Origin of the sequence: Agrobacterium genomosp. 2 str. CFBP 5494 (genome assembly GCF_900013495.1) — a bacterium.
Lineage (GTDB): Bacteria > Pseudomonadota > Alphaproteobacteria > Rhizobiales > Rhizobiaceae > Agrobacterium > Agrobacterium pusense.
This window is the reverse complement of record NZ_LT009718.1, coordinates 1,145,286-1,202,956: the sequence shown is the minus strand read 5'-3', so window position 1 is coordinate 1,202,956 and position 57,671 is coordinate 1,145,286. Positions and strand designations below refer to the sequence as shown.

The window sequence follows — 57,671 nt, the reverse complement described above, 5'->3', positions numbered from 1 at the left end:
GGCGGATGCGGCGCTGATGCGCAACAATGTCGGCGACGCCGCCCGCCTCATCGGCCTCTCGCGCGCCACCATGAGCAATATCCGCCAGAACGTGACGATTGCGCTCGGCCTGAAGGCGGTGTTCCTGGTCACAACAGTTACCGGCCTTTCAGGCCTGTGGCTCGCAGTCTTTGCCGATACGGGCGCCACGGTTCTGGTGACCGCCAATGCCATGCGGCTGCTTGGATATTTCAACCGCAACAAGGGCTGACATTCCATTTGCGTGCAAGACGGCCGGGTCTCGTCCATCGAGGCCCGACCGTCTCATTTACGGCATATTGACAAACTAATTGCGTCCAATAAATACCGCGTACCGCCGTTTCCACGTGCGTGACAATCGATTCCACGCGCAGGAGCGCTGAACTTGGCAAAGCATGGCTATAACCGCATCGCGTACCGCGCGATCAAGATCGGTGGGAACATCGCCAAGGTCATTTTTTCCATCGATTTGTTCATCCGGCCCGGCAGGAGAAAGACGCTCCCGCAGTATCAGCCTGCCAGACGCAGCCCGAAATCGGAAAAAGCCATCCCTCGCATTATCTGGCAGACGAATTACTCCAATCGGGTCACGACGCCGATCTATGCGAATTTCCTGTTCAACCGCTGGCTGACGCCGGAATTCGAATATCGTTACCATGATGACGAGGCGTGCCAGGCCTATATCGACCGGCATTTTCCCGGACGTTACGCCGACGCCTTCCGTCGCCTGCAGGTGGGCGCCGCCAAGGCGGATTTCTGGCGTATTCTGGTGCTGCTGCAGGAAGGCGGCATCTATCTCGATATCGATTCCAATTTTGCGGCCCGCCCCGAAGATGTGATCGACCCGCAGGAAGAGGCCGTTTTCATCGCCATGAAAAGCGGCGAGATCACGAATTACTTCATGGCCTCCAGGCCCGGCCACCCGGCGCTCAGGCTGATGGCCGACCGTATTTCCCGGAATATCGAAGACGGAACGCTCGCCAGCGTCTATGACATGACCGGCCCGACGGTGGTGCATGCCGTCGTCAAGGAACTGGGGCTTCCGGTCCGCAACTACCGCGAAATGTGCACGCAGGGTCAGTTCACCAACAAGCGCGCCCAATATGCCGACAAAAAAGACGGCGCATGGTGGGCGGAGCAAGCCAAGACGTCCATCGTCAAGAACTAGGGCATCTCCGGTAAACGTGCGAAGCGGTCTGGCCGGACGTGCTCCTCAACCCCAGACGTTCCTAGACAGCGGCACAGTTCGCATTTCAGACGAAGGCGTTGAAAAGCCGGATGCTTTCCTCCACCGCATGCGGCACCACGCCGTTATGGGTGCCGGGCAACAGCTTCTTGTCGACCCTGAAACCCGAGGTCAGGGCGCGGTCCACAAAAAGCTGGTGATCGGCGTCGAAAGGTCGTTCCTCCGTGCCGCGCAACAGCAGTGCCGGACATTTGAGGCTGGGGCCGAAACAGACGGAGGAGCGCATGATGAATTCGCGTTCGTCGGTTTCGTCGAAACAGATCTCCTCGCTATAGCGGTTGAAATAGCGCCATGAATTGACGCCAGCGGATATGGGGGCCGCAGCACGGAATTTACGGCTCATGGCTGCCAGAAGCGTCAGCGTGCCGCCGTTGGAATGGCCGGCGATGAAGAAGCGAGCTCTGTCAATGCCGGGAAGATTTTCAAGATAGGTGGCCGCCGCCAGCGCATCCGAGGTTTCGTCGTAGAAGCCTGAATAATTGCCGTTCTGGCCGTTTTCGCCACGAAAGGACGGTAGCAGCACAACGAAGCCCGCTTCCCAATATGGCTTCATCAGCGCCCAATGGCCATCCCCGGTGGCGTTGCCGCCATGCAGGAAGAGGACGGCCGGTTTCAGTGTTTTTGACGGCTGGTAGTGGGAGAGCCAGGCGACAAGTTCAATCGAGCCATCCGGCCCGCCACGATAGGTGACACGCTCCGCCCCGGGCGGTGTGCCAAGCGCCGAGGATTTCTCCGGCGCCGCCATCTTGCGCAGCAGGTGGGTGTGGAAACGTCGGCGAGCCTCCGCATAATCCTGCCGTTCCAGCGGCAAGACTTCAGGTGTCGGAATGCCCGCTTTCACGGCGGGCGGCAGGATAACCGCTGCTGACAGCCCCATTGCGCCAGCGAGCAATCCGCGCCGCGTCATGCCCGGCGAGATCGTGCCGCTCTCTTCCTGTCCGAAGGGTGAGGAAAGAAAGCGTTTGTCTGCCATATGGTCACCTGACGAGGATGGTTGCATTAGCAGTTCAGCACTGCGGCGGGAGGCTGTCCAATCACGGATTCGCGAATGACAACAATGTATTCGCAGCCATCATGGCAATTTCTGGACGTCGCCTCGCCCCGACTGTGACGCCCAGGGAAATAAACAGGCGATCGTGCCACCCTAGCCTTCCGCACCGTCGATCATCGCCACCAGTGTTGAAAGCCTGTCGGCTTCGGCCGGCAACTTGTCGGCGCGCAGCCGGGCAATGCGGGGGAACCGCATGGCGACTCCGGATTTATGGCGGGTAGAGCGGTTGATGCCTTCGAAGGCAACTTCAAGCACGAAACCGAAATCCGGCGTGGCGCGCACCGCCCGCACCGGGCCGAAACGCTCGACGGTATTGTCGCGCACGAACTTGTCCAGCACCTCCAGTTCCGCATCGGTGAAACCGAAATAAGCCTTTCCGACAGGCACGAGCTGTTCGCCGTCCTCCCCCTCCGCCCAGACACCGAAGGTGAAATCGGAGTAATAGCTCGATCTTTTGCCGTGGCCACGCTGGGCATACATCATGACGGCGTCAATATTGTAAGGATCGCGTTTCCACTTGAACCAGGGGCCTTTGGCGCGCCCGGCCTGATAGGTGCTGTCGCGGCGCTTGATCATGACGCCCTCGATGACCGGATCGGGCGGTGCGGCGCGTAGCGTATCGAGCTCCTGCCAGCTGGAAAAGCCGATCAGCGGCGAGAGGTCGAAGCGGTCATGCGGTGCATGTTCGATAATGTCAGACAGCCGGCCGCGACGCTGCAGATAGGTCTGCGCGCGGATATCGCTCTCGCCGTCGAACAGCAGGTCATAGGCGCGGATGAAGGCGGGATAGTCGTCCAGCATCTTCGCCGTCACCGTCTTGCGGTTCAGTCGCTGCTGCAGGTCGGAAAAGGTTCGGGTGAGATTGTTGGACCGTGCCGTGCCGCCAATCAGCAGCTCACCATCCATCACACCTTCGAAATCGATCGCGTCAAGAACGTCAGGGAAGGCGCCTGAAATATCGTCGCCTGAACGGGAGTAGAGTTTCCGTGTCCCACCGGCGCGGGACAGTTGCACGCGAATACCGTCCCATTTCCATTCCGCCGCGTAGTCGGCGGGGTCCAGCCCATCGAGGTCGCCATCCGCCACCGGCGTCGCCAGCATCACCGAATGGAAGATGGCGGGCGTTGCCAGCACCGGGCGGTCCGCCTTACCCTCGAGCCACGCGAAAAGCGGCGTATAGGGCGGCGCCAGTCCGTGCCAAAGGGTTTCGATCTCGATGATGTCTTTCCCCGCAAAATCCGCCAGCGCCTGACGCGCCAGCCGGGCCGAAACGCCGATGCGCAGGCTGCCGGTGGCAAGTTTGAGGAAAGCGAAACGAGAGGACGTATCGAGCCGATCCAAGAGATCACGCACCGCACCGCGCACCTCGGTACGGCCAAGCGAATTCATCAGTGTCACCACTTCACCAAGACGCGGATCCTGTGCCTCTGAATCGTCAGCACCGCCGATATTGCCCCAGACCAGCGAAATGGTTTCGGCGAGATCGCCCACATAATCATAGGAATAGCGGAACAACACCTCGTCCATGCGTTCCAGCACCAGCTCGCGCAGCAGGGCCGGTTTGACGCTCTTGAGGTCCAGCGTGCCGGCAATGGCCGCCAGCCCGTAACCCCGGTCGGGATCGGGCGTATCGCGGAAATAATCGGTCAGCAGCTTCAGCTTGCCATTGCGCGACGGGGTGAGAACCAGGCGGTCAAGAAGAGTGGCGAAGGCTTTCATCTCAATCCCCCTCGTCCTCGTAACCAACGAGATGCAGTGGCTTGGCGGCGATGCCCTGCAATTCGCACCAGCGCACCAGCGCCTCCTCCCGGCCATGCGTGACCCAGACGGCCTGCGGGGAAATTTCCTTGATCGTCTCCAGCAGTTCCGGCCAGTCGCAATGGTCCGAGATCACCAGCGGCAATTCCACACCGCCCTGCTTTGCCCTCTGCCGCACCATCATCCAGCCGGACGCGAAGGCAATCAGTGGTTCGTTGAAGCGGCGCGCCCAGCGCTCCTGAAACGCCGAGGGCGGTCCGACGACAATCGCGCCCTTGAAGGCGGAAGGATCGCTTTTTTCCAGTGTTGCGGGCCTGAGATCCCCGAGATCGATACCCTGCGAGACGTAATAATCGCAGAGCCGCGCCAGCGCACCGTGGATATAGATCGGCTCGGCATAACCATTATCGCGCAGGAGCCTGATGACGCGCTGCGCCTTGCCCAGCGAATAGGCGCCGACAAGGTGCGTCCGCTCGGGAAACTGTTTGATGGAGGTGAGCAGCTTGGCCGTTTCCACACGCGGCAGCGGATGGTGAAATACTGGCAGGCCGAAGGTGGCTTCGGTGATGAAGACATCGCAGGGCACCGTCTCGAAGGGGGCGCAGGTGGGGTCGATGCCACGCTTGTAGTCGCCGGATGCGACGATGCGCATACCGTTCATTCCCACGGAAATCTGCGCCGAACCCAGAACATGGCCTGCCGGATGGAAACCGACGGTGACGCCGTTTACCTCCACCCTCTCGCCGAATGCGACCGCCTGCTCGCTGCCGCAGAAATCCTCACCATAACGGATGCGCATGATATCCAGCGTCTGGCGCGTGGCCAGCACAGCGCCATGGCCAGCGCGGGCGTGATCGGAATGACCATGGGTGATGAGCGCCCGCGCCACGGGCCGCACGGGATCGATATAAAAATCACCCGTCGGGCAATAAAGGCCCTTGGGCGTTGAATTCAAAAGCTGTTCCGGCTTCATGTTCATTGAGATAGGGCCGCCCGCGCGAATCTAAAGTGCTGCGAGCATAACGCGGAACGCGCGTTAAATTTCCAATGGGCGCGTTTTTGTTTTGCGGTCGCCTCCCTGTCATTTCGGCTTTGAGCCGGGACTGTATCGAGTTGTCGCCGCGGTTTGCACACAACATCAGCGCAAGACCGACTTAGAGGACAATCATGAGATTCGAGTTTGCAGAAACGTATCCGATCGGATACATTCTATGACGAACGATTTCGAGAAATCGGCAGAGTTCGACGAATGGCTGAAGGCTTTGAAAGATCGCACCGGAAAGGCGCGAATTCTTCATCGCCTTACCGCGGCCGAGCACGGGAATTTCGGCGATTGCGAGCCGGTCGGTGGGGGTGTTTCAGAAATGCGCATCCACTGTGGTCCGGGTTATCGGGTCTATTTCACACGCATTGGCAAGAGGGTGTATTTCCTTCTGGTCGGCGGAGACAAATCCTCGCAGAAGCGGGACATAAAGCGGGCAGTCGAGATGGCGCAAACAATAGGAAGGAATGACCGTGACGCAGTTTAGCAAATTCGATGTGTCGGACTACCTGGATAGCGATGAAGCCATGCTCGAATACCTGGCAGTGGCGATGGAAGACGAGAACCCCGACGTCTTCATCGCCGCCCTTGGCGCGGTCGCCAGAGCTCGCGGAATGTCGCATGTCGCGGATGCCGCAGGTCTCGGCCGGGAAAGTCTCTATAAGGCACTTAAGCCCGGTTCGAAGCTCCGCTACGAGACCGTGCAGAAAGTCCTGCATTCGCTAGGCTTCCGACTGGCCGTCGAAAAGTCATCGAACGCCGCGTAAGGCGGCGTTCACACACCGACCTTCGCGCCCTACTCCCCCGCCACTTCCGCCGGCTTCGCCTCAACCGCCGCCGGCAGTCGCACCGGTTTCAGCATCAGCGCCGCGGCAAGGCCGATGGCGGCGGTTGCGGCGGCCGCGAAGAAGAGCGGCGTGAACGCATCCGAGTAGAGCGAGGCGACGGCGGCCTGGGAGGCTGCGGGCAGTTCCGAGAGGATTTTTGGCGTCAATTCCTCGATTTTGCCGACACCGGGAATATCCACCGCCACACCCTTGAGGCTTGTGGATACGATGGCGCCATAGACCGAGATGGCGATGGCAGCACCACCCATGCGGGTCAGCGTTACCGCGCCGCTCGCCGCACCGATATCAGCCTTGGGTGCTGAATTCTGCACGCCGATGATCGGAGCCTGCTGGCCGAGGCCGACTGCGAAACCCTGCGCCAGCATCAGCACCGCGATCAGCCAAAGCGGCGTTCCCGCATGCATCTGCGTGAAGAGCAGCATGGCGATGACGTTGATTGTCAGGCCCGCAACCGAGAAGGGCTTGTAGACGCCGGTAATCGAAATCAGCCGTCCGGCCGAAAGCGAACCCATGACGATGCCGCCGGTGACCGCAATGAAGAACAGGCCGGCATGGGAGGGGGAAAGGCCGGTGGTCGTCTGCAGGAACAGGGCATAATAATTGACCATGCCGATGCCGATGCCGCCGCTGGTCAGCGAAACGATCATCAAAAGCGGAAAGGTGCTGTCTTTGAAGAGACGCAGCGGCACCACCGGTTCCGGCGCGCGGCGCTCCACCTGCACCCAGAGGAAAGCGGCGATGACGGCGAAGGCGATGATGCCGAGGCTGGGGGCTGCGATGAGCGAGCCGAACAATTCGCTGCTGTCCGCCCAGAAGACCACGCTGGCAATGGTGGCCGCCAAGAGGACCGCACCGAGATAATCGATCTTCGGCTGGCGCGCCGGGCGTCGGTAAGGCAGCATCAGCGCCAGACCGGCAATAACGATGATGCCGAGCGGCAGATTGATCAGGAAAATCGACCGCCAGCCAAAGAGATCACTCATCGTGCCGCCGAGGATCGGGCCGACACTGCCCGATGCCATGATGGTGAGGCTGGAATAGCTCTGGTAACGGGCGCGTTCACGCGGTTCGAACAGATCCGCATTGACGGAAAAGATCGATACCATGATGCCGCCGCCGCCAAGGCCCTGCAACACGCGGGCAGCAATCAGACTATCCATCGACCATGCCAGCCCGCAGGCGAGCGAACCAAGCGTGAAGATGACGACCGCCGCGATCATCACATATTTCCGGCCGAACAGATCGCCGAGCTTGCCATAGACAGGCATGACTGCGCTGGTCGCCAGCAGATAGGCAGAGCCGATCCAGCCGAAACGCTCCAGCGCGCCGAATTCACCGACGATGGTGGGCAGTGCCGTCGATACGATCTGGTTATCGAGGGTCGCCATGAACATGGCCAGCATCAGAAACAGAAAGACGATGAGCCTGCGGCGATGATCCGACACAAGCGGCGCCACGGGGGCGGTGGACATATCCATGAAAAATCTCGTTGGCTTCAGGCAGATTTGCTGTGACAATTTGTGTGCTATCAGCATATATATGTCAATGGCAAGTTTTTGACATCTGTGCTATTGCCGCTAAACGTGATCGGAAAACAGCATCGAAAGGGACGATGAAGCGTGGCGACTGAGGAAAACTGGAACGAGGATCTGCCCGAGGACATCAAGCGGATCGGCAATACGATGACGCGCATGCGCATCATGATCGGCCGCCGCATCATCGGCCGCATGGCGCTTGCCAGGCTCGCTCCAGGTCTCGAACTTTCCCATATCGACGTGCTCGACATTCTGCGCCGGGCGGAGGGCGATGTGACCGTGGGCGCGATTGCCGAGGGTATGCGCATCGATCCCTCACGCGGCAGCCGTGTGGTGGCGGATATGGTGGGACGCGGCCTGCTGAAACGCGGCGTTTCCCAGGAAGACGGCCGCCGCAGCATCGTAGAGATCACCCCGCTCGGCACCAGTCTCTTGCAGGAAATGCGTCGGACCAAGATGAGCGTCATCGAGGACGTGATGGATGGATGGCCCGCGGAGGATGTGGAGACATTCGCACGCCTGTTCGAGCGGTTCATCGACCGTTTCGAATGCCGGCTCTCGCCCGATACAGACCTCCTCCCGGATCAGAAAAAATCATAGTTGGCGCTGCGATCCACAGCTTCACTTTAGGAGGGCTAGACCGTAACTTGCCGCCATCTGACAGGTTGAAGGGGTAATTTCGATGTTGACGATTTACGGTGTCTACCGTTCCCGCGCCACACGCACATTATGGCTGGCGGGCGAACTCGGCATAGAATTCAAGCATGTGCCTGTGATACAGGCCCGCCGTCTTGCCGATCCGCTGGCTGCGGATGCGCCGCTCAACACGCTGTCTCCGGACTTCCTGGCCGTCAACCCGATGGGCACCATTCCCTGCATCGAGGATGACGGCATGGTGCTTTACGAATCCATGGCCATCAATCTCTACCTCGCCCGCAAATATGGCGGACCGCTTGCGCCGATCGATCTGAAGGAAGATGCGGCGATGCTGCAATGGTCCTTCTTTGCCGCGACCGAAGTGGAGACGAATTCGCTGAAGATTTCCTCCGCCATCGCCGAAGGCCTGTCGGAAAGTGATAGCGGCAAGGCCGTGATCGATGTTGCCAGCCGCCTGCTGAAGCGCCCCTTCCGGGTGCTGGAGCAGCATCTGTCCAGTCATGATTATCTGGTGGGCGACCGCTTTACCGTCGCCGATCTCAACGCGGCGGAAATCGTTCGTTACGCACAGGGCCACAAGCCGCTGTTCGACGCCCATCCAGCTCTGAAGGCCTGGCTGGATCGTTGCCAGGCCCGCACGGCGTTCAAGACGATGTGGGATACGCGCGCGGCCGAGGCGGCTTGAGCGATTAAGCCCCTTACCCCTCCGTGATGCCGGACCTGATCCGGCATCCAGCCAGCCCAAGTCCTTGGGCTGAAAGAACCCTTCTCGCCGCGCAGACGCGCGTCGGCTGGATGCCGGCTCAGGGCCGGAATGACGGAAATACTGAGCCTTTCAGCCCCTCTCCCCCGCGAGCGCCCGCTGCACCGCCGGCCGGTCGTTCATGCGGCGGAAGTGGTCGTGCACCTTGGGGAAACGGGCAATATCCACGCCGTCGCTTTCCAGCCATCCGGACATGACGAAAAGATAGGGATCGGCCACGGAATAGGCAGTGCCGAGAACCCATGGGCCACGCAGCATGCCGTGCTCGATCAGTTCGAAGCATTCACCCATGGTCTGCGGCACTTTCGCCTTCATATCCTCAAGCGAGCTCTCCTTGCTCGCCCAGCGACTGCCGCGCCGGCCGTGGGCATGGGCGACATGCACCGTCGAAGAAATGAAGGCGTTGAAGGACTGCATCAACGCGAATTCGAAGGGATCGTCGAGCGGCGCGAGTTTCTTCTCGGGCGCCATCTGGGCGATGAAGGCGAGGATGGCCGGCGTCTCCGTCAGCACGCCGCTTTCCGTCGCCAGTGCCGGCACGCGGCCCTTGGGATTGATCTTTAAAAATGCCTCGGAGCGTTGCTCGCCTTCCGCGAAATTGACGCGGTGGGCCTTGTAAGGCAGGCCGGATTCCTCAAGCACGATATGGCTGGCGCGGGAGCAGGAACCGGGGGAGAAAAACAATGTGAACATGGATATGCGACCTCCAAAGCAATGAAGCGCCCGCTTCTTCCTCATGCGGACACCGCCCCGCGAGGGCCATGGGGTGGCCGTCATGTGCGGGGCGCGACATCATCGTGCCGGCAAACGGCCGCGTCAAAGGTTATTTAGAGACCGACGACCCTGATATCGCCGACATGGATGCCGTTCCAGTTCCGCATCTGCCGGTTCGCCATGCCGCTCAGCGCCTGTTGTTCGGCGCTGCCTTCATCGAAATAGCGGGCGAGCAATGCCGAAACCATGGCTTCCGCCGCACGCGTCGTGCCGTCTTCGCATTTCACCGCCATGGCGATGCCCTTTTCCGGCATGGCGGCGACGAAGACGCCTTCCGCGCCGGTCTTGGCGAAAATCTTGCCCGGCGCGATCTGCATCAGCTTCGTGCAGGCGCGGCCGGTGCCTGCCACATAGAAGGGTTCTGCCATGCAGGCCTCCATGAGCCGGCGCGAGGCGCTCGCCCGGCCGGCTTCCAGCCCCCTGCCCGTCGCCATCTTTGCGAAACCATGTGCCAGCCCTTTGAGCGGCACCGCATAGGTCGGGATGGAGCAGCCGTCCACGCCGCAATTGTCGTGACCCAGCGCAGCACCCGTCAGGCTCTCCATCGTCGCGCGGATTTCCTGCTGCAGCGGGTGGTCATAACCGACATAGCCCTTGGGGTCCGTTCCGGTATGACAGCAGGCGCAGATGAAGCCTGAATGTTTACCGGAGCAATTATTGTGAAGCGCCGTCGGCTTTTCCAGCGTGCGGGCCTGATGGATGATGGTTTTCTGGTCGGAGGACCAGTGCGCGCCGCATTCCAGCGTATCCACATCCCTGCCCGCCTTGGCGAGCATAGAAGCGGCAAGTTCCGCATGTGCGTCCTCGCCGGAATGGGACGAACAGGCAAGCGCCAGCTCGCGGCTGCCGAATTGATAGGCGTCCGCGGCACCGCTTTCCACCAGCGGCAGGGCCTGCATGGCCTTGCAGGCCGAACGCGGGAAGATGCCACGTTCCAGATCTCCCGTGGAAAACAGCACGGCGCCATCGCCATCCACCACTACCGCAAGGCCCCTGTGGCGGCTTTCCACGAGATTGCCCCTGACGACTTCGACGGTAACGGAATTGTTCATTCTCTCAGCCTCAAAAAATTCTGATTTTATGTTGTTGATACCGCAATTGATTTTTCGATGCACGGGGCTGCCGGTGAAATTTGCAAAACGTCTGCTGCTGGCGATTGCCATCATCTATCTGCTGCCGGCACTGGCATCGGCCGGACTGTGGGCCATGAAGGACCATCCGCGCGGCTGGAATGCCGCCAGATGGTCATCGTCAGGCATGCTGCCGGCGGCTTCGAGCGACGGGCAAGCCGCCGTCTACGTCTTTTCCGCCATGACCGGCGGCTTCAAGGGCTCGGTTGCCAGCCACGCCTGGGTCGTGCTGAAAAAGCCGGGCGCTACGAGCTATGACCGTTATGACAAGGTGGGCTGGGGCACGCCGATCCGCCATAATGGATATGCGGCGGACGCCTATTGGTATTCCAACATGCCGCGCCAGGTGGTGGCCATTCACGGCGTAGAGGCGGAAAAGCTGATCCCCAAGATCGAAAAGGCGATTGCCGACTATCCCTATGGCAAGCCGGGCGGCTATCGCATCTATCCCGGCCCCAACTCCAACACCTTTGTTGCCCATGTGCTGCGCAGCGTGCCCGAGCTCGGCGTCGTGCTGCCGCCGGATGCGGTCGGCCGCGACTATCTGCCGGACGGTGCATTTTACCACATCGCCGACGACTGGAAGGATGCAAGCGTTTCGCTCGGCGGCCTGTTCGGCATTTCGGCGGGTGCGCGCAGCGGCTTCGAGATCAATTTCCTCGGTCTTGTCGCGGGCATCGATTTCGCCCGGCCGGGCGTGAAGATACCCGGGCTTGGTTATTTCGGCGTGGCGGGCGTCAGGGCTTGAGCCATCACGTTTCAGTGGCCTGAGCGGCGCGTCTGGCGCGGATGCTCTGGGCGATGAAGACCCGTGACAGGCCGTGATAAAGCGGTTCGCGAGAGAAAAGCCGAGACGTCAGATATCCCAGCATCGATGCGGCCATGATGGGTATGACGCCTTCATGATTACCGGTCATTTCGAGGATGATGACAAAGGCCGTCATCGGCGCCTGCACAACGCCGGCAAAATAACCCGCCATGCCGACGATGGCGCCAAGGCCGATGCTGGTGCCGAGCAAGCTCGCCATGGTGCTGCCGAAACCCGCACCGACCGACAGAGACGGCGCGAAAATGCCGCCGGGGATGCCCGACATCATGGCAAGGAAAGTCGCCGCCAGTTTTTCGATGAAGAAGAACGACGGTGCGGCTTGCCCCTCTATCGCCGCACGGGCCTGCTCGTAACCGGTTCCGAAGGTCGCGCCGCTTGTTGCGATGCCGAGGATGGCGGAAGCAAGGCCGCAGGCGGCGGCAACCGCCAGCATTCGCTTCAGGGGCATGGTCTGGGCGAAACGGCGGATACGTGCAGAGAGGCGCAACGCACCAGCGCTGAAAAGAGCGCCAAATGCACCACCGCCGACACCGCAGACAAGCACCAGCAGCCAGTCCATCGTCGTTTTCGCCATGACGGAGCTGGTGCCGAAATAGGTATAGCTGCCGACCAGAGCCAGCGATGCAAGGCCCGACAGGATGACGGCCGTCAGCACAAGGCCGTTGGCGCGGGATTCATAAGTCTTACTCATCTCCTCGATGGCAAAGACAATGCCTGCGAGCGGCGTGTTGAAGGCCGCCGCAATGCCCGCGGCCGAACCGGCTAGGATGAGACCCTTGGCCTGCGCCATGCCGCCCCAGCGAGCGGCCTGCAGCATGATCGAGGCCCCCACCTGAACCGTCGGCCCCTCACGGCCAATCGACGCGCCGGAGAGCAGACCGGCGACGGTGAGCACCACCTTGCCAAAAGCAAGCTTCAGCGACAGAAGCCGCGAACGATCCGCATCATCCCGCAGGTGCCGGGCGGCGATGGCCTGCGGAATGCCGCTACCGCCGGCATTGGGGAAAACCGTGATCGCGAGCCAGGCGCAGAGCGTAAAGCCGAGCGGCGTGATGATGAGCGGCAGCAGAAACGCCCATTCGCCTGAGGACGTGGCCGCGAAGAAGAGGTGCTGGGCGCGATCCGCTGCCCAAGCGAAACCGACGCTGATAAGGCCAACTGCAATAGCGCCAATCCAGAAAACCGCCCTTGGCTTCCAAATCCGCCATGAACCCCAGACAACACGGGAACGGCGGAGCATTTTCAGCTTCTTATAATCGACGGGCATGGGGATCCAGATGAGTGATTTCGGCAGAGGCAGGCGGAAAGACCTTTTATCTGCCTGCCGACCGAGCTTTGCAAGTTTTGGATTTGACTTTTACCGAGCGTCGCGACATCATCTGCATCGCAAATGCAACGCACGGAGAGACAAGATGAAAACCGCAACTTTGCCTTCGCTGCGTGTGACCGCGGATTTCCGCGAGGCGGCAGAAAGCGTGCTGAAGGACGGCGAAACGCTATCGTCATTTGTCGAGGATTCGGTCCGCAGGCAGGTGCAAATCCGCAAATCGCAGGCGGAGTTCATCGCGCGCGGGCTGGCGTCGCTTGAGGAAGCGGAGCGCACTGGCGTCTATTATAGCACCGACGATGTTCTTTCGATGATGCAAAGAAAACTCGATGCTGCAAAAGCCGCTAAACGGAAATGACATATCAGCTTCGTTATACCGAAGAAGCACTGGCGGATTTCGATCGCATCTATGATTTTCTGATCGCATACGACATCAATGTGGCCGAGAAGGCCATTCACGCCATAAGAGCAGGATTAGAGATTCTCAGCGATTTTCCCTTCAGTTGCCGTAAGGCGTCTTCTGAAAACGGGCTGATACGTGAACTCCTCGTGCCGTTCGGGTCATCCGGCTATATCGTGCTGTTCCGCATCGACGGCCCGGAAACAGTAACCATTGCCGCCGTTCGCCACCAGCGCGAGGATGATTATCATTGACCTCACCGGTCGCTGACAGCCGCGCGTGGGTTCAACCACGGCTCCTGATTGGAGCGCGGCAGTGGGGTTTTGCCGAGAATGTGGTCCGCGGCCTTTTCGCCCGTCATGATGGAGGGGCCGTTGAGATTACCATAGGTCACGTGCGGGAAGATCGAGCTGTCTGCTACGCGCAGGCCCTCGACACCGATCACGCGGCATTCGGGATCGACAACCGCCATCGGGTCGTTTCTGTCGCCCATGCGGCAGGTGCCGCAGGGATGGTAAGCGCTTTCCAGATGCTCGCGCAGGAAGGCATCGATCTGCTCATCGGTCTCGATATTTTCACCGGGCTGGATTTCCGGGCCACGGAATTCGTCGAATGCTTTCTGGCCAAAAATTTCGCGCGTGAGGCGCACGCAGTGGCGGAATTTCTCCCAATCCTCGGGGTGGCTCATATAGTTGAAACGAATGACCGGCTCATCTGAGGGATCCGCGGAGCGCAAGGTGACGTTGCCGCGCGATTTCGACAGGTTGTAGCCGACATGCGCCTGAAAACCATGGCTTTTCGCCGCCGCCTTGCCGTCATAGGAGATGGCGACGGGCAAGAAATGATACTGGATGTCAGGTTGCTTGAGCCCGGGGGCGGAGCGCAGGAAGGCGCAGGCCTCGAACTGGTTGGAAGCACCGAGGCCGCCTTTCGACAGCAGCCATTGCGCACCGGCCACACCCTGCCAGAACCACGGAAGCCACGAATAAAGCGAGACCGGCTTGGTGGAGACCTGCTGGAAATAAAACTCCATATGGTCCTGGAGATTGGCGCCGACGCCGGGGCGATCCGCCTTCACCTCGATGCCCATGTCTTTCAGATGGGCGGCGGGGCCGATGCCCGAGAGCATCAGCAGCTTCGGCGAATTGAAGGAGGAGGCCGAGACGATGACCTCGCGACCGGCCTTGATCGTCTCCACCACACCCTTGCGCTCGATTTCGACACCAACGGCGCGGCCGTTCTCGATGACCACCTTGCGGGCAAAACCGTTGACCAGCGTGACATTGCCGCGCTTCAGCGCCGGTTTGAGATAGGCATTGGCGGCGGACCAGCGACGGCCATTGTGAATGGTCTGCTCCATCAGGCCGAAACCTTCCTGTTTGGAGCCGTTATAGTCATCCGTCAGTTCAAACCCCGCTTGGGCGCCGGCCTGAATGAAGGCGTGAAACAGGGGGTTATTGACCGGCCCGCGCTGCACATGCAGCGGCCCATCCGTGCCACGCCAGCCTTCCTCGCCGCCATGGCTATGTTCCATGCGCTTGAAATAAGGCAGCACATCCGCATAGGCCCAACCCTGCGCGCCAAGCTCTTCCCAGCGATTGAAATCCTCGGCATGGCCGCGGACGTAAACGAGGCCGTTGATGGAGGACGAACCGCCGATGACCTTGCCACGCGGGGCGGTGATGCGGCGATTGTTGAGATTGGGCTCGGGTTCGGAGAGATAACCCCAATTGTAGCGCTTCATGCTCATCGGCCAGGCGAGAGCCGCCGGCATCTGGATGAAGGGGCCGAAATCGGAACCGCCGGCCTCGATGACGATGACGGAATAGCGACCATCTTCCGACAGGCGGTAGGCGATGGCGGACCCTGCGGAGCCGGAGCCGACGATGACGTAATCTGCTTGCATTGTTGCTCTCTCCGATGAGCGGTTGTTCCGATCAATTGACTGTCAGAGGGTGGGTTACCCCCCTCTGCCCTGCCGGGCATCTCCCCCTCAAGGGGGGAGATCGGCCAGCGGCGCTACCACCGCTCCATTCGCAAACTTGGAGGTGGGCGGGACCTCGCCTCACGTCGATCTCCCCCCTTGTGGGGGAGATGTCCGGCAGGACAGAGGGGGGTGAAGCCCCAACCACCACCGTTTAATAAGGCGCGTCCACCTTCCCCGTGCTCACATAAACCGTCTTCAACTCGCTATAATGCTCCAGCGCCGCCGCCGAATTCTCGCGGCCGAAGCCGGATTGCTTGGAGCCGCCGAAGGGGATTTCCACCGGGCAGAGATTGTACGTATTGATCCACAGCGTGCCCGCCTCCAGCTGATCCACCACGCGGTGGGCGCGGGCGAGATCGGCGGTGAAGACGCCGCCGGCCAGCCCGAATTCGGTGGCGTTGGCGCGGGCGAGAACCTCTTCCTCGTCATCAAAATCCAGCACACACATGACGGGCCCGAAGATTTCCTCGCGGGCGATCGTCATGTCGTCGGTCACGTCAGCGAACACCGTGGGCTGAACGTAGGCGCCCTCACCCGCGACATTGTTGGGGATGCCGCCGCCGGTGATGAGCGTCGCACCTTCCGCCTTGCCCTTTTCGATTAAACCGAGAACCTTCTCCTGCTGGGCCTTGGAGACCAGCGGGCCGAGATGGGTGGCGTAGTCAAGGGGATCGCCAAGGATCATTGCTTCCGTGCGGCTTTTCAGGTTTTCGAGGAAGCGGGCCTTCGCCTTTTTCTGCACGAAGACACGCGTTCCGTTGGAGCACACCTGCCCGGAGGAGTAGAAATTGCCGAGCATCGCACCGCCGACGGCGCTTTCGATATCGGCATCATCGAAGACGATCAGCGGCGACTTGCCGCCGAGTTCCATCGTGACATGCTTCAGATGCCCGGCGGCAGCGGCGGCCACCTTGCGGCCGGTCGGCACCGAGCCGGTGAGCGAGACCTTCGCCACATCCGGGTGATTGACGAGCAGCGGCCCCGTATCACGATCCCCCTGAATGACATTGAACAAGCCTTTGGGAAGACCCGCTTCGATAAGGATTTCAGCAATCTTCAGCGCGCCGAGCGGGGTGTTTTCCGAAGGCTTGAAGACCATGGCATTGCCGGCGACGAGCGCAGGCGCGGCCTTCCAGCAGGCGATCTGCTGCGGATAGTTCCACGCGCCAATGCCGACGCAGACGCCGAGCGGCACACGTTTCGTATAGGCGAAATCGCCGCCGAGCGGGATGTAATCGCCATTCAATGCGGAAGGGGCGATACCGCCGAAAAATTCGAAGGCATCCGCACCCGAGGTCGGATCGGCGACGATGGTTTCCTGAATGGGCTTGCCGGTATCCAGCGTTTCCAGCGTCGAAAGCGCCTCATTGCGTTCGCGCATGATATCGGCGGCGCGTTTGAGGATGCGGCCACGCGCCATGGGGCTCATTGCCGCCCATTCCTTCTGGGCGCGCTTGGCCGAGGCGATGGCACGCTCGACAATCGCCGGCGTTGCGGCGTGAAGCCGGGCGATGATCTCGCCGGTTGCGGGGTAGATGCTCTCGAATGGCGTGCCTGTATTATCCTCGACATAATCGCCGTCGATGAAATGCGAGGCTTTCGGCTGCGCCCTGAGTGGCGTGGCGATGGTCATGTCGAAGTCTCCTAGAGAATGCGGATGGACGGCTTGGCGCGCTGTCCATCGGGAAAAGATCTGAGCTGCATGTCGAAATAATCCTCGACCAGCGCCGGTGCAGAGGCGAGGCCGAGCGGGGCGGAACGCAGGCTGTGCCTGATATAAAGCCCGTCGATGAGGGCTGCGGCCCCTTCTGCAATGCGTGCGGCATCATCGGGCGGGCAGAGCCGGTTGAGGCTTGCCATGAGGTTGGAGCGCAGGCGGCGGGAATAAATCACCAGCAGCCGGCGGGTTTCTTCCGAGCGCTGCGCCTCAACGTAAAAGGCAAGCCATGCCGCCACCGTTTCGGGCGTGAACTGGTCGCTCTGGAAGGAGACATGGACGATGGCGCTCAGCCTTTCGCGCGGGCCGGAAGCACGGGTCAGCGCCGCCACCGCATCACGCCTGAGATCACGCAGCAGGCTGCGAATGGTCTCCAGCAGGAGCTGCTGCTTGCTGCCGAAATAATGATGCGCAAGCGCCGCCGACACCCCCGCTTCCCGGGCGATGTCAGACATTGTCACATTCAACGAGCCATGGTGGCCTATGGTGCGCAGCGCCGCATCCACGAGCGCTTTTCGGCGCAGAGGCTCCATTCCGACCTTGGGCATGACGATCTCCTTGAGGGCGGCAAAATATTCTTGATTGACTGATCAATCAATAAAAAATGCGCCATTCCGTGTCGCTATTTTGCTGTAAATCAATTCTTTCTCATCGGACCGACCCTGGTTTCGGCAATGGCCGGCGCGTGGGGATCATCTTCATGCTCCCGGCGCGGTCACGGGGGAAAAACTAAACCGTGATATACTGCGAATTGGGAATGGAACACGTTCCGTGCTAATATCCCAGCTGATACAAATTTCGCTGGAAGCGGCACCAGACGAAAGACAATAAAAACGCCCGCCCTAGACCACGACGGCAGCCGATACCCATCCGGGCATCGAATGACCGTTCGCAGTGTTTAAAGAAGGGAGTGATATCATGCCAATGGTGACAGTATCGATTTCCCCGGAACAGGCAGCGAGAATGCGCGAAGCCGTCAATTGCGGGGCTTATGCATCCGGTAGCGAGGTCGTCAGGGAAGCGCTGCGATTATGGGCGGCGTCTGGCGCACACGGTATGGGCGCGAAGTCCAGGGAACCCGTGGAAGCCGACCGGGAGCGGGTGAACGTGGCCGATCTCTACGCCGCGCACTCAGGACATGTCCGCCAGGCGTGAGGCCCGGCTACTACCCCATATATCAAGGGGGTTGCAACAAAACGTTCATCAAAGCTTCACAGACGTGAAAGCTTTTGTTGACCTGTAATCTGCGATTGTTCGCCGCAAAAGAGAAAGGCTCTCCTTACCTCAGCCACGGAAGGAAAGCCGTAATAGCGGAGAACAGAAATGCAGGCCGTTACGCTGGAAAACGATGCCGTAAGGCGATTTGCCTCCGGGCACATGTTTCCCATGGCGAAGCTCGTGCTGGAAACCGCGTTTCAGCCGATCGTCGAGGCGACGACGGGCACTATTTTCGGTTATGAATCACTGATGCGCGGCCACGACCGGCTCGGTTTTTCCGATCCGCTGGCGCTTCTCGACCAGGCGGCGCAGGGCGGCGAACTCAAGGCTTTCGAGCAGATGCTGGCGAGCCGCGCGCTGGCGAAATTCTCCACCCTGCCTGACTTCTCCTCCGCCACCCTGTTTCTCAACCTCGATGTGCGGCTGATCGCGCAGGGCGACGCCATTCTCGACAAGCTTGTGGGCCATCTGGCGCGCGCGGGTATTCCCCCCTCCTCCATCTGCTTCGAGCTTTCCGAACGCTTCGACAATACAAGCGTCCCCCAATTCACGACGCTGATTGCCCGCATGCGGAAAGAGGGCTTCAAGCTGGCGATCGACGATTTTGGCGCGGGACACGGGGAGATGAAGCTTCTGTGCGATTTTCCGCTGGACTATCTGAAGATCGACCGTCACTTCATCACCGGCGTCGATCATCTGCCGCGCAAGCAGCATCTTGTCCGCAGCATCGTCAATATTGCCCATGTTCTGGGGGTGCGGGTCATTGCCGAGGGCATTGAAACAGAAGCGGAGTTCCTGACGTGTCGCGAATTCGGCGTCGACCTAGTGCAGGGCTGGCTGATCGCCAGGCCAACGGTCTTCACCAGCGAGTTGCCGGAGAGCTTTCCCCACATCAACCGCATCGGCGTGGCGCGGCGCAACAGCCAGACTCTGGATGAAATCCTGATCCGCCGTGAAATCGAACGACTTCCCACCGTCTTCGAACATGACAGCGTCGACAGCGTCTTCGAGCTCTTCCGGAGAAACCCGCAGCAGGCGTTTTTTCCGGTTCTCAATGCCAACGGCGAACCGCGCGGCGTCATCAACGAATATCATCTCAAGGAATATATCTACCGACCCTTTGGCCGTGACCTGCTCAAGAACAAGATCTATGAGCGCACCATCTCCCATTTCGTCGACGCCGCGCCGATCGTCGGTCTCGATGCCGATGCCGACCAGTTGATGAACATGTTTGCCAGCATGGGCGGCAGCGCCTGCATTATCCTCACCGAAAACATGCGTTATGCCGGTATCGTTTCGGCTGCTTCGCTGATCAAGGTCATCAATGAAAAACAGCTGAAGATGGCACAGGACCAGAACCCGCTGACGGCACTGCCGGGCAACCGCGCGATTGGCGGCTTCATCGCCGACCGCTGCAGCGACGGCGACGAGACACGTTTCTTCTGCTACTGCGACTTCGACAATTTCAAACCCTTCAATGACAAATACGGCTTCAACGCCGGCGACCACGCCATCACCCTGTTTTCGGCCCTGATGCGCCGTTACTTCTTTGCCGGCGACTGCTTCCTCGGACATATTGGCGGTGATGACTTCTTCATCGGCGTGCGCGACTGGGCGGTGGAGGACCTGACGGAAATACTCGAGCGGCTGCTCAGCGATTTCCACGACGATGTCGCGGAACTGTATTCGGCCGAGGATCGCGAGGCGGGCTGCATGAAGGGCCAGGACCGGCACGGCAATGAGCGGGACTTCGCGCTTCTGCGCTGTTCCATTGGCGTTCTGAGCTTGCCCAAAGGATTGATCATCGCCAATCCCGAGCGCATCGGCAGCGAGATCGCGGGCGTTAAGGCGGCTGCGAAGGAAAATGACAGCGGCCTCGTCATCCGGGTCTTCGGCGAGACAAATTGACACCGGTGACAAACGGCCTTCTTCCCTAAGCGGCGCTTCTGACCTACATCTTCAGGCGACGCCGATAGTGAGGAGTTGCCCCTGACCATGCCCGACCCCAAAACCCTGCCCGAAAAAATGCGTTTCATCGACCTTCCCTCCCATGGCGGTCCGGAAGTGATGCGTCTTTCGCAAGCGCCTTTGCCGAAGCCCGCGAAAGGCGAGGTTCTGGTGAAGGTCGAGGCAGCAGGCGTCAACCGGCCGGATGTCGCGCAGCGCCAGGGCACCTATCCGCCACCGAAGGATGCAAGTCCGATCCTCGGCCTTGAGATCGCCGGAGAGGTTGTTGCGCTTGGCGAAGGCGTCGATGAATTCAATCTTGGCGACAGGGTCTGCGCGCTCGCCAATGGCGGGGGTTATGCACAATATTGCGCCGTTCCCGCTGGGCAGGCCCTGCCCTTTCCCAAAGGTTACGACGCCGTCAAAGCCGCAGCCTTGCCGGAAACCTTCTTCACCGTCTGGGCCAATCTCTTCCAGATGGCGGGCCTGACCGAAGGTGAAACCGTGCTCATCCACGGCGGCACCAGCGGCATCGGCACGACGGCGATCCAGCTTGCCAAAGCATTCGGCGCGGAAGTTTATGCCACGGCGGGCTCTGCGGAAAAATGCGAGGCCTGTGTGAAGCTCGGCGCCAAACGGGCGATCAATTACCGCGACGAGGATTTCGCCGAAGTCGTGAAATCCGAAACCGGCGGCAAGGGCGTCGATGTCGTTCTCGACATGATCGGTGCTGCTTATTTCGAAAAGAACCTTGCGGCGCTGGCCAAGGATGGTTGCCTGTCCATCATCGCCTTCCTGGGGGGCGCCGTGGCCGACAAGGTCAACCTCACGCCGATCATGGTCAAGCGCCTGACCGTCACCGGCTCCACCATGCGCCCGCGCACGGCGGACGAGAAACGCGCCATCCGTGACGATCTCGTGGATCAGGTCTGGCCGCTGATCGAAAGCGGCCAGGTCGCACCGGTCATCAACCGCGTCTTCACACTGGATGAGGTTGCGGAAGCGCACCGGCTGATGGAAAGCAGCAGCCATATCGGCAAGATCGTGATGCGGGTCGACTAGGTGCTGCAGAGTAAGTTCTCAGTTAGCCCTCTTGCATTACTCACGAATCGTACTACCTTCTAGTTATGTTCAACGTATCGGAAGGAGGTGATCCAATGTCTAGTGAGATTTCGGTCTCTGGTGCAGGCAATGGAAAGGGTGTGTTTTCGACGGGGCAGCCCTCGTTGTAAACCTCTTCTGCCTTCGGAACGTTGAGAAACAGTCCCGGGTCTGTAAACAGGACCAAACTCATGGAAGGGTCGCTCAGGCGGCCCTTTTCCGTTTTTGCTTATTGCTTCGACTATCCCGCGCATCTCGACGGTTGGAAATGAAGTGGCAAGAAAGCCTCCTGCCGATCTCCCCCCTTGAGGGGGAGATGTCCGGCAGGACAGAGGGGGGTAACGACACCCAGAACCGTCGATGATTTCAACCGTGGTGTAAGGTGGAATCGGAGTAAACGTGGCGCGCGTTAGAAAGCGACAAATCATCGACCGTCAAATGCGGTCACCTCTTCCTTATTTCTTCCCGAACACCTTCCACCGCGTCGGGCGGAATCGCAGTTCGGCACCCACCGCCACGGCGGCGTTGAGCGGCACTTCGATTTCGAGGTGGTAGGGTTCATGGCCGTTATTGGCGATGTCGATTTCGGCGATGCGGGTGCCGGCCAGGCGGCGACAGGTGGTGACCTTGCCGTAAAGCGCGTCCTTTTCATCCGTCAGCACCACGTCTTCCGGCCGGAAGAACAATTCGCCCTCGCCTGCGCCGCTTTCGTTTACGCCGATGCTTTCGCCCTGGAACAGCACATGGCCATCACGGATGGTGACCGGCAGGCTGGAGGATTCGCCGATGAAAGAGAAGACGAAGGGCGAGTTCGGCGTGTCGTAGACGTCATCGGCGGTGCCGACCTGCTCGATCTTGCCCTGGCTCATGACGACGACGCGGTCCGCCAGTTCCAGCGCCTCTTCCTGATCGTGGGTGACGAAGACGGTGGTGTGGCCGGTGCGGTCGTGGAATTCACGCAGCCAGCGGCGCAACTCCTTGCGCACCTTGGCATCCAGCGCACCGAAGGGTTCATCGAGAAGCAGCACCTTCGGTTCGATGGCGACGGCGCGGGCGAGCGCCACCCGCTGGCGCTGGCCACCCGAGAGCTGCGAGGGGTAGCGTTTTTCAAGCCCGGAAAGGTGCACCATGTCGAGAAGCTCGGACACGCGCTTGCGGATTTCCGCTTTTGGCGGACGCTTGGCGGAGGGTCGCACCTTCAAGCCGAAAGCAATGTTGTCTGCCACCGTCATGTGGCGAAACAGCGCGTAATGCTGGAAAACGAAACCGACATTGCGCTCCTGCACGGTGCGGTGCGAGGCGTCTTCGTCGCCGAAGAAAATCTGGCCCGTCGTCGGCTGCTCGAGACCGGCAATCAGACGCAGCAGCGTCGTCTTGCCGGAACCGGAAGGACCAAGCAGCGCGATCAGCTCGCCCGAGCGAATGTTGAGCGATACGTCGTTCAGCGCCGGAAAGCGATCAAACTGCTTGGTGATGCCGGAAACTTTCACTTCCATGAAGATGCCTTTCAATGCTTGCCGGCTGCGTTGCCCGCGCCAAAGCGTATTTCGAGAATGGTTTTGAGAACGAGGGTCACCAGAGCCAGACCGGCAAGCAGCGTCGCAACGGCGAAGGATGCGCCGATATTGTACTCATTATAGAGTATCTCGACATGCAGCGGCATGGTGTTGGTCTCGCCGCGAATATGGCCTGACACCACCGAGACGGCGCCGAACTCGCCCATGGCGCGGGCGTTGCAGAGTAGCACGCCATAAAGCAGGCCCCATTTGATGTTCGGCAGCGTGACGTACCAGAAGGTCTGCCAGCCGGATGCGCCAAGCGAAATCGCCGCCTCCTCGTCACCATTGCCCTGATCCTGCATCAGCGGGATCAACTCGCGCGCGACAAAGGGAAAGGTGACGAAGATGGTGGCGAGCACGATGCCCGGCACCGCAAAGAGGATCTCGATGCCGTAACTCTTCAGCCATGGGCCGAGCACGCTGTGCGAGGAAAACAGGATGACGTAGACCAGACCTGATATGACCGGAGAGATCGAGAATGGCAGGTCGATCAGCGTGATCAGGAATGCCTTGCCCTTGAACTCGAATTTCGCGATGGCCCAGGCGGCCGCTACTCCAAAAATGAGGTTGAGCGGCACCGAAATAGCGGCGACGAGCAGCGTCAGGCGAATGGCGGAAAGCGCATCCGGCTCGAAAATCGCCTCCCAGAAGCTTTCCGTGCCCTTGCGGAAGGCTTCGAAGAAGACCGAAACCAGGGGCAGGACGAGAAATGCGGCGAGGAAGACGAAGGCGATGGCGATCAGTGCCAGCCGCGCTGGCAGGCTTTCGCTGGCGGGATCGCGGAACGGACGCGGCGTGGTGCGGGAAACAGTCTCAGACATAACCGTACCTCTTGCGGCTCCAGGCCTGAATGAGATTGATGAGGAACAGCATGGCAAAGGAAATGATCAGCATGATGGTGGCAATGCCGGTCGCAGCCGCATAATTGAACTCCTCCAGCCTGATAACGATGAGGAGCGGCGCGATTTCCGAGACGTAGGGAATATTGCCGGCAATGAAGATGACGGAGCCGTATTCGCCAACACCGCGCGCAAAAGCGAGCGCAAAACCTGTGAGAATGGCGGGGGTGAGGCTCGGCAACAGAATGCGGGTGATGGTCTGGAAACGGTTCGCGCCGAGCGTTGCCGCCACCTCCTCCACCTGCCGGTCGATCTCCTCCATCACCGGCTGCACGGTGCGGACGACGAAGGGCAGACCGATGAAGATCAGCGCGATGACGATACCGGTCGGCGTGAACGCAATCTTGATGCCATAGGGCTCAAACAGCGAACCGACCCAGCCGCGATTGGCGTAAAGCGCCGTCAACGCAATGCCCGCGACCGCCGTTGGAAGCGCAAAGGGAAGGTCCACGATGGCATCCACGAAGCGGCGACCGGGAAAGCGGTAACGTGTGAGAACCCAGGCGACGATGACGCCGAAGACCACATTGACCAATGCGGCGAGGAATGCCGTGCCAAAACTGACGCGCAACGCATTCAGCGTACGGCTATCCGTGGCAATCGCAATGAAATCTGCAAAACCGAGTTTCGCCGTGGACCAGATAAGGCCGCCAAGCGGAATAAGAATGATGAGAAACAGATAGGTGACGGTGTAACCAAACGTCAGGCCGAAGCCCGGTATGACGCTCGACTGCCGCCACCTCCACCTGCTTCCGGAAATATTATTGCTCATCAAGGCTCCGGATAATCTTAGTTTTTGAACATTTCCGGGACAGTCAACCGAGGTCTGCCCGTCCTGGAGGTGCTCTCTGGGAGCCGGTATTCCCCCGGCGCTTATTATAAAGTATCGACCGGCACGGCGTCCGGTCGATCAGGTTCTGATTTGTCTTGTCCCGTGGGACGGGGTGACTACGTTCACCCCATCATCCGCTTACTTCGCGGGCTTGTAAATCTGGTCGAAGATGCCGCCGTCACCAAAATGTTCCGGCTGCGCCTTTGCCCAACCGCCGAAGATCGGGTCGTCAATGGTGACGAGCTTGATGTCAGGCAGCTGCTTCAGCAGGTCCTTGGAGACAACGGCCGGGTTGGACGGACGATAGAAGTGCTTGGCCGCAATATTCTGGCCCTCGTCGGAATAGAGATATTGCAGATAGGCTTCGGCCGCCTTGCGGGTGCCCTTGGCGTCGACATTGGCGTCAACCACGGCGACCGGCGGCTCGGCAAGGATCGAGATCGGCGGAACGACGATATCGAAAGCGTCAGCGCCGAATTCCTGGCCGGCCAGATAGGCTTCGTTTTCCCAGGCGAGCAGCACGTCGCCGATCTGGCGCTGTGCGAAGGTTACCGTGGAACCACGGGCGCCGGTGTCGAGAACCGGAGCGCGCTTGTAGAGCTCGCCGACATAGGCCTTGATCTTGTCCTTGTCGCCCTTGAATTCTTCATTCGCCCAGGCCCAGGCCGCGAGATAGTTCCAGCGCGCACCGCCCGAGGTCTTCGGGTTCGGCGTCACGATCTGCACGTCGCCCTTCACCAGATCGCCCCAGTTATGGATGCCTTTCGGGTTACCCTTGCGAACGAGGAAAACGATGGTGGAGGTGTAAGGGGAGGAATTATGCGGCAGGCGGCCGCGCCAGTCCTTGTTGATCTTGCCGGAATTCTGCACGATGGCGTCGATGTCACTCTGCAGCGCCAACGTCACGACGTCGGCTTCCAGACCGTCGATGACCGAACGGGCCTGCTTGCCGGAGCCGCCATGCGACTGCTGGATGGTGACGTCCTCGCCGGTGTCGGCCTTCCACTTCTTGGCGAAGGCTTCGTTGAAATCCTTGTAGAGTTCACGGGTCGGATCATAGGACACGTTCAGCAGCTTGGTCTGCGCCGCGGCCGAGCCAGCTGCGCCAAGTGCCAGTGAGAGGCTGAGCGCGACAACGCTCAAACCGGACAGAAGCTTGGACATCGGTATTCCCTCCTGATTGCGATGGCTTAACTCTACCGGTTGAGTAGAGTTGGTCAATGAGGCCGAATACGATCGAAAAAGTGTTTCCCTTGAGCGTTTCTCCGGGCAACAAATACAGCGCAGCATAAGCGAAAGGCGCAACAAGCGTCGTGTAAAACTTTGCTGAATGCAAAAGCGTTTCACATTTTTGCCGGTTTTTTGCCGCGATGGCGAAAAATATTGAGGTGTTTTAGACGAATTTTTCTTCAGGCCGTCAAAAGCTCGGGCACTTCGATACCGGCCACCGCATCCGCAATGGTGGTGTTGAACAGGATGTTGCGCGTCGCATCGGCCACACGGGCGAAGACGTGGCGGATCTCGCACTGCTTCTCGCCGTCGCAATCCTCGCAGCGGCGATAGGCGGTCTGGGAGAGGCAAGGCAGAGGAGCAAGGGGGCCATCAATGAGCCGCAGCACCTCGCCGAAAGTAATATCATCCGCCGGGCGAGCCAGAAGATAACCACCCTGCTTGCCGCGCCGGCTTTCGACAAGGCGTTCCTTCTTCATTTCGAGAAGGATCTGCTCCAGAAACTTTTTCGGAATGGCCTGTTCGCGGGCAATGTCGGAAATCTGCACAGGACAGCCGCCGTCGGCCTTGGCCAGCGAGAGAAGCGCCCTCAGCGCATATTTTGCCTTCTGCGAAATCATTGTAGAACCAGTAGATCACAAGCCCGGATACCCGGCAATCACGGCTTAGCGCAGAAGTTGTCACAATTCAAATCCAGGCTGCGAACAAGGTGAACGGGCATCTTTTGCTCATAGCACGCGCGCGAGAGGCATTTTTGCTCTGAAGTGCAGCGCACAAAGACTGTCATTTCTCGTCCAAAGCGCCGATTTCAACAATAATCGGCCATGGAAATCCCGGACGTGACAATGACCATCAATTCAGCAAATGCCTCTGCCGATGCCGCTTCCCTTGATGCCACGCTTGTCGGGCTCGATCTGGCGGGTCGGCTTTCATTTATCGCCGGCCTCGGCGGGCGCGCGGTCTTCACCACCAGCCTCGGCATCGAGGATCAGGTCATCACCGCCGCGATCGGCACCCATCGCCTGCCGATTGACGTTGTCACGCTGGAAACTGGCCGTCTTTTCAAGGAAACCGTCGATCTCATCGATGAAACCGAGGAGCGTTTCGGCGTCGAAATCCGTCGTTTCCGTCCCGAACAGGACGATATAGACGCCTACGCCGCAAAATACGGTCTCAACGGCTTTTACGAAAGCGTTGAGGCGCGTCATGCCTGCTGTCATGTCAGAAAACTGATCCCGCTCGGCAAGGCGCTTGATGGTGCCGCCTTCTGGATCACCGGCCTCCGTCGCGGCCAGTCGGGCAATCGCGCCACGACGCCGTTTGCCGAATTCGATGCCGATCGCAATCTCATCAAGATCAACCCTTTGGCTGACTGGGATATCGACCTCATCAAGGCGCATGTCGCCCAGGAGAACATCCCCATCAATCCGTTGCATCAGCGCGGTTACCCGTCCATCGGCTGCGAGCCGTGTACGCGCGCCATCAAGCCCGGTGAGCCTGAGCGCGCCGGACGATGGTGGTGGGAAAACGACGAGAAGCGCGAATGCGGTCTTCACGTCGCCGGTGCGGAGCAGACCTCCGCCGTTTCCGCCATCCCGCAACGATAATCATTCAGTACATTCCCGGAGTTCACAATGTCCAACGCAGTCCACGAGACGGACAGCAAGAATACTGTCGCATCCAAGCCGCCGCTCGATCCCCATCTGAAGGCGCTTGAAAACGAAGCTATTCATATCTTTCGCGAAGTCGCAGCCGAATTCGACAAGCCCGTGATGCTCTATTCCATCGGCAAGGACTCGTCCGTGCTGCTGCATCTGGCGCGCAAGGCCTTCTTCCCCGGTCGCATTCCGTTCCCCCTGCTGCACGTCAATACCGGCTGGAAGTTCAAGGAGATGATCGAATTCCGCGACAATATCGTCAAGGAATATGATCTCGAACTGATCTCCCACACCAATCCGCGCGGCGCAGCGGAAAACATCACGCCCTTCACCCACGGATCGGCGCTTTACACCGACATCATGAAGACGGAAGCCCTGCGTCAGGCACTGGATGCCGGCCAGTTCGACGCAGCCTTCGGTGGTGCGCGCCGCGACGAAGAGGCGAGCCGCGCCAAGGAACGCATCTACTCTTTCCGCACGCCCGACCACAAATGGGACCCGCGCAACCAGCGCCCTGAGCTATGGAACATCTATAACGGCATGGTGCGCAAGGGTGAGAGCGTTCGCGCTTTCCCGCTCTCCAACTGGACCGAAGTCGACATCTGGCGTTACATCGAGGCGGAAAACATCCCGCTGGTGCCGCTCTATTATGCCGCCGAGCGCCCCTATATCGAGCGCGACGGCATGATGATCCTCGCTGAAGACGAGCGCCTGGAGCTTTTACCCGGCGAAGAGGTCAAGCGTGGCTCGATCCGCTTCCGCACGCTCGGCTGCTTCCCGCTCACCGGTGCGATCCGTTCCGAGGCGGCGACGCTTCAGGATGTGATTGCAGAGCTTGAAATCGCCACCGTTTCTGAACGTCAGGGCCGCGCGATTGACCGCGACCAGTCCGGCTCCATGGAGAAGAAGAAGCGCGAGGGCTATTTCTGATGACCGCTTCTGCCACCACCAACGTTTCCACGGCCACCATTTTGCCCTTTGCTGAACATTCGAAAGCAGCGCGCGACACCCGCCCGCTTCGTCTCATCACATGCGGCAGCGTGGATGACGGCAAGTCGACCCTGATCGGCCGTCTCCTCTGGGACACCAAGGCCGTCAAGGAAGACCAGGCCGCGACCCTGCACCGCGACAGCGGCAAGCAGAACGATCTCGGCCTGCCCGATTTCGCGCTGCTGCTCGACGGTCTTCAGGCGGAGCGCGAGCAGGGCATCACCATCGATGTCGCCTATCGTTACTTCGCCACTGACAGGCGCGCCTTCATCGTGGCCGACACGCCCGGCCATGAGCAATATACCCGCAACATGGCGACCGGCGCTTCCACCGCCGATCTCGCCGTGCTGCTCGTCGATGCCCGCACCGGTATTCTGGAACAGACGCGCCGTCATGCTACCATCGCGGCGCTGATGGGCATCCGGCAATTCGTGCTGGCCGTCAACAAGATCGACCTGACGCATTACGACAAGGCCGGTTTCGAACTGATCGCCCACGAGTTCCGCGATTTCGCATCCGATCTCGGCATCAAGCAGATAACCGCCATTCCGATGTCGGCGCTGAAAGGTGAAAACGTCGTTCTGTCAGGCAAGGCTTCCATGCCCTGGTATGAAGGCCCGACGCTGGTGGAAACGCTGGAACTGGCGACCGTTCGCTCCGCGCAATCGGGCGGCTTCCGCTTTCCCGTACAACGCGTCTCGCGTCCCGGCGAAAGCTTCCGCGGTTATCAGGGCACGGTCGCCGGCGGTTCGGTGAAGCCGGGCGACAGCGTCGTTATCCTGCCTTCCGGCATGGTCGCCAACGTCAAGCAGATCGTCACTTTCGATCTGGTGCGCAATGCCGCCGTGGCGGGTGATGCCGTCACGCTGGTGCTCGATCGTCAGGTGGACGTCTCGCGCGGCGACATGATCGTCTCCATCGAGGCGCAGCCTCAGACGGGCCTTGCCTTCGACGCGCAGATCGTGGCTTTGCAGCCCGGAGGCATCGAGGCCGGCAAGCGCTACTGGCTGAAAAGCGGCAGCCGCCGACAGCGTGTCAGTGTGCAGCCCGTCAGCCAGCTGAACCTCAAGGAAGGCGAATGGCAGGCGCATGAGACGTCGCTGCCGATGAACGCCATCGGCAAGGTCAGGCTTTCCTTCGATGAGACGGCGATCTTCGATCCCTATGAGCAGAACCGCTCGACGGGTTCCTTCATCCTGATCGACCCCGACACCAACAACACGGTGGCGGGCGGCATGATATCGGCCAAGCGCAGCGTCGGCGCGACGGAAGAAAAAGGCGACCGGGTCATTCTCTCGCTGCCTGCCGATCTCGCGGAAAAGCTGCTGGCGAGCGAGCTTCTTGTTAAGCACCGCGACGAGATCGACATCCGGCGCACGGATGCGGCAACAGCCTCACGGCTCATCAGCGATCTCGACTGAGAATGCCGGCATGAACGACAAAAGGCGACCACGGTGTGGTCGCCTTTTTGTTTGGGTCCAGTCGTCAGATGCGACTTAAAACACGAACATATAAAGCAGAATGATCACGAAGATCGGAACGCCCATAGCCCACAGTGCAATACCCTTCAGCATGTTATCCTCCATTGTTGTATGTTTGGATAACGGCTGAGGAAGCTTTCCGATCCATCTGCTTTGCGGATTTTTACGGGTTGTTTCTCGGCGGCGCAGAAGGGCGCTCGTTCATTCAGCGTTCATGGGCAAAAGGCGAATTTGCCCTCGGTCGCTCCGCCAAGCGGCCGAACAGAGGCTCGTTGCTTGAAAATGCAGCGGGCCTCTTTTTTGATCGCGATAAGTTGATCACGGCGATGGCCCTGAAACTCAGGGCTCGCGACTGTCACGGGTAACTTCTTGGATTGTGGACCTGAATTGACACTTCTAAGACGGTCCGTGTCGCGCGTCCCCTGAAACAGGCCGCGACATTGGGGCCTGGCGCTTGGCGGAGCGACGGGCCTCTTTTATTCGCGCATACGGAAAAGTGGAAGCGCAGGAAGTTGCGACAGCCTATCCAACTGGGCTCCGAGGCATGGGCGACGAATGCGTTCAAACCGGCTCTGATTCGACCGGCCCGGTTCATGTATGACGATTTGATATGGAGGTTTTCAGCAAGTATCGGGATTTTTTGCAAGCCGCTGATTTATCGGGCTTCTAGCTGGTCGGAGTGAGAGGATTCGAACCTCCGACCCCCACGTCCCGAACACGATACGGAACTTACTCCGCCGCTTCCAGAGTGTCCACTTTCCTTGATTTTCCTGATCTTTTCGACATCGGCGTCTCGTCTCGTTCCGGCTGATTTCGGCTCATTCTGTCGGTATCTGTCGGTGCATTCTTGCCATAGCTCCAGCCGTCATAGCCGTCGACGTCGTACTTGTCTTTGCCAATGCGGCCCTTCGAGATCGCCGAATCGATGCCTTTCTGATGGTGCGTCCGGTGATGCCCGTATACCTTCTCGAGAACCTCGAGCGACATTCCCAAATACCCCGAGATGTCATGAATTGAGAGGTCCGACTGGCGCATCAGCCAGGTAGCCGCAGTATGTCGAAGCGTGTGGCCCACCACTTTGCGATCCGCACCAAAGACGGCGTCGGCGACTGTCGCGAACGCCCGAGTATCGACAGCCTTCTCGCCGTTGTACTCAACTGGGTGCCGCGCTCCAAGCCTGTACCACCGTCGCATGTGCGACAGGAGCCGCCGAGGGATCCTGATTGTCGGGGCCTGCTTGTTTTTGGCTACAATTTCGCCCGGTGCTGCACGGTGATACTCGCCGCGTTGAAGGTCGATCCAAGGCTTGCCCGGCTGACGGACGAAGCTAGCTTCGACGATGCGATCCTTGCGCGTACCTGTGTAGAGAGCGACGAGGATGTATCGAGCCACGTGCCTCCACGGAAAAAAATCGGTCAGAACCGTCGTTCCAGCCAGACCCGTCTTGGCGGATTTCTTGGAGTTGTGAGTGTACTTCCTGCGCTTCCTGTACGCATGCCACAGCAGCTTGGCGACCTCGTCGCGTTCCAGGTGCTCCGAGCGCGGTTCCGGCTTGGCTGGAAGATGAACGGTCACCACGGTACGAAGGATGCCGTCCTTATTCGCCAGATTGAGGGCGCTCCGGAGATACTCGAGCCGATTGCGGCCCGCAGTCGTGCTCTTGCAGGTCGCGACGTAGTCACGGCATGTGTCCTTGTCGATCTGATCGACGGTCTTGTCGCCCCACCATGTGATCAGATCCTCCATGTAAGCCATGACCTCTTCCGGTCGCGCGAACGGCCTGTAGTCGGATCCGGGCTTCGGGGGAATACGCTCATCGATATAGTGAGAGAGCACGTCTGCGATCGGCAGCTCGTCGGAAGTCCGGTTCTTTTGAATCGGCTGGTCCGACATCTTCTCTGCTAGCCATTTCGAGAAGTATTTTTGAGCCTCTGCAGCTTCAGCAGGACCGAAGCCTGTGCTGAACTTAACTGTTTTTCCCTTTCCCTCGTCGTAATATTTGACGACCCATTTTGCCGCTTCGACGCTGCCGTTTTTGTTCTGTCGCTCGGCTTCGAGTTGGAGGCGGGGCGGTTCGCGACGTCTTGCCATTTCGATTCGATCCATTCCTTGATGTTGTTTCTGGAAATTTTGTGAGAACCCCGCTGAGAAGTCGGGTGAAGCTGCAGACGACCTTCGGCGATCGCATTGCGGATCGCGTAGGGCCGCACGTTCTTCGACGGTACTCCGGTACGGTCGGCAAACAGCCGGCCACCAAGCTCCGGAAGGCAGAGGGCTTGGGAGATAGTCAGGGGTTCGTCAGGGTTCGGTTCCCACGCTGCCGGCTCACCCGAGACAGAAGGCTCGTCCTGTTCGAAGCCAAGCACACGGCGGAGATCTTCGAGCGCTGTCCAGGCCTCTTCGTCTTCTCGGCACTGCAGATCGACGAGTTCTTCGAACTCCCGCATCGTGGATTCGACGTCATGGTTCAAGTCCGCGATGTACGCGGATTCGTCCCAAACCTGGTCGAGAATGGCGCTCTGATCGGCAGCTATAAAACTCACTGACATCTCCGTGGGATTTTTCGGCATCGCCGTGCATCCCAGTGCTTTCGTTACAAGAATTCGACTGAATTCTTCGCACAAATTGATACGCGAGATGGCAGAACATGTCCGGGGGTTTTCTGTCGGTAAGCGCGGAAAAGGTTAATGACGGGTATTCGGGTCCTCACCATCAGGATCATGCTCGGCATCTTCACACGCCATCTCCTGCATGAAATCCAGACCGTCACCGTAGTCCGCGAGAAAATGCGTCAACGCCTCGGCCTCGGTCTCGAACATCACCGGGATCGCATCCTGCCTTTGTTTCCACTCCTCGGCATTGACGACATTCTCATGCCGGACGCACCGGATCCGTGCCTCGTCGCCGTCACCGATCACGTGCCCCGGACGACCGCAACAGCCACACTTGTCGTCGATTTCCGCCATTGAAGGCTCCCATGCTTAGAATAAACGACATCAATTGCCTTTGACTCGCTTGAATCCAGCATCGATCATCCTCCGGAGCCACTGCCGCAGCCAGTCGCGGTTGCTCTTCGACAACTCGCCGACATCCGGCCACAGCGCGATTTCCTCACGGACATATCCGTCCACGAATTCCTCCTTGACCACGCAGCCCCGAGCGGAATCCGCAAGATCACCGGCATACGCATCGAGCAACTCGCGCCCCCGACCGACGAGCGCCGCGACTTCCGAGGCGAGGTCGGGATGGTCGGCGAGGAACACCTGAAGAGATTCCGCCCCGTCCCTGTGCCGATCTCGCCGCCCGCGCTCGTCGATGACGAGGTTACGCAGGTATCGCAGCAGGAACTCGAGATCGTCGTCCGAAAGCGGCTGCACGCTCTCCCATCGCCCAACCTCCGTGCGGAGCCAAAAGTTGACGTCATCGTCTGCAACGGACATCGCGGCAACGACTGCGAGCTCGATCTTCCCGATGAATTCGAGAAGGAGATCAGCCTTGCGACCGAAATTCTTCTCGATGTCGCGTTCGATCTGGCGGGAGACCGCCGTCTGCGGCATGAGACCGTCATGACGATGCTTCACTTCGACCGACCCATCAGAGGCAACATCGACGGCGGCATGCGACGTGTCCCAATCCAGCGGCGGATCCATTCCCGCCAGAAGACTGACATCGACCGCGCCGACCCAAGGATTCTCGGCATCGGCCATGATCGCGCGCGCCGTCCCAATGACATCAGCGATGTGGTCCTCAATCGGCTGCTCTGCGCGCCAGTGCCACGGATCCGCATGAACTCCATCGTCTTCACGGAGATCGCCGAGGACGGCGGCGTGCTTATCGCAAACAGTCTTCGCGATCGACGAGAGTCGCAGCCGTCCGTTCTGACCGCAGATATCGCACGTGGCAAGACTGCGCAGTCGCACCTCCTCGCGAAGGCGTTCGAGCTCGGATCGGCAGCCGGGTTGTTCGGCATCGCAGGCGATATGGAGGACGAGGCAACCGAACTTTTCCTTGCCTCCCGTGATCGTCGCCTTCCATGCCGACGGATACGTCTCGAGGCGTTCGGCTGCTGACTGAAGAAGCTGTCGCCACCCGATGTCGAATGCGAACGCGGCATCCTGGGCAATCGTGCCCCTATTCATCGACTTGACCGCTTCGAAAACATAATCGCGGTGCTCTACATGCGACTTCCGAAGCCGCGGCCACAGGTCAGAAATCACCAGCTCACGCAAGATCGGCACATCGTCAGAACCCACTGATTTGTCTGTGAGTCGCTTCATCATCGCCGTCATCTCAGCATCGACCACGCCTTCGACGAGGTGATAGCCGTAATCCGACAGATGCGATTTTGTGATCGCCGATGTCTTCCGGATCTCCACCGCGCACAGAGCAGCGAGTTCTTTCTTTCGCTCAGCCGTCATCAGATTCTCCTTCCAAGACGGACCCATCCGTCATCCGTCAGCGCCATCCCCCACTGTCGGTTGAGAAACAGCAGCCTGCTCCAAATCCGCGGCTCCCAGTCTCTGTGATACACGCTGCCGTGCACTCGCCATTCGGCGGGTGTGGATCCGCTCTGCCAGAGTTCGACCCTGTACGGAGTCACGATAGGCGCTCGAAACATGTCCTCTTCCGTCGGCTCCGTCTGCCGCGACAGCCGGAATTCGGGCGGCGGCATCAGATAGCTGTCCTTAGACATGAGCTGCAGGATCCGGCGACCGATCCTGAAATCGGAACCGGTCCTCTGCGACATGTGCCACCCGATACGGCTGATGGTCTCATCGCAACCGAAATCGTAGAGGTCGAGGATCTCCGCCATATCTCGCTGCCGATGCAAGGATTCATTGACGAGTTCTTCGATGTCCATGGATTCGACGTGGATCGTCAGCGGCGGCAGACCGAAGCGGCGTCGGGGTGCAGTCATCGTGCCCACTCCGGCGGTTCCGAGGTCACGAAGGCATCGTCATCGGGATCGTAGCGATGCCAGACACCGGCATCGTCGCGATACGTGTAAGACTCGCTTTCAACCGGCTCCGCACGGTACCCGTCAACGACAGCGTGGTCGGCACAGACAGTCGTCAGGTAACCGCGGCGGCTGCTCCAAACTCCCGGGAGACCGCAATATTCGCATGTGTGATAGCTGCGGGCTTCTGCGAGGCGATGCGCTTCCGTGACGGCCTTAACGGATGCCCAAGTCTCGCCGTAGGAGCTGTCGTAAATGCGCAGCGTGCCCAGTTTTTCTTTGATCTGACCGATCTGGTAGACTGCGCCTTCGGGCATTTCGCGATCGACGACCTCGAAATACGCGTCGAGGATACCGATCCAGCCTTCGTGGCACATGAAGTGAAACTTCGGTCGCAAGAGCCGGGGATGCTTTGCGCAGAGCTCGTCAAACGTCATCATGTCGGAACCTCGAGGGCGTTTCTGTTTCAACCATCGAATCCGTCGCTTCGTCATATCGGTACCACTTTCCGGCGACCTGCATCGTGCCGTAAATCGGTCCTTCTCGGCGGGCACCCCACGACCTCTGATCCGGAGACGCATGCTCGTAACAAAGGCATCGCCACCACGACCATCGGCCCGGCGGCGGCCGACGGATATCGCCTTCGGCCCCACAGATTTCGCATGTCCGTCCGGATTTGATTTCTGCCTTACCCTTCGCGAGCCGCGCTTCCAGTACCGGGGTGTCGCACCAAATTCTGAGGCCGCCCCATTTTTCCTTCATCTCGAGAACGGCCAGAGACGGATCGTGCGGCAGCGCCTCAGTCACGAAATCGCGCACAAGCGGCAGCCAACCGATGCCGACATCGATATAGCGGGCGGCATCGAAAACACCGGGGAATTCCTCGACGAGATCGTCTTTTTTGATGCGGGGGATATCAGGAAGCATCTCAGGTCTCCTCGTTGCACTCATCACAGGTCACGACACGGCCATGGCCACGATCTCGGGCGTGTCCAGACCCGCAGACTGCGCACGTGTGGAGCGACTGCGTGACGTAGCCCTGAACGAGGCGGCCGAGTGCGTAGCGTTCGGCGGGGCCGAGCATGGTTTCGTCGATGTCGACCGTGAGCCAGCCGCGGTCGGCGGACATGGAGCGGACGGCGGTGGTCGGGTATTGGCGCATAAGCGCGAAGCGGAGGTCGTGGATGAGGCTGAACCATCCGATGGGAAGGCGATCAGACATGCAAGGACTCCTTGATTTCACGGAAGGTCATCGGGGCGAACTTCGTGTCTGCGCAGTCGATTCCGACATCCCGGCTGAGGCCGTGCGGCGGCAGATCGCCGTGGGAGTGGCCGAAGAGGTGATAGCCGCCGCGCAGATGCCGGGGCCAAACGCGGCAGCCGTAATGGTGGAGGTAGATGTGGCAGCCTTCGTCCGTCGTCTCCAGTGCGTGGATCGGCGGCTGATCCCATGGCAGATCGCGGACCGCCTTATTCAAGCGGCCTTTGTTATCCAGATCGTGGTTGCCGATCACGAGGATCTTGCGGCCACGAATTTCGTGGAACAGGTGGTGGACGTATTCGGCATCGCCGCTGATCGCGAAGTCGCCGACGATGTAGAGGATGTCGGAAGGTGCAACGCGGTCGTTGATCCGGCGAACGATGGCGGCATCCATCTCCTCGACGGTGTCGAAGGGGCGCGTGGCAGCGCAGTGGCGGAGGATGCCGTGGTGGCCGAGATGGAGGTCGGCGGAATAGAATTTCCGGGTGAAAGACATGGAGGACTCCTGAACATAGACATGCGAATGCGGCATCCCGCGGCGGGGTCAGGCGGCTATTCGACGTATCTTCAGTCCAGTCATCGAGAGTTCCTTGGTTCGAATCCTGCATATCAGGACCCGGATGAGTTGTGAGCCCCTGCCGACTGGAAAGGCGCCGGCAGGGTTAAGATTGAGCGATCGGACTCACTGATAAATCAGTGGGGTCAGGCGGCTGCGAGAAGATCAGCTACTGTGTCGTCAGGATGGACACGGCGGACGAGGCCATGGGCCATCGCTTTGATGTATTCGCGGCGCTGGCTATTCGGTATCCGATCCCACAGGACAGCATCGAGCGACGGCGGCTTCTGAACTGGGAGCAGCGGTGCGCGTGGAGCCTCGGCCGCCTCCGGGTAAGGATTCGTCCGCAGATCCCTGAGGCCTTCGGCGAACGTCACGGCGGCGACTGGATCAGTGGATCCCGGCGTCAGGATCGAGCGCGCGGCCGACATCATCTCCGGGGTAGCGAGGGCTGCGGCAAGCGCGGTCATCGAAACCGTAGGATCGATTTTGAGGGAGACACCCACATTCGTCGGGGACGGGTATCCCTTTCTAGTACGCAGGAAGGCCACACCGCCGTCCTTGCCGGATCGCAGGCAGAGCCAGGTGTCGCAGACATCGGCGACGTGGCGGCTGTCGACGATCCGTGTCGTGTCATCGCCCTCGGCATCGATTTCGAGGTTAGCGATGAAGTCTCTATAGCGGAGGTACTCGGTCATGGGATCATCCTTAGAAACGGAAAAGGGAGAGCTGCCGGAAGCTCTCCCTCAATGAGATCGAGCTCAGGTAAAACCCGATCCTGTTACCAGTGTCAGACGGGCGGCGGAGTTGCACAATAGCCGACAGCGAAATCATGCGGCGATCTCCTGCAGAACTGCGTCTAGGTGCTTGTAGACGAATGCACGGCTGACTCCGGATCTGATCGAGATCGCTTCTTTCGACATTCCGGAAAGCTTGCCTGCATCCCTAAGCCCCACAACCGCCGACTTCAGAGTGTCGAGAGACTTCTTATTCCGCGCTCTATGAGCGTAGACCGCACCCGCACGCTGCCTGTCTTCCACGGTCGGCATGTCCTCGACGATGTGGGCCAGACGCTTGCGTGCTCTCGGCTTGTCGAGCTTCTTGGGATCGAAGCTGACAGCTAGATGCGTGGCGACCTTTTCGATGACATAAGCCGCACGCTCTTCCGACAATCCGGAGGACGACACGTAGGCTGCCATCGAGTCGTAGATCGCATTGCCGAGTTCATCGACTGGAAGGCGAATTCTTTCATCGCGGGAAAAATGCCAGTTGGCGAGCTGCTTGATCCCGAAATCCAACAGCTTGTTGAAGAGCTCGTTCGACTTCAGCTTCCCCATACCGCTTTGAAGTTCGGCAGCGCGACGGATCAGGTCGGGTCGGGTCGACTTCATGTCTTTCAGGGCAGCCGCGTACTCTTTCAGAGACATGAAGTGTTCAGCGTTGGGTGTGATCGTCCGCCAGATCGGCGAGATCGGATTCTTGCAACGAAGCGTGCCTTGTGGAGCGCCGGGATCCACACCGATGTCGAGCAGTGCGGATGTCAACCCGCGCGACACAGCCTCAAACAGACGTATGGGGGTTTGACGGCAGCGGGCGTCCTTCTCGTTGTTCCATACTCCTACCTCCAGCATGAACAGGAAGTGGGGATTGGCAAAGTTCCCGTTCGGCAGCTCGTCACCAACGATGATGTGTGGGAGGTGGGGAATTGAACCTGCATCGACACGCCCCTGCAAAACCTGAACACAAGCTTCTGCTGAGGAGAACACCGCATCGCAATCCAGGCGGATGAACGACAAGAACTGCTTTGTGCCTTCGATGTATGGGCAATCGAGTGTCAGGAGTTTGGACCAGTACGGAACATACAGATCGGCTTTGTTGTCGGATGCCCGAGCCTTCCCTCCGCGCGGAATCCGGGAGACGAACAATTTTAAAATGGGGTTTCCGAAAGTCCTCAGCCCTTGCTCAATGAATGGCTGCCGAACACGCCCAGCGATTTCACGGGCGAACGGAAAGACATAACCGTTGTTGACACGCTCCATCCGCATGCGTTTTTCATCCACAGCACGAACATGGTAACGGTTCATTGTATTGAATTTAGTTCTGCGAGGCTTTCGGTTCGCCACGGTTTCCCGCGACTTCCGGGTCTTGTCGTAGCGATGACAGAAGGCAACAAGCCAGTCACTTGTCGTTGTGGGAGTATCGATCATATGCACCTACCTGAGAGGATGTTCCGGCATCCTGTAGGGTTATGGTGCTTGTCGGCGGAGAACGAATCAACCGTATCTGTCGTACTACGTCTAACCTTTTTAACTTAACACCATCAGAGACAAATAAGTGGACGGTTTCGGCGGGTCTGATCGCCATGAATTACTGTCAACATTATTGTCCGCCATGGTGTTAAGTTAAGAAGGTTTCTACCAGACGCTTGACCAATACCCTGTTGTGCTCTGCGCCGCCGACGGCAATCCTGATATCTCGTAGTGAGGGCACGATGCTCTCTTAGTGAGGACAGGAGACGACTATGCCGAGAGCCAGGACGCATGTGGGTGAGGTGCACGCGAACGAGCAGGTGCGGTATCGCGAGAAACTGAAGGCTCGGGGAACTCCTGAGGCCTCTGACGTGGACGTGGCAGTTGCCGCGGCGGTGGCGGTCTCCTTTGCTCGTTCGGGAGGGAAGCCGAATGGGGATGCCGCCTTCAATGCTCTTGTCGATCTCGCGAAGCAGATACTGGTAGATCGTGGATACGATCTTGGCGAAGCCGATCGGAAGACCCGTGGTCGCCTCCAGTTTCGTGCGGATCTCGATGTCCTGAGTGCGGTCACTACCCGACCTTCGAAACTACCGACTTCCCCCCGTTACTCCGTTTTTAATGATCGACTTTCTCGAGTTCCTCGTAGTGAGCGTAGTGATCGCGGAGGTGTCTGATGGGGAAGTTCGACCCTCCACCGCGCGGGGATGATCCACGTTACCCAAAAGCCCGGGAAGCCCTGCTCGTGCTTGGTGCTGTCGCAGCCGAGGACGCGGACCATGCGAAGAACAGGAACGGCCGTGGTTTCTCCAAAGCCGACTCCACGAAGGGCCACGCCCTAGCCGCGCTCAGCCTGGTTGTCGTCGTGCGCAATCCATCGACGTACGCCGAGGTTCTGTCGATGGCCGCCCGATACCGCCGTCAGGCATCGCGTATCGCTCAAGGGGCTTTCCTCTAAATCGGGTCAAATTGCGGATTCCCGATTCAGCATCGCCACGGCTGCCGGTCATTGGATCTTTCGCTGCGTCGGGGCGACCATCATCTAAACACAGGAGAGCATGATGGCCGAGAAGGACGCTAAAATTCGGACACTATACAGCGCCGAGATCACGTGCGCTCTCAAGAAGCTCAACGGATCGTAGGCTGCCGACGGCGTTTACGGGCTCGAAACGGTTCCACAATATACACTGAGATATCGGTGGGTGGGATGTCACATGAAAGCATTCGAGATTTATTCCGGCGTCGGCGGCATGGGCATCGGGTTCGAAGCCGCAGGCATCCAGGTATCAGGCGGTGTCGATGCGTGGGATCGGGTCGGTTACGTTCGCGCCGCAAACGGGCTGGAATACAACTGGGCGGACGCTTCAGATCTGACCGAATTCGGCACGCAGCTTGATCGGAACAAGGTGGACATTGTGATCGGTGGGCCTCCGTGCCAGGACTTCTCTAAGGGCGGCAAACGTCGACCGGGACAGAACGCAGCTTATACACGATCGTACGCTCTGCTGATCGCCACCGCGCGGCCCGAGTGGTTTGTCTACGAGAACGTGACGGAGGCCGCAGAAAGCCGTGAGTATTATGATGCCCGCAGGATATGGCTGGATTCCGGATACGGACTCACGGAACTCTTCTTGGATGCGTCGCGATACGGAGTTCCTCAGGAGCGCTGGCGATTGATAACGATCGGCAGACGGGGTGAGGCGTACCAATTTCTCGAAGATCCTATCCGGAAACTAGCCTCTAAAGAACAGCGGACAGTCAGGAGCATTCTTGACCCGCGAGACCCGGATGACGCTCGACTGCTAGAAATTGGCTATTACTACACTCGAGCATTTTCCAGCGGTGCGGGCGTGTTCAGCATCGACGAGCCAACCAACGGCATCAACAAGTCCTTCCGGCAAAAGCCCTACGGAATTCACAAGACGCGTGAAAATCCAAAGGACGCAATCCGAGCGACGGATGCCCACGTCCTGACGCAGCAGCAGATGGCTCGATTGCAGGGTTTTCCGAGGAATTTTAAGTGGCCGATCTCCAGCGGAAAGCTAGCTGTCGGTGATATCGACCAGATGGTTGCGAATGCAATGCCGCCCGCTTTCGCGTATCACATCGCAAAAGCCATCCGCGAACGGCACGAAGGAAAGGTCTCGAAGGTCAATAGGGATTTCGGCGCGTGTCTCAGAGAAACCCGCAAGGACCTCAACGAACGAACCATCGATAACATCTGTGGTCGCGTCAATAGGGGCCGCATACTTCTGGGAGGCAGGACCTACTCAGATGCTTACATCGAAGCCGCCGAACTTGAGAGGGTGTTCGATGACATCTACAAGGCGTGGAAGGAGAACCAGAGGCTCCCCAAGGATCAGCGAGATCCCAATGTTCAGGAACCCTTTGACACGACCGCAAAATCCGACATGCGGGTCGCTCTTCGGATGTACGCCGAGAGGCCTCGCGAGAAATCCGAGGTCGAGGTGGCCATTGCAAAGGGCGAAGCCAAGCGCAAGAGAGAGCCGAAACGACCATCGTTGTTTCCACGCTACCCCGCCAAGTGGCTGGCGAAATGGACTATCGAGGATCTATTGCACAGTCCTGTGCCGACCCGAGCGACAAAGAAGCGGCTGCTGACTCCGCGCGTGCCGCCGAAAACCGTCGAGGAGGCTTATCTCGCGGACAAGGCCGCACAGGATTTCGATCCGTATCCAGATGACTACCACCTGTCGCCACCTGCGCTCGATACTGACGAGAACTGGCGACCAGAGGACTACGACGACCCCATGCAAGACACCGAATATCTCGAGCACCTCGAATCCCTCAAAGACGACGACTGACTTACGAGAGATCGAACGGATGACAAAGGCGACTGCGTTTGCGTTGAGCCCGATTTCACTCCAAAGTGAACTATGAGCAAGATCAATCCGCTATCACCCGCGGTTCTGACCCCGGGCACGTGGCATGGGGAATTTTATGGTAAAGCATCCGGAACGATTGGCACCGATGTTCGCTCTGAGAGGGCTAGCATAGCTGGCATCTGCTACATGGTGGTACCAGCTCGGCTGACCCCGCCTTCCTCGCAAGAGAAATATCGCTCGGTAGTCTGGATCGGCGCAGTCTCGAATGAGAGACAGCAATCTTCTGCCGGGCTTCTCTCACGGGATCATGATCCAAGGCTGCTATCTCTAACCTTGAAAGTTACCTTTTCCGAAATTGGCACCATAATCAGTTTGCTAAGGGAGGGGCTTTTCACCGAATTTCATTTTCAGGTCGAGCCGAGTGGAACGGACGGTGGATGCGATGTCAGCGGATGGTCGGGATCGTTCGCTCTCTAAGCCGCCCGCGTTCCTGGCGAGCCGAGAGACGTACCCCCGCCGATCGCTATCGATGCCATTCACTGGGGAATGAGGCTTATGCGATTTGTGGGCCAGCGACATCCTGTCTTGGCTCGGCTTCTGTGCTTTGCCTATGTGGCGTGCAGTTCATCTGGTGCCGGCCGCTTCTCGTCAGTCGTTGCGCAGACGCCTCAAATCCTCTTTGCGCCCGATGACGTACAGCAATGCCACTGCCCTGCTGAGACCTACGTAAGCCAGTTCGGCCTCATGCAAGAGGTCGGTATCGATCAATATCACGCATTTCGCCTCTAGGCCCTTGAAGCGCCTCACCGTATCACCTGTCACGTATTCAGCGAGCCCGCGTTCTTCCGCACCACGATATCTCGTGGCGCCAACCCCACTTGCCTTGAACAGTGCGCAGTCCTCAAGGCGGCCTCCCGTCAACACCGCAATCTCGCTCGCTGCCAGTTGGTTGGTTTTGATAAGGTTCGCAACGATACTCCCCGCTTGAGCATAAGATTGCTGGCGATCCCTGGTTTCAATCCATTCGACGGGCGTCCCTTCCGGACCGACCGCTGTAATTTTCCTTTGATCATACCATGGCGTGAGCACGCGGTGGATGGATTTCGTATTCCGCAGATTGCGGTTGAGACGATAAGTCGATTGCGGCAATGAGGATAAAAATAAGCGGTCAGCTGAAAAAATCCGCTGATTGTCATCGTAAAATACGTAGAATTCATCATTGTCGTGATCGCGAAGGCATAGTCGCAGCGCAACCATCCAGTCATCGCGAAAATCCTGACCTTCATCAATCACGATGGTTTCGAAGCCAAGGTCGGGTTTCGCCTCGACGGCAGCAACCAGCGCTTCAGGCAAGATGCGATCGTAAAAGACACTTCCCGTCGCAGTAGGCAGAACTCGCCCTGCCGCTTCCGCAAACGAGCCACAAAGCGAATGGAAGCTGCTGATCGTAAGGTTTTCGATCTTGCCGCATCGGTGTCGAAGATGCGCAGCCAGAGCAGAATTGTAACATGTGAATAGAACTCGGCGCCCGGCAGAGGCGCTGCGCATTGCCTTTTCGAGGGCCAGCACGGTTTTCCCAGTACCCGCTGGCCCTGACACCGTCATCTGTGGGTTGTCTTCGAGAGAATCGAGGATCCAGGACTGCTCGGCGGTGAGCCTTTCGATATGCCGAATGTCGTCTGAAATCGCTCGCGCCAGATGGGGGCGCAATTCAAACTTGCTTGCAAGTATGCGGTGGAGAGCCTCCGCTCCGTCAGATCCCAGCGAGCCCATGTCCGAACTTTGCATTCTGGAAGTTACCCAAGTCCCCAAATGAGGAAGATCATTCCCGAACGCAAATAGCTCCAGAGGAGCATCCGCGCCTAGCGGATTTTGGGGACGAACGGAGTCGGGCAATATGGCTGCGTGGAAGGCCGGAAACCGTCTTTCCTGCCAGTCACGTGAGTTCTTTAGCAGGTCTCGGAAACGATATTTGCTTCGCTTCGCCTGTTCGATTGGATTCTTAATTTCGTAGGCAATGTCGTAGCGATCGACCGAGACCCATTGCCCATCCTCAGCCCGGCAGGACACTCGCCCTCCCTTCACTTCGATTATCAGCATTCCGAGATCGGGATTGACAATTACAAAGTCGGCCTCGCCATCTTGCTCTGCACCATGCGGGGTAAATCGATGCCACGGGCGCGAATAATAGCAAGCAAACGTATCAGGAAGCTGTTCTCGTAATAGATCATAGATTCGGATTTCGGCGCTTCTGTTCTTGTCCTTGAGAATCACCTCAGGCACCGTGCGGGGATACATTCTTGCCATTATCGATCATCCTCTACTTCCGCGCAGAAGAAGCCCAGATCCGAGGCGCCAGGAAGCCCGCCAACGATGCCGCGGTCGAGATATCTGTTGAAGTGTTCGCAGGACGTCTCAGGCAAAAACGCACAGCTATGGCAGGCCGCCAGATTAAGGCTGTCAGCGAAAGAGTTGATCTCAGCCGAGCAGAGCGGGTCTGAAGAACACCACTCAAGATCTCTGATCGCCTGCAAGAGTGTTATTTCGATCCTCTCAGCACGCCCCTCTCTTGATAGACCGCCGAGTGTTCCATCAGCATCCGGAGCAGATGTGTAGACCAGAAAACCTGCCATCGGCTGATCTCCGGTTGCGACATACAGGCGCTCTCGCAGTGAAGAACTCGAATAACCACAATCCAGCGATAGCCGCCGGATAAACGCATGCGACAAAGTGTGGATCAGCAAAAAGCGCGGGGAGAGATCCAAAGGAAATGGCATATCATTGCCATTGCGAGTGCGCCACTCGCGCTCGGCGGCATCTCTCAACCTCGCCGTTCTTGACTCAACTGGTTCGGTGCTCTCCCACTCTGCCAGCTTTACCGGATCCAGGGCGACGAATATTCCCTCTCCGAAAACTTCGATTGCAGGTAACCACCTTTTGCGCTCGGCAGAAAGCAACGCCATTTTGCGATCCCGCGGCTCCCCTGTCATAGGCGTCAAGCGCGTGAAACCTCGCAACGCCCGCACTTCTCTCAGGCGTTCAACCCGCACGAGATGCTGGAGCTGACCGCGCCAGCGATCCGGAACCCGCTCAGCCCTGATCTCGAAATTTACCCGTTCGCGTAGTTTTTCGACGGGATTGCCTGATGTGAGATGCGCGTGCTCTTCGATACGAAGATTATCGGTGTTGAGATTATCGATAAGGCTTAGACGTAATTCGATGCGAGCGACCATATCGTCCACGCTCATCACCGGACCGCCCCAGTCATCCATAATTTCTTCTTCAACGAGTCTTCTTATCGACGCACGGTCGCGCCCGATAATCTTCGTGATCCTCTTCCAGTAACTACCAAGAGCCTCCTGAAAATCATCTCCCCACGGAGGGATGTCGATTGATGACTCGATTACCGGGAAATAGGCGTTTGAAGCGCCGCGCTGAATGACGGCGGGAGGCTTGTCGCAAACTTCCTTCGCTGTCTGGAGCCATGGCCGGCGGCCGGAGCAGCCACACCCGATCCTTTCCAATGCATTCAACGAGAACGCAGAGCGCATTGACTTTTTGCCGCCGCAGCCGGTACAGAAGACCATTAAACCCGCAAGGCCAGCCCCTTCCGCTTTAAGCTTCAGGGGCTTCTTGTAATCACACTCCGCTCTGTGCTCGCACCACCGCTGCCAAGGGAATTCTCCCAGGTGGCCGTTCTCGCAGGCGACCACAAAGCGGACCGGGACAACATATTGGCGTTTCGGCAGCCCCGGCTTTCCAGAGCAATCTCCGCAAAAGAGTTCCGGCTTTCCAGGTTCCTCCCTCCAGAAGTCTGTGTGCTGGAGCAAGTCGCATGACGGGCAGAAATGCCAGTTCGGAAAACGAGTTGCAGGTATTTGCCGGTCCTGCATAACAGGCTTTCCACGAGCATCACGCCGACCCGTATTTTCTTCGCCAACAGGTGGGGTTCGGAAGCCATCGACATCAAGTTTTTTCTGAAGGCGAGGTTCGTAAATGACCTGATCGTTTAGAAGGTTTTTGCGGGTAGCATCTTGATCCCATGCCTCAAGCCCCCCGGAGACCGCGGAAATTGGCGCTCCCGCAGGGCTCCTGAAATCGATGATGGCGCCCGGACCATATGTTGATATGACTTGGCTCCTGCGAAGTTTACCGATCTCTTTCATCACTGATCCCTGCGGGGTAAGTGTTCTTTGGTAAGAACGAATGCGCTGGAAGGCTCAACCGATCTCAGCGAGTTCGGACTAGGTGTCGCCCATCTGGCAGAGCGGCGCTCAAGCGCCCGCTCGGCTGCTTTCTCTGCCGAAATGAGCAAACCTTCGTCACTCTGATCGTTCCAGTAGTATTTGATCCGGCCTCTCGCGATCCATCTCTCCAAGAATTCATGCAGTGCCTGGCCGACCGCGTGGGCTTCTTCCTCATCGACATCCCGAGCTCGCTGCACAATCCGATCAATAACAGCTCGAATCTCAGTCTCGTGATCAGCAGCAACAATAGGCTCGGCCGACATCCCATGAATAGTGTGGCGAACGATAGCGACTAAAACGGCATGGATTGCACGATCGCGCGCACGCGGGGCAAACGGTGTAACACTTGTTGCTTCGACATCCCGGTATAGGCTCTGGTGCCAGCCAGCGAATGTCTCATATCGGCTGCGATCGCGAGCTTTGTTCGCGTTGTAAACGGTGACGACGAGCCCCGGGACTTTGCTACGACCGACGCGGCTTGATGCCTGGATATATTCGGCGATGCCTTTAGGTTGTCCGTTCACGATCATCGCGCCTAATCGGGAAACATCGACGCCTACCGAGATCATGTTTGTAGCCAATACGGCGTCTACGCTGTCATCATCTCGAAAATCCAAGTCAAGTCGTCCAAGCAAGCCCGGTATCTCAGAGGACGTCACGCGGCTCGTCAGTTCGACCGGCGGCCTAAGTTGGCGGGCCTCTTCCCCTTCACGTCTCGCCGCATATTCGGAGATCGAACGATCTACGTCGTCCCTCATCAACACCAACGCACCGCCTAGCTCACGCAAGCTGTTGAAGTAAGTGACCAGTGTCGCGTACTCATCCCGCGCGCCGTCGGGAATTTCGTTTGAAGTCGCCGACTGCAGAATCGACGCGGCCACTGCTTGCAATGTAAATTTTGCAGACCGCCCTGTCGTTGTTACACCAACACAAAGGCGTCCCGGGTCAGTCTTGTCGAGTGTAGCAAAGCCCGAGTTAGCATGGTCCAAGCCCGGAGGAGGAAACTGGAATGCTGCCCGGTTAAAGAGCGCGCGGATCTGAGATTCGGCTCTGCGTATTGTCGCCGTCGATCCGATGATTTTTGGCCGCTTCGCTCCTCGAGAACTCAGCTCGTCAATGGCGATTTCGTACAGTCCGGCCATTGTTCCGAGAGGTCCGGAGATAAGGTGCAGTTCATCCTGAATGATCAGATCAGGCGGACCCACGTTGCTACCGATACCGAAAAGCAGTCCGGTGTCTTTGTTACGTGGCAATTGCACGTATTTGTCAGCAGTACCGATTACCAGGGTCGGCTTTTCCCGATAGATATCCTCATCAACGGTCCAGATTGGCAGGGGATCCTTGAGCTTGCCGACGCAGCAATTTTCCTCACGGCAATGGACGAGGATCCGCCCTCTGTCCTCGGGCCACCCCCAGGAAAGCTCGCTGTCACAGACCGGGCAGCGGGAGAGCTGCTTCGGGGTTGATGGCGAATTGTTTTCAAGTGCCTCTATGGCTTTAGGCACTTTGTTCGGCGTGGAGCCATCGCCTACCCACAGTCCAATGGAAATCGGAGGGTCGGTGTCGAAATGACCCGGGCGTTTTGCTATCCCGACATCAACAGCACCGCGGCGAATTAAATCGCATGCGACTACAAGCGCTGCCGCGCGCTGAAACTGCTGAATCGTCAAGAGCCTCAATGTATATCGCATGAACGCAGTGACGCCCGCGCCGCTTGGGTCACCGTTCGCCCGGAGTCGCCTTAGAAACACGACGAACGCCGTGAGCAGCAGGTAGGCTTCCGTCTTGCCGCCACCTGTCGGGAACCAGAGCAGGTCCATGGTGTCCCTATGCTCATCATCCGCGTTTGCTGTCGGGCCTAAACACAACAACACGAATGCCAACTGAAAGGGTCGCCACGATAGGTCAGTGGCTCCATTTTGTTTTTCGGACTTCCAACGGCTTTGAAGCCAGATGGCACGATTTGCCAACTGAAATGCGGTGCGCACGTCAGGGTCGGCTTCAATAAGGCTTATTCCAGCCTCGATGCGGTCCAAGGCACGGGTACATGTCTGCAGATTATCCCGGCCGATAGCGACAAACGAATCCTCTAGTTTTTCCAGGTCATTCTCCTGGGCTTCAATCCATTTGCCGTAGAGCGCTGAAACTCGCTTCAACCCCGCAATCAATGAGGACTGATCCGCTTCCGAGAGCCATCTGGTATTCAGTGGAAGCTGGTCAGCGTTCTGACGAAGAGCATCGAATATCACATCTCCGGTTTCGACAGACTTTTTGACTACTACACCTGGAAGCCATTGTGTCCTGACGGCGGAGACGGTAGTCCCATCCATTACCCAGTCCGCCGAACATGTATGTCCGACAGCATATTCTTCGGCATCACGGTAAATCAGAGAAGAGATCGCGGCTTCGACGTCGTCCGTAGCCGGCGCTCGCGTGATCGGTTTCGGGACCAATTTACCACCGAGGATCGGTGACACTGAAAGTGAAACCTGAAAGAAGGTATGCTCCTCGAGCTCATCCCGCGATGTATGCTCCTCCAAACCATGGGAATTAACTAGGGCCGCTGTCACCAGCAGGAAATCCTGCCATCGTTTGATACGCAGGTGGAGACGAAGACCGGGTATCCCATATTTTCCCAGATCGACCTCATGTGGCAGATCTTGCGGATCAAGAAGTTCTTCAAAAGTGGCCCTTAGGGGAACCCTCTGCCAACTCCTGCTTTGGGCGACAGCAAGCGAAGTCGGTTCAGCACCGATTTGGACATATCGGCCAGCCGCTACATCGAACCTAGCGGCCGCAATTCCGTCACCGCCAGTCCGAACAGTGAATGAAAGCCCTGCGGCGCTGGGACGAAATGTAGAGGCAAGAGAACTGCTTTCTATCCCGCTTGCGCCATCAGGATCATCATCGGCTACTTCCGCCTCGTCGGCCTGATCAGCTCCAATTGCGGTCTTGGGTGGAAACAGAATTCCCGTGAGATATCGATCGGAGGGAAGATCACTGATAACTTCTTCCGCTTCAAGCGGCCCAACGAGGTCGGCCTGCAGTCGATCGACTATGATCTTTCTGGCGCTATCATTTCGCATGGAAGTCACTCCGTCTTAACTTGAGCGAATCCGGTGATTACAGGTGCTATACCTGCGCCCAACACCGCTTCGCCTGGCACACTTGGGTCCCTGATCACGACCGTAGTTCCCCCTGCGATATAGAAGCCGCTCAAGGTGTGCGGTAATTCGGAAGGGGTACGCTGAGCGATGTCGGCAATCTGACCAACCGCCATATCTGACAGAAGGCCTAGAGGCAGATCACTGTCGTGCTCACTGAAATATATCTCGAAGGGAAGATCGGCAGCGGCACGTTTGGCAAGGCAGGGGGTTACTGAATCGCTGGCATTAAGCAACATGCGCGCCGCTGAGCGCGCAAGTACAGTGTCGGTGTTCCGACCTAGCGCAAGGGCGTCACCCGGCAGTCCGATCTCGACGCTGAAATCGTTGCGTGCGCCTCTCCAAAGCCTTCCATCCGCAGCAGGCAAAAGTTTCCCGCTGCGCGACGATCCTATAATCAAACGACGCTTGGCCCTTGTGGCGCCTACATAAAGAATGCGCGCTTCTTCATCCCAATCGACGTCAGAGTCACCAGCAGCCGGCCGCCCGGGCAGCATGAGATAGACAGTATCGGCCTCCTTCCCTTTGGCTCCATGTATCGTGCTTAAAAGTGGACCGCCTGTTCCGATGTGATCGGACAGGAATTTGAGGGGAAGACCTCGATCAAGCGCTTCGCACACATCACCTATGAGGACACTTCCTGTGGCCGTTCCGGATAGTACCCTCAGGTCGTCCCACGCACTCTCCACATCGGGTAGCGGATGTCTTCCTTTTACATCTTCGAGCAGAACGCCGATATCAGTTTTACCAAGTCTGCTCGCAGGTTGTAGACCTGACAGGATAGCCCCAATCCACGGTGCGGTGACGCTGGATCTATTGGACAGCTTCATTCTTGAGCGCTTGCCGTTTCTCGCCAATGCCTGTGCGCATGAAATCAATGGGCGCCGCCCACGAAAGAGCACAAGCGAACGGCTGCTCGAACCCACCGCATCAAGGCTCGCCAGACGCTGTTCTGCACCATTTTCAAGCAAAGCTCTTATCGCATCGTAACGCTGTTCCGGCGACAGTTCGTCGTCCTTCATGACACAACGCGCATCTGCAAACATCGCAGCTAAAGAGGGTTGCTCGGCCCTATGATCGCCCTGCAGATAACTCAGTCGATAGCTATCATCATGGCTGGCAAGTAATGTCCGCTTATTGCTCTGAACCGCTCCTTCCTGCCAACCATAGATCGACTGATTGCGATCCCCTAAAATCGTCACGCCGCATCGACTCGAGAGACCCTTGAGAAATTTTGAAACGAGCTCGCGCCGCGATCCAACCACGTCTTGTGCCTCATCGATCACGACGTGCTCGATCGAAGCCAGAAAATCTCTAACTGCGCTATCCGGTTCGCCAATAATCCGTGACGCCTCAGCTATCGTTTCTTCGTAACTCCGACTAGAGGCCGCACGCGTCGACCCGAAGCCGCGAACGACCTGAGAGGCGAAGGAATCGAAAGTGGCTACATTAATGGAAGACGCGCCAGCTATTGCCTGAGACGCACGAACCCGCATCTCTTCGACAGCAACACGAGTGAACGAGAGCAACCAGATCCGCGTCGGCGCCACACCAAGATCGATAAGTTCAGCAATCCTGGATATTGCAACAAATGTCTTTCCCGACCCGGGAGCAGCCTCGACTATTAGGCGCGCATCGGCATTTGACTTAACGACCATCGCCTGTTCGCGATCAAGAATGCCACCATCCATGATCCCGTGCTCTTCTTCGACGCCCAGCCACGCATTGAGATATTCGCACGTCGCTTGGTCCAGCTCCCAGTTTCCGGTGCCAAAATCGACAGAACCACACAACGCAATAGCTTTCCGAACCTGCCTAGGCAGGGTCCAAAAATCGGCTTTGCCTGAAGACGGAATGGCATGAAACGATTTTGCGAATGCTATCCAGCTTTCAAGTGCCGGGTTTGCGTTTTCAAGAAGAGCTAACTCCGGGTATGCGACTCCATGAAGTTCAAACTCTGGCTGCTGAAGCAGGCTTCCCAAATCTTTCGTAGACAGCAAGTCAATGTCTTTGACCCTCCGGAAAAGCGCCGCCTCTTCCCTCGCGCCGACCGCAAGTACATCAACTCCTCCCAATATGACTCCGCCGCCAGCGGGGAGCGAGACGAGTCGCCGCTCTACAGCCACCAAACAAGGTTGCCCGAAAGCTTCTCCTTGCCCCAGATCGCCGGCATCGAGAAGAACATCGAGAATCTTTCCAACCTCTGCACGTGCGTGATCTAGATGTGCGCCGAGCCACCCAAGAACCTCCACAATATTTGAGACGGCGTTTGCTCTAGGTATCCCATGTCGGGCGGCAGCCTGACGACGGAGCCAGTCAGCCACTCCGGCAGCAATGATGCCGCCGTCACCCCAGATTACGGCGGGAGACTGAAACGTGGCTGCAGGGTTAATCGGTCCAATAGTACGCACAGGCAAACAACCAGGATGTCGGTTAGAGTCAGCGAAGGAGTGTTACACGAATCAAAAACCTAGTGGTTGAAACCTCACATAAAAACGTTGACAGATACAGTGCGCTGATCGACTCTAAATTGACCTCCATGGCAGATACACGTCTTGCAAACACCGTATTCTCAAGAACTAGCTGAATTTGATGCGAAGCTTCGTGATCAGTACCGCCGTCTAAAGTCCGCGCGTGGAACAGACCCTGTATTCATAATTGAGCACGGTCTCGAAGCGCAGGAAGTTCTGGAGTTGCAGGCCCTCGTGGGCCGTAAACTTAGACTTCTGCGACCGGGGTCGGCAGCCTGGATCGGGAACCATCTGTCTTTAGCGCTCGCTATTACGGAGGTGGGCTATCGATACCAAGGCACAGGCACTGACTTCTGGCCAAAAGTCGATGAAACACTTGGCGTCTCCTTGGCTCACTCGGATCGCACCGACATCAGCGAACTGTTTTCACGCCTTGCCCAGCAATACGGATTTGCCGCTCCGAATCGAAGCGACTGGGCTATAGCTTACAATCATATTGCGTGGCCGATACGAAATGCCCTTGCGCCGCTAGAAATTCATAAGCCGCTCCTGATCGCACTCGCCAAAGTATTGGCATCTGGGACACCCCTGCGAGAAGATGAGTTGTTAATCTCTAAGCTCGTTTCGATAGCTGACGGCTTATGGTCTCGCCGCCTTCGGGACTGGCTGGAAGACACTCGATTGGCCGTCGAACTGTCGAAGGCACTTTTGGCACCTGACGAAGGCGAAGGCTGGTTCGAGCCAGGCATAGTTGCTCGTATCGGGGGCGATCTTCGGAAGGACCCTGATGCAGCTATTGCGTTGAGGCACGCCAAGCGGCTGGTCAGCAAGGAACGACGTTCTTCAAGTCCGTCTGTTGAAGCCAGCAGATACGGTATCGTTATCGCTCACGGGCGAGTTACGGGTTTGTATTTAAATGGTCCTGTACTCTCCGAAGCTGACCTCCAGCACCTCGTGTCAGGAGCCATGGCAAGCTGGGAGATCGGAGCAGAAGGTGCTGCTCAGTCGCAGCCCATAAAGAATTTTCTTGCCGGGGGCGTGATCCATCTCGGGCAGCCGATGAAACCGTTGTCCGCGGACCCGTTGTCAGTGTGGAGTTACGGCGAGAGGCTAAATGACGCGCCTGATCTCCTGAGGGCGCTACAGCCGACGCCACCTTCCATTTTTTCTTGGAATGGTTCTGACGGCTTGTTCCCGGCGGTGATGGCCGGGCAAACCCTATCGTCCGGAAGCAAGATAGTTTATCTGAGCTGGAATCCGACAGATCAACCACTCGAATATGTGCAACTGCCATGTTGGGAAGGTTGTTCGGCATACCTGGTAGATCCGCTGAACAAGGCCTCCAATAGGCTCTTGCGGGATTTGGGAATTTCGCCGGAAGACACTGCACCCATAACGTTCAGCAGCGGTGCAACAATCTCAAATTTGTCAAACATAATGACTCATGTGGAGGGAGTACCGTTATACTGTCGCGTGAATACTCAGTCAATGTCTGCGGAGGTTATAAACTCTGAGGGTGTTTCGGTATCAAGCGGCCGCTTCGAAAAGGGTGAGGTGTTTAGACTTGATCTCCCCGCAGGCTCGCACAAACTGAGCTTGGAAGCGGGCGATGATCTTCAAGATATTAATATTTCTATTGTCCCGCAAAACAGAGACACGTCGTTCAGGATTTATGTTGAACCTCCCTCTGCAACAATCGATGACCTCGCCTCAGACACATTATCCATAGTTCTGCGTTCAGAGTTCGCACTGCATAGCGTAGAGGGACTTGCTTGGATCACCCGCGACGGGCAAACCGTTGACGTACCGTTTCCCTTTCAAATCGACGTGCCCGGGCGGTTGGACGCCAGTTCCACATTGATCAGTGAGTTGAAACGTTTGGCGCTTGGCAGCGCCAACATGGGGCCCATCGATATCCAAATCCAACTCAAGGGACTTGGGAATTACACTTGGCGCCTCGCGCGAGAGTTTCGTCGATTAACGTATCTGCCTGATAAACATAACTGGCAGGATGAGCACGGAAACCCGGTCGCCGGGATCAGGGGCGCGGATATTTCAACTCCGCTGCTACTTATTGACAACACGTCAGCCAAGACTGACCACGACATTACCGCGCTTTGGATACCCGAAACCTCTTCCTGGGAGGCCATATCCTCGGCTGTTGTAGTAGCACCGTCTGTCGTACGAATGGGCAACCATCATGCGGCAGATCCTGTGGGTTCGGCTCGCGCGGTTCAGGGCCTTGATGGAAGTCCCGGGTTCAAAACTCTCCTCTCGTCCTACCTGGCCTGGCGTACCGCTGAGCCGAGCAACCTAATTGCATCGCATCAGGCCAGGGTTATCTCCGGAGAAATCGAGAAAGCGCTAGTTGAGTCATTTTGTGGTGGCGAGTGGCGGAGGATCGAAAATAGTGGTGAAGGTTTACACCGCAACTCTCACTCTGAGCTTTCCCGCATATGCATGAGCAGACAAATCGCCACCGGCAAGCGATTCCCTCAATTGGACAAAGTTGAGAGCGCGAAGCTGCATATCGAATTAACACACAGCTTTGCCAGCGTGGTTTCGGATTTAAGCGCTTTGCTAGCCGACACAGCAGACTTTGAAGAACTGGACTACGCCATCAACGATGCCTATGCGAAGCTTAGCCGGGATCGAGAAAGTGCGGGGGCGGCGGCATTTGAGGAACTGGATATCTTCAATAGCGACCAAACATGGCAGAAGGCCGTTCGGGATGCCGTGGCGGCGGCCAAGCGGCCGGCCTTTCAACCGCTAATACTGCCGTCTTCCCGGTGGAAGGCGCTCAGCAGTCTTCGCTATCAGAACGGTGGTTTGGATGACGTCGTCGAAAAGCTTGTAGCATGCCACATGGATGCGCTCCGATCACCGGGAAAACAGTGGATCGGCAGCAGGGAGATACGGATTGGATTGCAACTTTGGATGTCTCCCAGAGATGTTCTGAAAACGCCTGGCGCCGAAGAGGCGTTGGTCAAGCTTCTATCTGATCGCCAGACCTCGCGTGCCATCCGCTACGCAGCACTTAGAATTCACGCCGAAAAATCAATTAGTTAGAGCTATAAATGCCATCAATTGATCCATATTTTCTATTCATGTCGGGAGTGCAAGCGCTCCGTCGTCGTGCAGAAGCCTATACTTGGGGGGTAAATGGTGCGCTGGGCGTCGCGGCAGATCCCTATCCTCACCAGATCACCACCGTTCGACGCATCCTTTCAGATACCAGAATCAGACATCTTGTGGCTGATGAAGTTGGCTTGGGAAAAACCATCCAGGCACTGATGGTCATCAATGCGCTGCGAATGCAGAACCCATCGCATAAAACCGTCGTAGTCGCGCCTGAACGGCTCTTGGGGCAGTGGCAAAGAGAGGCTTGGACACGTGGACATGTCAAAGCTGCGGTTGTGGGAAGTGAGGAAGTCGAGCGAGGTGAGACGCCCTCGATCCTCCTTGTAAGGCCGCGTGATATTCAGGATAATTCCGAAATCCTTGCCCCGGATGAACGACATCTGATCGTGGTCGATGAGCCTCAATCCATGCCACTTGAGGTGGTTGATCGTATCGCTCAGTACTGCAGCGGCCTCCGTACGACGACCGTTGGACGTTTTCGGCAAGTTTTGGTCTTGTCTGCAACGCCCCGCCTAGGGGATGCCCGATGGCGAGATCTGATTTTCGAGATGATTGAGCCTGAACTGAAAGGGATAGCCGACCAGCATAATACCCCGATATTTGATCTTCTCGCTGCTCGAGAAGCTGTGGCGGTGAGGAGACTTGATGAACTTTCAGGAAATGAGAAAAAATCTGCTGGTCGACTAGCTTTTCAATGCTCGGCCATCACCCGTAGGATATCGCGGCAGTCTAGGAAGGCGTGGGCAAAGTATCTGCCGGCTCGCGAAATCCGAACAGTGTTGTTCGAGCCAGCCCAAGCGGAAGTCGAGCGAATTGTCGCGACTGATTCCATCTTGGCTCAATTTCCGAACCGCCATGATCAAGCGACATCACCTTGGATTCAAGTCAAGGCAATGGCTCGATCACGTCGGTCGGTCCGCGCCGCTCTGGATCAGCTATCCAATCAAGTTGACAAGAGGACGTTGGCGACGATCAGAGATGCTGCCACCCATGATCCAGTGGATAGCCGATTTGAGGCCTTGCTGGACGTGTTATCGTCCGAATGGAGTTCGCGACCCAACGAAAAATTTATCATCGTTGCAGGCGACGGACTGACCATCGACATGCTGTGCACCGCGCTTCCGAGATACATCGAGGAGCTTCGAAATGAAGGCGCAATAGCAACATTGAAACGACCGCCCGGCGCAACCGAAGAGACGGCAATCGACATTCAACAGATGCATGCTGCCGTTACTCCCTTTATCGAGGGAGAAGCCCGCGTTCTCATTCTTGGCGATTGGGTTCAGGCAGGACTGAATTTGCATCATGCAGCGCGGAACATAATCTTCTACAGCGTGCCTTGGGATCCAGTGGCGATCGATCAGCTAATCGGCCGTATAGACCGACTGCGAAAAGGTGGACTTCAGAACGCAACCGATGAAAACAGCTTCGGCCGCATCAAAATTTGGCGGCTTATCATGCAAGGGTCGATGGAAGAGCGGGTTACGAAAACCTTCGACACCATTCGGTTGTTTGACCGCCCAATACCTCAGTTGTCGGAGGAAGATACACAAACTATCACCGACGCGATCGAAGCTGCAGCCAGAGAAAAACTTCCAGAAGATTCTATCGCGAAGCTGGCAGAGCTCTCGCTGGCATGGGATGGCCAAAGTCTACCGTCGGCGTTGTCCGATTTCGACCAGACCTCACCAGATCTCACCAATGCGATTGCTGTTCAGCTCGCCAACATCAAGCCCATTGAACCCACAATGTGTGCTGATAGGGAGGGGCAAACCAATACATTAATTGCAGAGCGTTCGAATGAGGCCTTCCTGAGAATTCTGGACAAAGGAAACATTTACAGCGTTTCTTACCGCCAAGACCGGGTTAACCAGAAAATCCAGTTCAAGACCTTATGGTACACCCAAGGAGCTGTTGGGTTTCCGGCCCCGCTATCTGATATTGGGACGGACAACTGGAATTCGGATCACGCAGTGTTTCTGACACGTCGCGAGCACATGTCTGCTCCTCCGAAAACGAAGGTCGTGACCGACGAAGGTGAAGAGCACGGACGACTGCTGCGCTTCTTCGATCATGGCGAAAGCCTCCACGACGATATCGTCGATGGACTGAAGCGTTTGTGTGATCAGAATTTCGACGGATCGACTCAGGTTCCTGAACTCAGCGTACTGGTGAACCCGGAACATCCACTGGCTCGACATCAGGCAAAAAGCATCTTGCTTTCTGTGGGTTTTACCGAGACTGCAAATTCTATTGAATATGACTTGGTTCCCCGTGCGCTGCAGAAGCTCGCGTCTGACGACACGACGCAAGCACAGAGGACCCGAATGATGGCCGACATACGTGAGTTCACTGATGGGCTGCAGGCAGACGACCGTTGGCTAAGCTCAACCGTCCCGCCTCAACTCTACCTTTATGCCTCGGCGTTTGAAAACAATGCTTGGACTCCGCTTCCCGACAACATGGTTGCCGAGCTGTTCAAACCGCTAGGAGAGGATGGGAAATTTCGGCCCGCACCGAAGCCTCTCTCGAAGGGCCGCGCGTTTGTTGGTTCATCAAACTTAGAGCGATGCAAGTCGTCTCATGAGATCGCAATCAAGTCTCGGTTAGCCGCTGATGGAAAACGACTATTGGCGTCTCTCGCAGTGGAGCTATCGGAAAGGTTGTCTATCATCGCCAGCGACGCCGAAACCACTATCGAGCTGCGCTCGGGCCAGCGCGAGGCCCGGAAATCGGATGTGGTTGGCGATTTTCAACGGGAAATGCTGCGTGGACAACTTGC

General features: G+C 58.1%; 49 protein-coding genes (2 of these 49 cut by a window edge). 19 read left to right on the top strand and 30 right to left on the bottom strand.

All coding sequences use genetic code 11. The features are described 5' to 3' along the window. Together AGR2A_RS05710 and AGR2A_RS05705 are read left to right on the top strand one after the other, a co-directional pair. The coding region annotated (locus AGR2A_RS05710) for a heavy metal translocating P-type ATPase (protein ID WP_080822491.1) crosses the window boundary (this coding region is incomplete at its 5' end): on the top strand, positions 1-250 show 250 of its 1,612 nt. 1,362 nt of the annotated region lie to the left of the window's left edge. A gap of 153 nt (positions 251-403) precedes the next feature. Continuing rightward, complete coding sequence (locus AGR2A_RS05705; protein ID WP_072494134.1) at positions 404-1,186, top strand: glycosyltransferase family 32 protein; 783 nt, start codon at positions 404-406, stop codon at positions 1,184-1,186. 85 nt (positions 1,187-1,271) lie between these two features. Here AGR2A_RS05705 and AGR2A_RS05700 read toward each other — a convergent pair whose 3' ends face one another. The 3 genes from AGR2A_RS05700 to AGR2A_RS05690 form a co-directional block, all read right to left on the bottom strand. Then, positions 1,272-2,237, bottom strand: a complete 966-nt coding sequence (locus tag AGR2A_RS05700) for an alpha/beta hydrolase family protein (RefSeq protein ID WP_022555787.1) — start codon at positions 2,235-2,237, stop codon at positions 1,272-1,274. A gap of 171 nt (positions 2,238-2,408) precedes the next feature. Next, positions 2,409-4,034 carry a cisplatin damage response ATP-dependent DNA ligase gene (locus AGR2A_RS05695; protein WP_072494133.1) on the bottom strand — a complete coding sequence of 542 codons (1,626 nt, stop codon included), beginning with the start codon at positions 4,032-4,034 and terminating at the stop codon, positions 2,409-2,411. A gap of 1 nt (position 4,035) precedes the next feature. Continuing rightward, positions 4,036-5,046, bottom strand: a complete 1,011-nt coding sequence (locus tag AGR2A_RS05690; protein ID WP_072494883.1) for a ligase-associated DNA damage response exonuclease — start codon at positions 5,044-5,046, stop codon at positions 4,036-4,038. Positions 5,047-5,284: 238 nt separating this feature from the next. Between AGR2A_RS05690 and AGR2A_RS05685 the strand changes: the two genes are divergently transcribed. Next, complete coding sequence (locus tag AGR2A_RS05685) at positions 5,285-5,602, top strand: type II toxin-antitoxin system RelE/ParE family toxin (RefSeq protein ID WP_072494132.1); 318 nt, start codon at positions 5,285-5,287, stop codon at positions 5,600-5,602. Continuing rightward, positions 5,583-5,882: an addiction module antidote protein gene (locus tag AGR2A_RS05680; RefSeq protein ID WP_072494131.1), complete on the top strand. Its 300-nt coding sequence runs from the start codon at positions 5,583-5,585 to the stop codon at positions 5,880-5,882. Before AGR2A_RS05685 ends, AGR2A_RS05680 begins: the two co-directional genes overlap by 20 nt. Before the next feature lie 29 nt (positions 5,883-5,911). On the opposite strand, the gene AGR2A_RS05675 is transcribed toward AGR2A_RS05680, so the two are convergent. Next, the gene (locus AGR2A_RS05675) at positions 5,912-7,441 is read right to left on the bottom strand and encodes an MDR family MFS transporter (protein ID WP_006700017.1); all 1,530 of its coding nucleotides are present in this window, start codon (positions 7,439-7,441) and stop codon (positions 5,912-5,914) included. A 141-nt stretch (positions 7,442-7,582) separates the two neighbouring features. Between AGR2A_RS05675 and AGR2A_RS05670 the strand changes: the two genes are divergently transcribed. Both AGR2A_RS05670 and AGR2A_RS05665 read left to right on the top strand, forming a co-directional pair. Continuing rightward, positions 7,583-8,098, top strand: a complete 516-nt coding sequence (locus AGR2A_RS05670; RefSeq protein WP_006700016.1) for a MarR family winged helix-turn-helix transcriptional regulator — start codon at positions 7,583-7,585, stop codon at positions 8,096-8,098. A gap of 82 nt (positions 8,099-8,180) precedes the next feature. Beyond that, positions 8,181-8,840 (top strand): glutathione S-transferase family protein, encoded by a 660-nt coding sequence (locus AGR2A_RS05665; protein ID WP_004440482.1) that lies wholly within the window; start codon positions 8,181-8,183, stop codon positions 8,838-8,840. A gap of 150 nt (positions 8,841-8,990) precedes the next feature. On the opposite strand, the gene AGR2A_RS05660 is transcribed toward AGR2A_RS05665, so the two are convergent. Both AGR2A_RS05660 and AGR2A_RS05655 read right to left on the bottom strand, forming a co-directional pair. Continuing rightward, positions 8,991-9,611 carry a glutathione S-transferase family protein gene (locus tag AGR2A_RS05660; RefSeq protein WP_072494130.1) on the bottom strand — a complete coding sequence of 207 codons (621 nt, stop codon included), beginning with the start codon at positions 9,609-9,611 and terminating at the stop codon, positions 8,991-8,993. A gap of 134 nt (positions 9,612-9,745) precedes the next feature. Continuing rightward, on the bottom strand, positions 9,746-10,744 hold the full coding sequence (locus tag AGR2A_RS05655) for an asparaginase (RefSeq protein WP_072494129.1): 999 nt from the start codon (positions 10,742-10,744) through the stop codon (positions 9,746-9,748). A gap of 73 nt (positions 10,745-10,817) precedes the next feature. Between AGR2A_RS05655 and AGR2A_RS05650 the strand changes: the two genes are divergently transcribed. Continuing rightward, entirely contained in the window at positions 10,818-11,570 is a 753-nt protein-coding gene (locus AGR2A_RS05650) for a DUF3750 domain-containing protein (RefSeq protein WP_072494882.1), read from the top strand. Positions 11,571-11,574: 4 nt separating this feature from the next. Here the strand turns inward: AGR2A_RS05650 and AGR2A_RS05645 are convergent, their stop codons facing one another. After that, positions 11,575-12,918, bottom strand: a complete 1,344-nt coding sequence (locus AGR2A_RS05645) for a chloride channel protein (RefSeq protein ID WP_072494128.1) — start codon at positions 12,916-12,918, stop codon at positions 11,575-11,577. A gap of 145 nt (positions 12,919-13,063) precedes the next feature. Between AGR2A_RS05645 and AGR2A_RS05640 the strand changes: the two genes are divergently transcribed. Both AGR2A_RS05640 and AGR2A_RS05635 read left to right on the top strand, forming a co-directional pair. Next, positions 13,064-13,336 carry a YlcI/YnfO family protein gene (locus AGR2A_RS05640; RefSeq protein WP_022555781.1) on the top strand — a complete coding sequence of 91 codons (273 nt, stop codon included), beginning with the start codon at positions 13,064-13,066 and terminating at the stop codon, positions 13,334-13,336. Continuing rightward, entirely contained in the window at positions 13,333-13,632 is a 300-nt protein-coding gene (locus tag AGR2A_RS05635; protein ID WP_072494127.1) for a type II toxin-antitoxin system RelE/ParE family toxin, read from the top strand. The genes AGR2A_RS05640 and AGR2A_RS05635 overlap by 4 nt, the downstream gene beginning before the upstream one ends. Positions 13,633-13,634: 2 nt before the next feature. Here AGR2A_RS05635 and betA read toward each other — a convergent pair whose 3' ends face one another. The 3 genes from betA to betI form a co-directional block, all read right to left on the bottom strand. Next, positions 13,635-15,284, bottom strand: coding sequence for a choline dehydrogenase (gene betA, locus AGR2A_RS05630; RefSeq protein ID WP_072494126.1), 1,650 nt, complete (start codon positions 15,282-15,284; stop codon positions 13,635-13,637). 232 nt (positions 15,285-15,516) lie between these two features. Further along, positions 15,517-16,998, bottom strand: coding sequence for a betaine-aldehyde dehydrogenase (betB, locus tag AGR2A_RS05625; RefSeq protein ID WP_072494125.1), 1,482 nt, complete (start codon positions 16,996-16,998; stop codon positions 15,517-15,519). A gap of 11 nt (positions 16,999-17,009) precedes the next feature. After that, a complete protein-coding gene (gene betI / locus AGR2A_RS05620) occupies positions 17,010-17,630 on the bottom strand; it encodes a transcriptional regulator BetI (RefSeq protein ID WP_072494124.1) in 621 nt (206 codons plus the stop codon). A gap of 370 nt (positions 17,631-18,000) precedes the next feature. Between betI and AGR2A_RS05615 the strand changes: the two genes are divergently transcribed. The 3 genes from AGR2A_RS05615 to AGR2A_RS05605 all read left to right on the top strand — a co-directional run bounded on the left by AGR2A_RS05615 (position 18,001) and on the right by AGR2A_RS05605 (position 21,309). Next, on the top strand, positions 18,001-18,237 hold the full coding sequence (locus AGR2A_RS05615) for a ribbon-helix-helix domain-containing protein (RefSeq protein WP_072494123.1): 237 nt from the start codon (positions 18,001-18,003) through the stop codon (positions 18,235-18,237). 168 nt (positions 18,238-18,405) lie between these two features. Further along, entirely contained in the window at positions 18,406-20,208 is a 1,803-nt protein-coding gene (locus AGR2A_RS05610; protein ID WP_072494122.1) for a GGDEF domain-containing protein, read from the top strand. A gap of 87 nt (positions 20,209-20,295) precedes the next feature. Further along, the gene (locus tag AGR2A_RS05605; RefSeq protein WP_072494121.1) at positions 20,296-21,309 is read left to right on the top strand and encodes an NAD(P)H-quinone oxidoreductase; all 1,014 of its coding nucleotides are present in this window, start codon (positions 20,296-20,298) and stop codon (positions 21,307-21,309) included. Between the two features lie 494 nt (positions 21,310-21,803). Here the strand turns inward: AGR2A_RS05605 and AGR2A_RS05600 are convergent, their stop codons facing one another. The 5 genes from AGR2A_RS05600 to AGR2A_RS05580 all read right to left on the bottom strand — a co-directional run bounded on the left by AGR2A_RS05600 (position 21,804) and on the right by AGR2A_RS05580 (position 26,488). Further along, positions 21,804-22,844 carry a sulfate/molybdate ABC transporter ATP-binding protein gene (locus tag AGR2A_RS05600; RefSeq protein WP_006700005.1) on the bottom strand — a complete coding sequence of 347 codons (1,041 nt, stop codon included), beginning with the start codon at positions 22,842-22,844 and terminating at the stop codon, positions 21,804-21,806. Positions 22,845-22,855: 11 nt separating this feature from the next. Continuing rightward, positions 22,856-23,728, bottom strand: a complete 873-nt coding sequence (gene cysW / locus AGR2A_RS05595) for a sulfate ABC transporter permease subunit CysW (protein ID WP_022555771.1) — start codon at positions 23,726-23,728, stop codon at positions 22,856-22,858. Next, complete coding sequence (gene cysT / locus AGR2A_RS05590) at positions 23,721-24,578, bottom strand: sulfate ABC transporter permease subunit CysT (RefSeq protein ID WP_004440449.1); 858 nt, start codon at positions 24,576-24,578, stop codon at positions 23,721-23,723. Before cysT ends, cysW begins: the two co-directional genes overlap by 8 nt. Before the next feature lie 198 nt (positions 24,579-24,776). Next, entirely contained in the window at positions 24,777-25,802 is a 1,026-nt protein-coding gene (locus AGR2A_RS05585) for a sulfate ABC transporter substrate-binding protein (RefSeq protein WP_004440447.1), read from the bottom strand. Positions 25,803-26,047: 245 nt separating this feature from the next. Beyond that, positions 26,048-26,488 (bottom strand): RrF2 family transcriptional regulator, encoded by a 441-nt coding sequence (locus tag AGR2A_RS05580; protein WP_072494120.1) that lies wholly within the window; start codon positions 26,486-26,488, stop codon positions 26,048-26,050. Between the two features lie 204 nt (positions 26,489-26,692). Between AGR2A_RS05580 and AGR2A_RS05575 the strand changes: the two genes are divergently transcribed. Genes AGR2A_RS05575 through cysN form a run of 3 tightly spaced genes read left to right on the top strand, consistent with a single transcriptional unit; the run spans position 26,693 to position 29,937 of the window. Next, on the top strand, positions 26,693-27,475 hold the full coding sequence (locus AGR2A_RS05575; protein ID WP_185933308.1) for a phosphoadenylyl-sulfate reductase: 783 nt from the start codon (positions 26,693-26,695) through the stop codon (positions 27,473-27,475). A 27-nt stretch (positions 27,476-27,502) separates the two neighbouring features. After that, complete coding sequence (gene cysD, locus AGR2A_RS05570; RefSeq protein ID WP_037091710.1) at positions 27,503-28,456, top strand: sulfate adenylyltransferase subunit CysD; 954 nt, start codon at positions 27,503-27,505, stop codon at positions 28,454-28,456. Beyond that, positions 28,456-29,937 (top strand): sulfate adenylyltransferase subunit CysN, encoded by a 1,482-nt coding sequence (gene cysN / locus AGR2A_RS05565; RefSeq protein ID WP_045532544.1) that lies wholly within the window; start codon positions 28,456-28,458, stop codon positions 29,935-29,937. Before cysD ends, cysN begins: the two co-directional genes overlap by 1 nt. Positions 29,938-30,726: 789 nt before the next feature. On the opposite strand, the gene AGR2A_RS05560 is transcribed toward cysN, so the two are convergent. The 11 genes from AGR2A_RS05560 to AGR2A_RS05510 all read right to left on the bottom strand — a co-directional run bounded on the left by AGR2A_RS05560 (position 30,727) and on the right by AGR2A_RS05510 (position 38,978). Then, positions 30,727-31,890: an integrase gene (locus AGR2A_RS05560; protein WP_139786339.1), complete on the bottom strand. Its 1,164-nt coding sequence runs from the start codon at positions 31,888-31,890 to the stop codon at positions 30,727-30,729. An 8-nt stretch (positions 31,891-31,898) separates the two neighbouring features. Beyond that, on the bottom strand, positions 31,899-32,567 hold the full coding sequence (locus AGR2A_RS28855; RefSeq protein WP_167378176.1) for a hypothetical protein: 669 nt from the start codon (positions 32,565-32,567) through the stop codon (positions 31,899-31,901). Positions 32,568-32,681: 114 nt separating this feature from the next. After that, positions 32,682-32,963 (bottom strand): hypothetical protein, encoded by a 282-nt coding sequence (locus AGR2A_RS28850; protein WP_139786337.1) that lies wholly within the window; start codon positions 32,961-32,963, stop codon positions 32,682-32,684. A 30-nt stretch (positions 32,964-32,993) separates the two neighbouring features. Next, positions 32,994-34,415, bottom strand: coding sequence for a hypothetical protein (locus AGR2A_RS05545; RefSeq protein ID WP_080822480.1), 1,422 nt, complete (start codon positions 34,413-34,415; stop codon positions 32,994-32,996). After that, positions 34,415-34,915 (bottom strand): hypothetical protein, encoded by a 501-nt coding sequence (locus AGR2A_RS05540; protein ID WP_080822478.1) that lies wholly within the window; start codon positions 34,913-34,915, stop codon positions 34,415-34,417. The genes AGR2A_RS05545 and AGR2A_RS05540 overlap by 1 nt, the downstream gene beginning before the upstream one ends. Then, positions 34,912-35,394, bottom strand: a complete 483-nt coding sequence (locus tag AGR2A_RS05535; protein ID WP_080822477.1) for a hypothetical protein — start codon at positions 35,392-35,394, stop codon at positions 34,912-34,914. Before AGR2A_RS05535 ends, AGR2A_RS05540 begins: the two co-directional genes overlap by 4 nt. Further along, positions 35,381-35,881, bottom strand: a complete 501-nt coding sequence (locus AGR2A_RS05530) for a hypothetical protein (RefSeq protein ID WP_080822476.1) — start codon at positions 35,879-35,881, stop codon at positions 35,381-35,383. Before AGR2A_RS05530 ends, AGR2A_RS05535 begins: the two co-directional genes overlap by 14 nt. 1 nt (position 35,882) lies before the next feature. After that, positions 35,883-36,176: a hypothetical protein gene (locus AGR2A_RS05525; RefSeq protein ID WP_080822474.1), complete on the bottom strand. Its 294-nt coding sequence runs from the start codon at positions 36,174-36,176 to the stop codon at positions 35,883-35,885. Continuing rightward, positions 36,169-36,711: a hypothetical protein gene (locus tag AGR2A_RS05520; RefSeq protein ID WP_139786336.1), complete on the bottom strand. Its 543-nt coding sequence runs from the start codon at positions 36,709-36,711 to the stop codon at positions 36,169-36,171. Before AGR2A_RS05520 ends, AGR2A_RS05525 begins: the two co-directional genes overlap by 8 nt. A 206-nt stretch (positions 36,712-36,917) precedes the next feature. Further along, the gene (locus AGR2A_RS05515; protein ID WP_080822472.1) at positions 36,918-37,469 is read right to left on the bottom strand and encodes a hypothetical protein; all 552 of its coding nucleotides are present in this window, start codon (positions 37,467-37,469) and stop codon (positions 36,918-36,920) included. Between the two features lie 132 nt (positions 37,470-37,601). After that, on the bottom strand, positions 37,602-38,978 hold the full coding sequence (locus AGR2A_RS05510) for a replication initiation protein (RefSeq protein WP_139786335.1): 1,377 nt from the start codon (positions 38,976-38,978) through the stop codon (positions 37,602-37,604). 718 nt (positions 38,979-39,696) lie between these two features. Between AGR2A_RS05510 and AGR2A_RS05500 the strand changes: the two genes are divergently transcribed. Together AGR2A_RS05500 and AGR2A_RS05495 are read left to right on the top strand one after the other, a co-directional pair. Continuing rightward, positions 39,697-39,978: a hypothetical protein gene (locus tag AGR2A_RS05500; protein WP_080822467.1), complete on the top strand. Its 282-nt coding sequence runs from the start codon at positions 39,697-39,699 to the stop codon at positions 39,976-39,978. Positions 39,979-40,234: 256 nt separating this feature from the next. After that, positions 40,235-41,845, top strand: coding sequence for a DNA cytosine methyltransferase (locus AGR2A_RS05495; protein ID WP_080822465.1), 1,611 nt, complete (start codon positions 40,235-40,237; stop codon positions 41,843-41,845). A 669-nt stretch (positions 41,846-42,514) separates the two neighbouring features. Here the strand turns inward: AGR2A_RS05495 and AGR2A_RS05490 are convergent. The 4 genes from AGR2A_RS05490 to AGR2A_RS05475 are packed head-to-tail and all read right to left on the bottom strand — an operon-like array spanning position 42,515 to position 51,688. Beyond that, positions 42,515-44,173 carry an NERD domain-containing protein gene (locus AGR2A_RS05490; RefSeq protein ID WP_080822463.1) on the bottom strand — a complete coding sequence of 553 codons (1,659 nt, stop codon included), beginning with the start codon at positions 44,171-44,173 and terminating at the stop codon, positions 42,515-42,517. Next, positions 44,173-46,032 carry a DUF1998 domain-containing protein gene (drmB, locus tag AGR2A_RS05485; protein ID WP_080822461.1) on the bottom strand — a complete coding sequence of 620 codons (1,860 nt, stop codon included), beginning with the start codon at positions 46,030-46,032 and terminating at the stop codon, positions 44,173-44,175. The genes AGR2A_RS05490 and drmB overlap by 1 nt, the downstream gene beginning before the upstream one ends. Further along, positions 46,032-49,199 carry a helicase-related protein gene (locus AGR2A_RS05480; protein WP_208617148.1) on the bottom strand — a complete coding sequence of 1,056 codons (3,168 nt, stop codon included), beginning with the start codon at positions 49,197-49,199 and terminating at the stop codon, positions 46,032-46,034. Before AGR2A_RS05480 ends, drmB begins: the two co-directional genes overlap by 1 nt. A gap of 5 nt (positions 49,200-49,204) precedes the next feature. Next, on the bottom strand, positions 49,205-51,688 hold the full coding sequence (locus tag AGR2A_RS05475; RefSeq protein ID WP_139786334.1) for an ATP-dependent helicase: 2,484 nt from the start codon (positions 51,686-51,688) through the stop codon (positions 49,205-49,207). 144 nt (positions 51,689-51,832) lie between these two features. Here AGR2A_RS05475 and AGR2A_RS05465 point away from each other — a divergent pair, with 144 nt between their 5' ends. Next, positions 51,833-54,817 carry a hypothetical protein gene (locus tag AGR2A_RS05465; RefSeq protein ID WP_080822458.1) on the top strand — a complete coding sequence of 995 codons (2,985 nt, stop codon included), beginning with the start codon at positions 51,833-51,835 and terminating at the stop codon, positions 54,815-54,817. 8 nt (positions 54,818-54,825) lie between these two features. Then, a protein-coding gene (locus AGR2A_RS05460) for a DEAD/DEAH box helicase (RefSeq protein WP_139786333.1) crosses the window boundary here: on the top strand, positions 54,826-57,671 show its 5' portion. 142 nt of this gene lie beyond the right edge of the window; 2,846 of the gene's 2,988 nt are visible here — the first part of the coding sequence; the start codon lies at positions 54,826-54,828; its stop codon lies beyond the right edge, outside the window.

Excerpts from the sequence above, each read along its gene's own strand:
- AGR2A_RS05685 (WP_072494132.1), top strand. The coding sequence starts at position 5,285 with ATGACGAACGATTTCGAGAAATCGGCAGAGTTCGACGAATGGCTGAAG.
- AGR2A_RS05560 (WP_139786339.1), bottom strand. The coding sequence starts at position 31,890 with ATGTCGGACCAGCCGATTCAAAAGAACCGGACTTCCGACGAGCTGCCG.
- AGR2A_RS05680 (WP_072494131.1), top strand. The coding sequence starts at position 5,583 with ATGACCGTGACGCAGTTTAGCAAATTCGATGTGTCGGACTACCTGGAT.
- AGR2A_RS05585 (WP_004440447.1), bottom strand. The coding sequence starts at position 25,802 with ATGTCCAAGCTTCTGTCCGGTTTGAGCGTTGTCGCGCTCAGCCTCTCA.
- AGR2A_RS05605 (WP_072494121.1), top strand. The coding sequence starts at position 20,296 with ATGCCCGACCCCAAAACCCTGCCCGAAAAAATGCGTTTCATCGACCTT.
- AGR2A_RS05675 (WP_006700017.1), bottom strand. The coding sequence starts at position 7,441 with ATGGATATGTCCACCGCCCCCGTGGCGCCGCTTGTGTCGGATCATCGC.
- AGR2A_RS05640 (WP_022555781.1), top strand. The coding sequence starts at position 13,064 with ATGAAAACCGCAACTTTGCCTTCGCTGCGTGTGACCGCGGATTTCCGC.
- AGR2A_RS05660 (WP_072494130.1), bottom strand. The coding sequence starts at position 9,611 with ATGTTCACATTGTTTTTCTCCCCCGGTTCCTGCTCCCGCGCCAGCCAT.
- AGR2A_RS05700 (WP_022555787.1), bottom strand. The coding sequence starts at position 2,237 with ATGGCAGACAAACGCTTTCTTTCCTCACCCTTCGGACAGGAAGAGAGC.
- AGR2A_RS05580 (WP_072494120.1), bottom strand. The coding sequence starts at position 26,488 with ATGATTTCGCAGAAGGCAAAATATGCGCTGAGGGCGCTTCTCTCGCTG.
- AGR2A_RS05575 (WP_185933308.1), top strand. The coding sequence starts at position 26,693 with ATGGAAATCCCGGACGTGACAATGACCATCAATTCAGCAAATGCCTCT.
- AGR2A_RS05525 (WP_080822474.1), bottom strand. The coding sequence starts at position 36,176 with ATGTCTGATCGCCTTCCCATCGGATGGTTCAGCCTCATCCACGACCTC.
- AGR2A_RS05665 (WP_004440482.1), top strand. The coding sequence starts at position 8,181 with ATGTTGACGATTTACGGTGTCTACCGTTCCCGCGCCACACGCACATTA.
- AGR2A_RS05635 (WP_072494127.1), top strand. The coding sequence starts at position 13,333 with ATGACATATCAGCTTCGTTATACCGAAGAAGCACTGGCGGATTTCGAT.
- cysT (WP_004440449.1), bottom strand. The coding sequence starts at position 24,578 with ATGAGCAATAATATTTCCGGAAGCAGGTGGAGGTGGCGGCAGTCGAGC.
- betB (WP_072494125.1), bottom strand. The coding sequence starts at position 16,998 with ATGACCATCGCCACGCCACTCAGGGCGCAGCCGAAAGCCTCGCATTTC.
- AGR2A_RS05520 (WP_139786336.1), bottom strand. The coding sequence starts at position 36,711 with ATGTCTTTCACCCGGAAATTCTATTCCGCCGACCTCCATCTCGGCCAC.
- AGR2A_RS05535 (WP_080822477.1), bottom strand. The coding sequence starts at position 35,394 with ATGATGACGTTTGACGAGCTCTGCGCAAAGCATCCCCGGCTCTTGCGA.
- AGR2A_RS05515 (WP_080822472.1), bottom strand. The coding sequence starts at position 37,469 with ATGACCGAGTACCTCCGCTATAGAGACTTCATCGCTAACCTCGAAATC.
- AGR2A_RS28855 (WP_167378176.1), bottom strand. The coding sequence starts at position 32,567 with ATGCCGAAAAATCCCACGGAGATGTCAGTGAGTTTTATAGCTGCCGAT.
- AGR2A_RS05480 (WP_208617148.1), bottom strand. The coding sequence starts at position 49,199 with ATGCGAAATGATAGCGCCAGAAAGATCATAGTCGATCGACTGCAGGCC.
- AGR2A_RS05645 (WP_072494128.1), bottom strand. The coding sequence starts at position 12,918 with ATGCCCGTCGATTATAAGAAGCTGAAAATGCTCCGCCGTTCCCGTGTT.
- drmB (WP_080822461.1), bottom strand. The coding sequence starts at position 46,032 with ATGAAAGAGATCGGTAAACTTCGCAGGAGCCAAGTCATATCAACATAT.
- cysN (WP_045532544.1), top strand. The coding sequence starts at position 28,456 with ATGACCGCTTCTGCCACCACCAACGTTTCCACGGCCACCATTTTGCCC.
- AGR2A_RS05655 (WP_072494129.1), bottom strand. The coding sequence starts at position 10,744 with ATGAACAATTCCGTTACCGTCGAAGTCGTCAGGGGCAATCTCGTGGAA.
- betI (WP_072494124.1), bottom strand. The coding sequence starts at position 17,630 with ATGCCCAAGGTCGGAATGGAGCCTCTGCGCCGAAAAGCGCTCGTGGAT.
- AGR2A_RS05495 (WP_080822465.1), top strand. The coding sequence starts at position 40,235 with ATGAAAGCATTCGAGATTTATTCCGGCGTCGGCGGCATGGGCATCGGG.
- AGR2A_RS05600 (WP_006700005.1), bottom strand. The coding sequence starts at position 22,844 with ATGGAAGTGAAAGTTTCCGGCATCACCAAGCAGTTTGATCGCTTTCCG.
- AGR2A_RS05530 (WP_080822476.1), bottom strand. The coding sequence starts at position 35,881 with ATGCTTCCTGATATCCCCCGCATCAAAAAAGACGATCTCGTCGAGGAA.
- betA (WP_072494126.1), bottom strand. The coding sequence starts at position 15,284 with ATGCAAGCAGATTACGTCATCGTCGGCTCCGGCTCCGCAGGGTCCGCC.
- AGR2A_RS28850 (WP_139786337.1), bottom strand. The coding sequence starts at position 32,963 with ATGGCGGAAATCGACGACAAGTGTGGCTGTTGCGGTCGTCCGGGGCAC.
- cysW (WP_022555771.1), bottom strand. The coding sequence starts at position 23,728 with ATGTCTGAGACTGTTTCCCGCACCACGCCGCGTCCGTTCCGCGATCCC.
- cysD (WP_037091710.1), top strand. The coding sequence starts at position 27,503 with ATGTCCAACGCAGTCCACGAGACGGACAGCAAGAATACTGTCGCATCC.
- AGR2A_RS05545 (WP_080822480.1), bottom strand. The coding sequence starts at position 34,415 with ATGACGGCTGAGCGAAAGAAAGAACTCGCTGCTCTGTGCGCGGTGGAG.
- AGR2A_RS05695 (WP_072494133.1), bottom strand. The coding sequence starts at position 4,034 with ATGAAAGCCTTCGCCACTCTTCTTGACCGCCTGGTTCTCACCCCGTCG.
- AGR2A_RS05510 (WP_139786335.1), bottom strand. The coding sequence starts at position 38,978 with ATGATCGATACTCCCACAACGACAAGTGACTGGCTTGTTGCCTTCTGT.
- AGR2A_RS05540 (WP_080822478.1), bottom strand. The coding sequence starts at position 34,915 with ATGACTGCACCCCGACGCCGCTTCGGTCTGCCGCCGCTGACGATCCAC.
- AGR2A_RS05490 (WP_080822463.1), bottom strand. The coding sequence starts at position 44,173 with ATGGCAAGAATGTATCCCCGCACGGTGCCTGAGGTGATTCTCAAGGAC.
- AGR2A_RS05500 (WP_080822467.1), top strand. The coding sequence starts at position 39,697 with ATGGGGAAGTTCGACCCTCCACCGCGCGGGGATGATCCACGTTACCCA.
- AGR2A_RS05615 (WP_072494123.1), top strand. The coding sequence starts at position 18,001 with ATGCCAATGGTGACAGTATCGATTTCCCCGGAACAGGCAGCGAGAATG.
- AGR2A_RS05690 (WP_072494883.1), bottom strand. The coding sequence starts at position 5,046 with ATGAAGCCGGAACAGCTTTTGAATTCAACGCCCAAGGGCCTTTATTGC.
- AGR2A_RS05610 (WP_072494122.1), top strand. The coding sequence starts at position 18,406 with ATGCAGGCCGTTACGCTGGAAAACGATGCCGTAAGGCGATTTGCCTCC.